Genomic DNA, 57,671 nt, shown 5'->3' on the forward strand with positions numbered 1-57,671 from the left:
GGTAGCTTATTGATGTTTTTATATAAATAGTGGGTCATAAGTGGCAATCAAAAAGATACATCCTCCTAAACCTCCTAAACCGCCGGACAGATTGCAAAATATGCAAACTTTGCGGCCACTCGGCAAGACCAAGTGGGTCCGCGCACATTGGCGTTGGGACTACTCCGCACATAATTGGGAGTGGGTACTTGGTCATTGGAGCAAGTAAGGATCGTGCGCAATAGCTATCACATAGCAGGTTTAGACGCAGTCGAGCTAGCGGTCAAAGATCGTTTTCCGGTCAAAAAGAGGCCAGAGAAAAATACCCACTTGAAATGGATATTTCCTCTGATCCATTTATTGTCCATCAAAAAGTAGGGAGATATTTCATGGTAGATCAAAGCGTTTCCGTTTCCGGTCCAGTCAAAGTTGTCTCCGATTCGCCACAACGAGTTGCTCTGGAACTTGCAGACAAAATTAACAAGTATGTGGATGTCAATACGGCACGCTCAACAGAGTATTGGCTCACCCTATACTCTCAATGCCTTAAGGCAGCTAACGGATGGGATGTCGAACAAATTCTCAAACAACGTCAACTCTAAAATCCATTCAAGCCGCACCTGCTTCGCGGGTCGACTTAATTCCGGTTTAGGTCACGGAGAACAAAGGTGCAAGACATTACAGAGTGGTTTCCAGACTTTAAGGTTTCCGCTGAGACAGACGATGAACTTATGGACTATTTCCTCAAGACTCCAACTGTTGAGAGGATCGTTCGCGAAAATAGATGGATGATTATCGGGCGCAAAGGGACAGGAAAGACGGCCGTATATGAGTATTTCCGAAAGTCTCCGCCCAGCGCAATCGGTGGATATTCGTCGGTTGCACTGAGCTTTAGAGACTATCCGTGGCCAATCCATCGCCTTTATCGAGAAGCGATGGAATCGGAAATTTCTTCATATCAGAAGAGTTGGCGCTACATTGTCCTAACGAAGGTGCTGTCTACACTTATCTCTGATTCGGAACGTAAAGGAAAGCTTCCGAAAGATCTAGCAAATGCAAAAAAACTAATGAACAAGCTGTATGGGAATCCCGATCCAACCTTGCTTGAGATTATCAAATCAAAGATCTATCGGATTAAAAAAATAGATCTTCCGGGCGCAGAGACAACGCTTGTATCGGGGCAACTGGGTGGGCTTGAGTTTGAGGATGTTGCAGAAAATGAACAGCTGCAACGAGCTCTGCGTAGCAATGCATTTCAGTTGCTCGAATATTTCGAGTCAACTCTTAAGCGCTATATCAGTGGCAACCGCTATATGATAATAATTGACCAGCTTGATGAGAACTGGTTAGAGTCAGAGATTGCAGAATACTCAAAAGCGATTGTGAACCTTCTTCTCGCAGCCCAAAGTATTAACAACAATCCAGACTATCGGAACAATCTGCGTATCGTTGTATTTCTTAGAAGGGATATTTACGAAACGCTCAAGTTCAATGACAAGAATAAGATCTATCAGGATGGTGCATTAGAGATAAAATGGGCACACGATGATTTGGACGAGATGATCTCTGAAAGAATTCGGAGACGAGCTCCGGCTGAGTTGAAACTAGATCATACATTACGCTCTGCCGCAATCTTCGAAAACAAGACAGTCCGGCATGGTGCTACTCCACTAAAGCATATATTGCGCAGATCCTTCTATCGACCACGTGACGTGATCGTTTACTTAAATAAGCTTCGTGAAGCTCATGATTCAAGCACAAAGTCAATATATAAATCATCCGATCTTTATAAGGCTGAGGCTGCAGTTTCCAATTCAATGTATGACGAGCTCATCGATGAATGGGCTGCCCAAATCCCTCAATTCACGGGATATCTAGAGGCGCTGCAAAATATCGGTTTCGAAATATTTACTTTTGATCAATATTTTGAATCGATTAGGTCAATTTTCTCAACGGCGACGAAGACAAATACCCAGGAAATTTTGCGGTTCTTGTTCGAAAACTCAATTGTTGGCCAAAAAGCATCTGTCAATTGGGAGTATGCATGCACCAATCCCAATATCCAGATCGACTTCTCGAAGCCTTTCCATGTTAACAATGGACTCAAGTCTCGTCTAGTGCTCACTGAGAACCGCGAAAGGCGCAAGAAGACAACTAAGTCTGTCACCAAGGCTTCTTCAGGTCGCAAACGAACAAGGCCTATTAAGTAATTAGTTTTTTAACAAATTTCAAGGCGGATCCATACTGCGCATTTTACTAGGTGATAGCTCAGATTGATGGACTGTTGAGAGAAATTAGATTGGCAAGGGGCGGGGATGAACATAAATCTCCCCGATCCTTCAATAAATGGATATAAAAAATAAATTCATCTTCTGGACCTGATTCCTAAAGTTGGATACAACATGCACGCTGCGATCTTCGTCTCCACCGCCCTGATTATCTTGCTCGCCCCAGCATCGGCATTCGCACATCCGGGCGGTCTGAATGCCGAAGGTTGCCATAACAACCGGAAGACCGGCGATTACCACTGCCACCATGGTGGTGGCGCTTCTGGCTCTCGCATCTCTGCCCCTCAGCAGAGCTTCGTCGCTCCCGCTTCGAGTGGTGGGCGTCCTCGTTCTTTTGCCAATTGCTCCGAAGCCCGGGCCGCGGGCGCCGCTCCCGTTCGCCGTGGTGATCCAGGTTACGATTCCAAGCTGGACCGCGACAATGATGGTGTTGGGTGCGAGTGACATCCAGAGGCTTGAGAAAAACAGCCTGTCCAAGCTGATTTGCTTCGCTGTGGGGCTTAACTTGCATATTGAGGCGAGAAGAGGCCTGTGATAGCAGGTTCAAGCGTACTTTTAATTTTTTGATTTCACTACCTCCATAGTTGACATTCGAATCAACCAGTAGCAATCTTCTTCCCAAGGAGCGTAGAAACTCCTCTAAGAGCGGTACCCACCTCCGAAAAACTGGTGGGTTTTTTGTGCCTGTTTCTCAGGTACAAGCCGACGCGATGTCTACGTCGGGAGGGCGGCTAATACAACACCCTTCGGGGAAATACGCCCGCCGTCTCTTAGCGGTTTCTAACCTCCCGACATCCCGTCGCCGGTCGGTGGCGGGCTTCTGGCCGTCAAGGAGGGCTTCGCCATGCGTCAACCGTCATCCCGTCCCACCACCGCGCGCAAGCGTGCATCGCGCCGGCCGCCGCACTGCCCGAAATGGCGTGTCGTGGAGCCGACGCTTATCCCCATGCTGACACCCGAACAAGTCGCCGCCGCCAACGCCGCCGATCTCGCCCGCCAGCAACGCGCCCCGCGCCGCACGCGCCCACCGCAGCACTGCACCGTCGGCTGCGGCCACTACGCCAACGGCAAGCGCATGCCCGCCGTGCACCTGTCCGGCCGCTGGCTGGAAGAACTGGGCTTCGCCATCGGCCAGACCCTGCACGTGCGCGTGCGCGACGGCGAGCTGGTGGTGAGCCTGGCCACCGAGGAATGAATCGGTGACGCGCATCGGCCGCATACACATATGCGGCCCGTATGCAGACAACCGAGCTCCTGACGGCCGCCTGTCCGAAGATCTCGTCATGTCGCGCCTGCTGGAGCGAACACGTTGCTTGTAACGGCGAGGAACCTCAGTGCCTCGGGCTGATTGACGTCAGCCAGCGACTCGGCGAGGATCGCGTTAGCCCTTACGGTACTTTTCATGAATATTCACGGATACAGCAATCAAGGACTACCGATTGAGAAGATTCGGCCGGAAGAGCTCGCCGAGATAACTCTTGTCGCAAGCCCAACGGAGTTGCGGAAAATCGCCGCTTTTCTCATATCTGCAGCAGATAACATGGAACGGATGGGTAGCAGCTACAGCCATGAACATCTGGCCGACAAGCAGCCTGGCTTTGAAAGCTCACCGCATTTTGTAGTATTCAATCCGATAGTCGCCTGATAAAGAGCAAATGGGCCAGAGTGCACTTCCATGTCTGCCTGGGGCACTATAGAAGTGTACTCTGACCCCAACTGCTCGGCCCCATTTACTAACAATGAAGATCCTAACGTTCTGTGCCGTCTCGCTCTTGGCTTACTTAACCACCGTGTCATTAGCCGCATGTGCGCCGTCCGAATATCGAAAACTTGCTGCCGCGTGTCGCGACGTAAAGGAAGGCATGACGGAGGCCCAGGTTTTGACTGCCATGGGTAACTCCGAATCTCGCGGCGAGCCTCCCGCTCGTCCCGGCGAACTCTGGCTGCGCTACCACGAAGGTGGTGATCTAGCGCCGATAATTGTTATATTGACCAAGTCACGAAACAAGTACGTTGTTGCTAATGTTTCCTGTCCATAAAGAGCATCTTGGCAGTGAGCGGATGCTCCCATCGAGCGGAAAGGCATAAGAACGGGGCAGAGTCACTCAAGAAAACGGGGTCGGGTTCACTTAATAGCCAACCCGACCGCGTTTCCAGGTCTACCCACGGCGGTTCTCTCAAGTCACAAGTTACGCTGATAAGGAATATTTGTGGTGAGGCACAATTCAACTACGAGCATCACCATCACGCCCCGGCACTTCTGGAAAAATGTCTTCGGGCTCGTGCTATTCGGCTCTCTACTAATGTATTCCTGCTACAAGCTTGCAACGTCCCATGAGCCCGCTGTCTCGGTGCTGGCGGGAATATGCGCCTTCAGCCTAATGCTGACATGTATCAGAGTAACACGCAGGCTGTTCTTGATTCGGCGTATTCTGGCGGCCGGCGGTACGTGGAATCCGTAACTATTAGCGGAGCTTGAAGATGAGGACAACTTCAAAACTGCTATTGGCTGCACTATTGATTTCCCTTTTGCCGTGGTAGCGCAAACGCAGGGCGTGAAGGCGGACAGCATCGAAACTGAGTCTTACGCGAAAAGCGCAATGGTTTCGAGCCAAGAAGCGGCAAGGCGGATCAACCTACAGCAAGGCTCGCAAGAGCAGGTTGCCGATCTAGTTGAGAGAGAAAATTGGGGTCAGAGCGAAATTTTCTCTGTACCGGTCATCCTAGAAAGTGCACTTTGGCTCAGATTCCTTACTCCGGCGGTGAGGCGAGGTCTATTTGGACACTTCGTCCTTTTAGTTGCAAACGCGCTACGGCGCGACGGCCTTGACGTCATACACGACCACGCGCTGCCACAGGTGCTCGCAATCGGCGACGAACTGCTTGTGAATGGGATGGACCTGATAGGCGTTCTGTCCGGCGACATCGTCGAAGAACAGGATTTCCGAGGCGCTGTAGCTGCCATCGACGACGCCGCGCTGTTCGGTATCCGCCGGCACGCCGATGTGGATGCCGCGCACGGTGTCGATGCCGGCCAACGTTCGCAAACCGGCCAGCAGTTTGGCAAGATCCTCCTTGGAATCCGGATTCTTCAGCCAGAAGAACACGTGGTGCACGACCGGCGGGAACGCTGCCTTGTTGGGGGGCGTGGACGTGGCTGCGTGGGAGCCGGTGGCCACCACGCCGGCCGCCAACGCGGTGGCGGCAACGATGAGATCTCGGCGCGTGCGATCGGTCATGATCCAGGCCCTTCCGTTCATGGTCTGCGGGCCTGCGAGTATAGGACGGCAAGAGCGCGGTCAGGTTCACTTGAGAGGAAGTTACCCTGACCCCGCTTTTCTGCGTCTATCCTTGATGGCCCACAGTCACTGGTCGAGGATCGGTCCAATCAATCGCCCATGAGCACCTTCCAATTCCAACCGCGCTGGAAGGAAGAGCTGGTCTGCACTGGGGCGGGTGGCGCGTTCGTGCTGGACTTCCCGATGGGCGTGCCGACCGTGTACGCGCCCACCGAGCACGCCTGGGCGCAGAGCGCGCCGGCGTGGGCGCAAGCGCTGTGGCCGGTGTTCAAGGCCGAGCTGGAGGCCTGGTGCCAGGCGCATGACGTGCAGTTCTTCCTGGACGGAACGGCGAAGTGCTACTGAACGGCGGCCGGAAGCGCCGAAACCGTACCCGATGGTGGTGGAACCGAAGCGCCCGAGACGTATGGCAAGGGCAATGTGTGGGTGTTCGCGGACCTCGTCGCGCAAAGCGTGGGGCTTTGAAGCAAAAGCAGCTGCGCGGCGCCACCAGGCGGATCCCCATGGGCCGATTGACGGCAGTCAACGACTCGGCGAGGATCGTTCTACGCGGCGTTGGGTGGTCCAATAGCTATCAGGCCTTCTATGGTTACAAGACCGGTAATTGATAGTGAGATCTTGGCGGCATGGGCAGCATCAGCCCCTGCGCACAAGCGTCGATGGCAGATCGCGAGATCACTGCTCGCTATCTTGGTGCTAGCAGTTGCATTTCCATTGGTACTTCCGGGTATCCACGTAGGTAGGTACCTGCCTTTCGCGCTCCCGGTACTGGGAATCGCCATCCTGAGCACATCGCTGTTCGTTCACAGTTGCCGGAGGTGCCCGAAGTGTGGAGAGGTCCCCAACGGTTCAACGTTACGCGTGGTTCCCATGCCTGTGGATTTCTGCATGCACTGCAACCATTGGCTGATCTCGCCTACAGGACGCTAAGCAGGTAGCAAATGGGTTCGGAGTGCACTGGCGCCGCCTGCAGGAGCCCCTGCGTTGTGGACGTATCGCCCTCGATCGCATGAAGCCAATCTCCCTGATGTGCTTCGTCGCGATCGCGTCGGGTTGCCATGGCGCCGGGCCTGCACAAGACAAAGACGGGCAGGACCAAGACCGCGCGATCCGGTTGTCAGGATCCGATTGCCCCCAGGGCATCGGTCCCACCCAGAGTGTTCGCCTCGAAGAGCTGGTGGCGAACGCCCGGACCTACGAGGGCCATAGCGTCTCGGTCACCGGTTACTACAACCACGGTTTCGAGCATTCCGCCCTCTACGCGTCTCCCGGTAGAGATCAATTTGCCCGGACGCCCGCTGAGGGCATCTGGATAAACGGCATCTCTCCCTTTTCGGACGGCAATGGGCAGCACGTCGGCGTCACAGGAAGCTTCTCGGCGGTCTCCAAAGGACACCTGTCGAAATGGTCCGGCTCGATCTGCGTCACCACTGTGGCGCTCCTTGAGCGCGATGCGCCATAGGACTCAGCGAGCATCCACCGCGGCGCGTGGTCGCCCTGTAGTAGGCTCTGCCGACACTGCGAAAAGCCGCGTCCACTATCAGGCCTCAACGCCGCGCTGCCGCCGCGCGCCGATAGACGCCGTTGAAGGTGACGTTGGCGCCGCCGCACTCCTGGTTGTCCGCAACCACCAGCAGGTCGCCGAGCAGGTGCAGGCGGACCTTGCACTCGTCCTCGCTGACCTCGACCCGGTTGCCTTCCGGATAGCCGCGCGGTGACGGCGCCGATGTTCGGGCCGCCGGGCCTCTGCTCCGGATCCGGATTGGCGCTGGGCCAATAGGCATCGCCGTTGACGGTGACGCTGCCGTCGCCATTGGCGGTCAGCTGCAGCTGGTTGTCGCCATCGTGCCAGCGGCCGTTCCAGGCCTGCGGGGTGGGTGCGGCTGCGCTCGGCAACGGCTGCACGCTTTCCTGCGCGACCCAGCCGGCGCTGCCACCTACCTTGTTGGGGTAGAACGCGCAGGCGAATCCGCCGCGCCGCTGCGCCAGGACCACCACATCGCCCTTGACCACATAGGCGCGCCGCCGGCAGGCGACCTCGCCCCTGCCCGGGCAACCGTCGCTGTCGTCGAGCAGGTACAACCGCGGCACCGCGACCTTGGCGAGCGCGAACCCGGCCGGACTGTTGGCGAACAGGCCATTGCGGCAGGTGGCCGCATCCTCGTCGCCCGGCGCGGCATGCGCCAACGACGATACCGCCAGCAGGCCAAGCAGCCAGGCTCTGTGCATCTCGATCACTCCATGGGTGGTTCGGTATTGTGGGCCAAAGGCGGTGAACTATCATGGTGGCAGCCGAAGCGATTCGGTGCCGCCGCCGCCGCGCCGGTACACTCTCCGGGCCGGTCGCTGTCGTCGAGGATGCGAGCGATCACGGGGCGCGGCCTTGGGTCGCCGAATCACGCATTCGAACCGGAGCCAGGTCCATGAGCACCTCCCAGCCCATCCACGCCCTCACCGTGATCTACGCCAGGAACATCGAACGGGTCGCCGGCTTCTACAGGAACACGCTCTCGCTCGCGCTTGTGGACCAGGGCGACGCATTCGTGGTGCTGGGAAACCCCCATTACGAGATCGCGGTGGTCCGCATGGCCGGCGACAGGGCACGCGCTCCCGAGTCCGCGGCCCTTCATGTCAGGACCGAGGCGCCGCTCAAGGGTTCCTTCCTGGTGGAGAGCCTGGAACATGCCCGGTCCGCCGCGGAGGCGTCGGGCGGCGCCTTCAAGCCGATCGCGTTGGCGTGGCGTTGGCGCGATCAGCTTCACCTGGATGGGCACGATCCGGAAGGCAACGTCGTGCAGGTGCGTGCCCGCGCGACCTGACAGTTTGACAAGCGATGCCGTTGCGCAGCGACCGGGGCACCATCCGGCAACGGGTTCATTCCAGGCCTAAGACCCCGTACCGTTGTTGCAACGGCCCGGATGGCACGCAGATGACAGGCCACCAGCCGCTTCCATCGAAGGCTTCGTCGCATGTCAACCGGGGTTCCGCCGACGCAGCTACGAATCATGAATCGGGCAAGGCCCCATGTCTCTGTGAAGGCGGTAGCTATGCGTGGAGCCAAAGTGATGTAGCGAGGAGTGCCTGCAAAAGCAGTTGGAGAATGGTCGCCAGAAGATGGAATTGAAGGTGAAACCCAACGATCCGCTGCCCAGAGCGCAACAGCCGCCATGGTATTGGACGATTAACAAGCACGGAATCTAATGAAGATGAATGGAACATCAGATGCGGAGTTTATTGAAGGGGCCTTTATTCAGGAGGGCGTCAGTCCGGCCGCGGGTATCGTCATCGCTGCCTGTACCATTGGCGACGATTTTGACAACCCAAAAAACAGAGTGGGCGTTAGAAAGCAGGGTGTCTGGCTTGAGTTCGGATTGTCTGCAGAAGCTATTCTCTCGGTTGATGCCACTACTGACGGCTCTGCTTACGTCTTGGGAGAGAACGGTTCAGTCGTGCGTTTCGACTGGAAATCTCCAACAACAGGAGAGGAGCTCAAAGCCTCGCGAAAGGCCTACGCAAACGCTGCCGTCTGTAACATCGGACCGCTGCGGAGAATTCGTATTCTGGGTGATGATGTGATCTGCGGAGGATCTGTCGGCCAGATCTATCACTTGCTCGGCGATGGATTCGAAACGTTGCCGAAGCTAAGCGTTGGCTGTCAGGATGTGACAATCGAGGATATCGCCGGAAGCAGTCGCAACGACATTGTCGCTGTAACTTCCGATGGTTGGGCTGCGCATTTCGACGGTACAAACTGGGCTGTCCTTGATCTACCAACCAACGCAAGTCTGACCAGTATCTGTCGGCTGAACAACGATCGCTATGCCATTGCTGGCAAGAATGGAGTTGTACTGATCGGCGCTGCAGATCAATGGTCGGTTGTTCAGCCGATTGACACGAGAAGAAGCTATTGGGGGGTTGCGGCATATGGCGATGTAATATATGCAGCACATTCGGCCGGTGTGGACAAAGTTGCCGGACAGACATTGATTGCATTGGATATAGAGGAAGCAGACCTCCAATTCACAGTGCTTCGAAGCAGCAGCGAAGGGGTCTGGTCCTTTGCGGACAGAACGATTGGGTTGATCCGCGATGATCAATGGCAAACGGTAATGAAGTGATGCGTGCGAAGGCACTTGGAGCAGCACCGTAACTCCGGACCGCTTCGCGGAAGCGTGTGTCCACAACCATTGCGCTGCGAAAATGGAGTCAGAGCAATTTTTTTCTCTATGCTTTGTAGTCATTAGAATCAACCATCCCCCGTTTCACCCAAGGCGTGTGAGAGAAAGTAAATGGCAAATGCAACAATCTACGCCTTGCTTGGCGCGGCTCCAGGCCTCGTAATCGTCGCGCTGACATGGGTGAAGGGGCTAAGGCTCGAATCGCGTGCGTCAACTCAAGGAACTCCAGCGCTTCGTCCTCGCGGCGATCCCTCGACGTTCCTGTTCGGCGTACAGGCGCCCTTCGCCAAGATGCCGACGCAGGCCAGGGAAGTGACGTTCTGGGCGGACGTGAAGTTTTCGCTCGCCGAACCCTACAAGCCGCTGATCGATGGCGCCAGGCTCCGCTTCGAAGACGCGCCGCCCGGCGGCTGACGGGCGCCAGGCGACAAGATCCACGATCGAGCGCCTGCTTCCCCCCAAGACCGACGCTATCGCGGGAAGGCGCATCGAGCGCCGCGGACCATCGTGTTCGATGGTGCGTTATCCCGGTGCCGTATCCGATATCGCCTCGGCGGCAGGCCCTGCGCCGCCTGCTTGTGCGGCGCAAAGTGATACTGTAGTGTCACTTCATGCGTACTGAACTCGTCACGACCCTCAAACGCCAGGCCACCGAGCTCCTCGCGGATATCGAGCGGGACAAGCAGCCCATCCTGATCACCCAGCACGGTCTGCCCAGTGCCTATCTGGTGGATGTGGAGAGCTACCAGCTCATGCAGCAGCGCATGGCGGTACTCGAAGGCATTGCCCGGGGCGAACAGGCGATCGCCGAAGGGCGCGTGGCAAGCCATGCCCAAGCGAAGAAACGCCTGGCCAGATGGCTGAAATAGTCTGGTCGGAACCGGCACTTGGCGACCTGGATGCGATCGCCGACTACATCGCACTGGAGAGCCCGCTTGCCGCGTCCGAGTTCGTCAAGCGTGTGTTCGCGCATGTCGGGCAGTTGGCGGACCACCCGGAGAGCGGTAGCCGCCCGCCGGAATTGGGGCGCTCGCGTTATCGCCAGATCGTCGAGCCACCTTGTCGCGTCTTCTACCGCTTCGATGGGCATCAGGTGTTTATCCTGCATGTCATGCGGTCGGAGCGGATACTGCGCAAGGCGCGGCTCGCACCCGCGGCCAAACAGGGGAAGTGATCGCCGGTGAGCCGGCATACCTCGGTTGGGCCGAGTCATGACATGATCGTGGCCAGGGGGCCGCACCAGTTGGATTACCGTAAGGGATGCTGTCCAACCTTCACCCAGGCCGATTCCCTTGTGCGGATCGGCCAGCATCAGGCGCAACGTCCATGCAGATCAATCGCGGTCGCGCAGTGACTTATGGCCTCGTCGCCATCCTCGGTATCGTGGCCTTGCAGGCATTCAACAGCTTCGCCTGCTACCACCACGGCGTGCGCGACTTCCTGCTTGCGCTGGGGATGTTCCTGTTCATTCCCCTGTTGCCGGCGATCATCGCGCTGGCGACGGCCAATCCGTTGCGGGCCATCGGTGGTTGCCTTCTGCTCGCGCCATGGCTGGGGCTGGCCTACTACACCGATTGCGTGCGCCCCTACACCGGCGGCGGGGCGTCGATGGTCTATGTCGCGGTCCTGTTCTGGGGAACGCCATGCTCGATCCTTGGCGTCCTCCTGACGGGCCCCGTCACGCGCCTGTTCGGAATCGCGGTGGCGGGCGCGGGCGCGACCACGCGCTAGGCCGAAAGGGCATTCAAGCCCGCCGTGTTCCGTGGAGAGTTTTGAATCGGCGCTCATCGAGGCCCGATCCTGCCGTGTGCGCTCCGCGAACCTGGCTGCCCGCAAGCAGATGCAGGCGGGCATCGCGGCCATCCATCGGCATGTCGGGTCGCGCTGGCGCCTGAAGCCGGCGCGCGCTGGCAACGCGCAACGGTCACGCAACTCCCGTATCCTTGCCCGCCTCTGCCGTCCACGGATACACCCGATGTCCTTGCGCACCGTGTTCCTGCTCGCTTGCCTGTCGCTCGGTGCGGCGCCGTTGGCGCAGGCGCAGAAGCATTGCCTGCCCTATGGCCCGATCCAGGTCACGCTGTCGGGCAAGCTGGAGCGGCGCGCGGGGGCTGCGTCGGCCGGCGGCGCGGCGGCGGTCGAAGATGGCAACCAAGTCCTCGTGCTGCCGAAGGCGCTCTGCGTGGCGGCGTCGGCCGATGGGCGGATGGCCGGCCACGACGACGTGCGTCGCCTGCGCCTGGCGTTGACCGCGGATCAGGCGGCGCACCTGGGCGAGGAGGGAGCCGGGCAGATCGTGCGGGTCACCGGCGCGTTGTCGGAGGCTGCGGCTGCCGAGGGGGAACCTGCGCTGCGGCTGACGGTGGTCGGCGTCGACAGCGACTGAGTTGCCGTGGGGAAGCGCTAGGGGAACGACGATCTCCGCAGCACGGCCGATGGCGGGGCGATCCATCGCTGGCACTCACCGGCTCGCTCGTTAGGAACTGCTCCATAGCCGCGCCATGGCGGGTCGCGGCGTCCAGGCTCCATTGCCCGGTCTGCGAAAGCACCGCTCGCCATCGGCGCTCGCCCTGGATGAGGCGAGCGCCCACAACCGAACCTCACTCCTGCGTCGGCGCCCGCGCATCCACCACCCCGGGAATCGGCGTGGCGTCGGGGAAGGCCGGTCGCAGCAGGTCCACGCCGTCCTGTGGCTTGGCCAGTGCGGTCAGGTCCTTGCGGTCGGCGCGCAGTTCGGCGGCGCTGTGCGTGGCGGCCTGGTCGCGGCGCGCCTGCAGCGCCGGCTGCAGTTCGCCGTCGCGGTTGAACGACCAGGCCAGCATCGCATCGCCCTTGGGCATCGCGTCGCCGGGATCGGCGCCGTCGCGGGTATGCCAGGTATGCCAGGTCTTGCCGTAGCTGTTCATCTTGGTCCGCATCAGTTCCTTCTCCGCCGCCAGCGGCAAGCCGGGCGCGGACAGTTGCCCGGACAGGATTTCGCCGTTGTGCGGATGCCAGTAGCCGCGTTCTTCGGGCAGCAGGCGTTGGTACAGGGTCTCGGAGATGATGTATTCGACGCCGGTCAGGTTGGCCTGCGCGCTGTCGCCGTCGAACAGGGCGCACTGCGCGAAGTCCTGGTTGACCTGGCGGCAGAAGTGGTGCGCTTCCATCTGCTGGTGCGGGTGGTCCTTCATCGGGTGGAAGCCGACCAGGTGGATGTCGAGCTTGGCCACCGGGCCGTCGTTCTGCAGCGCCTTGGCGCCGGCTTCGAGCGCGTTGGTCTTGGCGGTTTCGGCGGTGCCGGGCGGATGCGTGGCCGGGCCGGTGGCATCGCGCGAACACGCGCCGAGGACGAGCAGCAGTGGAACCAGCAGGGTGGTGCGCATGCGGTGTCTCCATCGAAGCGGCGCGATCGCGCACGACCCGAGCATCGGCCGGCAGCGGTGAAACGGCTGTCGCCGCTGTGTCATCGTCAGGTCGCGACGGTGATGCGTGGCCCATGGGCATGCGCGCGGAGAAGCGGGCTGCGGCGGGCGTCAGCGCGTCGCCGCGATGGTCTGCCAACCCGGTTGCCCTGAAACCGGGATGCAACACACATGACATATCGTGCCGCGCTACGCCATATCATGGCGCGCCGTCGCGGGCTGCTGCGCAAGCCGAACGGAATCGTCATCCAGCGCCCAAAGGAACACCGCCATGTTGCATCCCCAGCTCTCCGCGTGCCGTCCGGCCGCGCGTTCGCCGCGCCTGTCCGGCGCTCCGGTCCGCCACCGCCTGGCGCAGGCCTGCGCCGGCCTGCTGCTGGCGTCGATCGCCGCGGCGGCCATGGCGCAGGATGCGGCGCCGTCGCTGGCCGGTACCGCGCCGCAGGCCGCGCGCAGCACGACCCCGGGCGATGCGGCGACCTCGCTGGACACCATCACCGTCACCGCCGAGCACCGCGAGCAGAACCTGCAGGAAGTGCCGGTCTCGGTGGGCGTGGTGCAGGGCGATGCGATGCGCAACTACACCGCCGGCGGCGACGACACGCTGCTGGCGCTGTCCGGCCGCGTGCCCAGCTTCTACGCAGAAACCACCACCGGGCGCATCTTCCCGCGCTTCTACATCCGCGGCCTGGGCAACATCGACTTCTATCTCGGCGCCTCGCAGCCGGTGTCGATCATCCAGGACGACGTGGTGCTGGAGCACGTGGTGCTGAAGTCCAACCCGGTCTACGACCTGGACCAGGTGGAAGTGCTGCGCGGCCCGCAGGGCTCGCTGTTCGGCCGCAACACCACTGCCGGCATCGTCAAGTTCGACAGCATCAAGCCCAGCGAGGACTACAGCGGCCGGGTCAGCGCCAGCTACGGCAGCTACGGCACCACCTCGCTCGACGGCGGCTTCGGCGGGCCGGTCAACGACGTGCTGTCGTTCCGCGTGTCGGCGCTGTACCAGCACCGCGACGACTGGGTGGACAACACCTACAGCGGCCCCAGCGCCGACGGCACGGTCACCCCGAAGAAGGACGCGATGGGCGGCTACAACGACCGCAACGCGCGCCTGCAGCTGCTGCTCAAGCCGAGCGAGAACTTCTCGCTGCTGGCCTCGGCGCACACCCGCGACTACGACGGCACCTCCACGCTGTTCCTGCGCAACGCGATCACCAAGGGCTCGGACAAGGTCGACGTGCCGCGCGACCAGGTCGCCTACGACGAGGCGCACGACAATCCGCAGGCGTACAAGACCCACGGCGGTTCGGTCAAGGCGGTGTACGACTTCGGCGGCGTGTCGCTGACCTCGATCAGCGCCTACGAGACCACCTCCGGCTATAGCCGCGGCGATACCGACGGCGGCGCGGCGGCGAACTATCCGGTCAACGGCGTGGCCAACGGCTTCGGCCAGTCGATGGGCCAGATCCGCGACCTGGACCAGTACACCCAGGAGCTGCGCCTGGCCAGCGAGGGCGACGCGGCGCTGCAGTGGCAGGCCGGCGCGTTCTACTTCGACGGCAAGGACACCACCGACTTCTACCAGCGCGCCTATTTCCTGCAGACCGCCGCGCGCAACCCGAACAACTGGGTGCGCCTGCGCAACAGCAACACCTCCTGGGCCGGCTTCGGCCAGCTGACCTACAGGGCCACCGACGCGCTGACCCTGACCGCGGGCGTGCGCCAGACCCGCGACAGCAAGGAAACCAGGCTGCTCAAGACCGCCGACACCGCCGCCGGCGCGGTCACCTACCGCGGCCGCCGCGACGTGCGCATGGCCGACACCCAGCCGAGCTGGGATTTCAGCGCGATGTACGCGATCGACGACAACGTCAGCGTGTACGCCAAGGTGGCGCGCGGCTTCCGCGGCCCGACCATCCAGGGCCGCTCGGCGGTGTTCAATTCCGACTTCACCACCGCCGATTCGGAAACCATCCTGTCCTGGGAAGCGGGCATCAAGAGCAGCCTGTTCGACAACCGGCTGCGCCTGAACGTCACCGGCTTCACCTACACGGTCGACGACATCCAGCTCAACGGCAACGACTCCAACGGCAACGGCGTGCTGTTCAACGCCGACAAGGCCAAGGCCTACGGCCTGGAAGCGGACCTGGACTGGCGCCCGATCCCGAACCTGTCGCTGAGCGCCGGCCTGAGCCTGCTGCACAGCGAGATCCAGGACAAGCGCGTGTATGCGCAGGTGTGCGCGCTGAACGGCGTGGTGGTGTGCACGGTGAACGATCCGACGATCAAGGTCGGCGCCAACACCTTCGCCCAGATCGACGGCGATCCGCTGCCGAACGCCCCCACCTACAACGTGAACCTGGCCGCGCGCTACGACATCCCGGTGTCCGACGGCGGCACGTTCTTCGTCGCCACCGACTGGAACAAGCAGGGCAAGACCAACTTCGTGCTGTACGACACCGCGGAGTTCAAGTCCAAGGGCAACTTCGAGGGCGGGCTGAAGCTGGGCTACAGCGGCGACTACGGCGCGTGGGAAGTGGCGGCGTTCGCGCGCAACATCACCAACGAGAAGAACCTCAAGGGCGTGATCGAGAATTACATGGCGGCGGTGTACAACGAACCGCGCATCGTCGGCGTGTCGGTCGATCTGCATTGGCAGTGAGCGTGTTGCGCTGAGTCGCGCAAAGGGCTCCGCAAGGGTGCTTGCCGTCGCCATCAGGCGAACCGCGTCGATGGCGGCGGGTGCGCAATCACCCGCCGTTTTGCGTAGGAGCGGCTTCAGCCGCGACAGGCATCCGGACAGCGCCTGTCGCGGCTGAAGCCGCTCCTACAACGGCCGCAGGGCGCTGCGGAAACGGGCGCCAACTGCTTGGCCATCGCACCTCCTTGTAGCCGCCGTCTTCACGCTCTGTTAAAGTCCGCGCCCAGCGCTGCCGGTCCGGCAGCCAGGCACAGCCGCCGCCATGCCTCCGTCCGCCTTTTTCACGGAGCGATGCGCGTGCGCGTCAACTTGCTGTCGTTGTCTGTTTCCATTGCCGCGGTGCTGGCCGGCCCGGCGCACGCGCTGGCGGCCGAAGTCGCCGCCGCCGATCCCACCACCCTGGACCGCATCGTCGTCACCGGCGAGAAGCGCGAGCGCACGCTGCAGGACACCACCAGCAGCGTGGCGGTGACCACCCAGGCACGGATCGAGCAGGAAAACCTGCAGAACCTCTACGAGGTGTTCAACCGCACCGCCAACGTATCGCAGAGCTACGGCGATCTGGGCTTCACCATCCGCGGCATCCGCGACATCGACGGCGGCGGCGATGCGCCGCTGGCCACCATCTACCTGGACGGCGCGGCGCTGCCGCAGAACGCGATCAGTTCGGCGCCGTTGAGCATGTGGGACCTGCAGCAGGTGGAGATCCTGCGCGGCCCGCAGTCCACGCTGCAGGGCGAGAACGCGCTGGCCGGCGCGGTGATCCTGCGCACCGCCGAGCCGACCATGGACTGGGAGGGCAAGGTGCGGGTGCTGGCCTCCGATCCGTCCGACCGTACCCTGGCGGCGGCGTTCGGCGGCCCGCTGGTGGCCGACGAACTGGCGTTCCGCACCTCGGTCGAGCAGCGCAGCTTCGACGGTTACCTGTGGAACGACACGCGCCAGGCCTCCGACGATGCGCAGCGCGCGCTGATCTACCGCGGCAAGCTGCTGTGGACCCCGGCGGCGATCGAAGGCCTGCGCGTCCAGCTCGGCTACACCAAGGCGCACCGCACCGGGCCGTACCTGTACGTGTACGTGCCCACCGACGAGGCGGACTACTTCAAGCGCCGGATCAACCACGACAACGTCCCCAACCGCACCCGCACCGACAGCGACATCGCCAACCTCAACGTCGACTACGCCTTCAACGACGCCTGGTCGCTGTCGGCGGTGACGGCGTGGAACGAGGTGGACCTCGACAGCATCTGGGACGGCGACCGCAGCGCCGCGCCGATCGCCGACGCCACGCGCGTGGCCAGCACCCGCACCACCTCGCAGGAAGTGCGCCTGAACTACGACGGACAGGCGCTGGACGGCCTGTTCGGCGTGTACTGGGCCAGGCACGAGACCGAGAACGACCTGGTCAACCGCCTCAACGTGAACACCCCGGTCGCCACCATCACCAGCCTGCTGCGCGGCGCCGGCTTCCCGGCCGCCAACGCGGCGGCGATCTCGGCCGCGTATGCGCGGGCGCTGCCGGTGATTCCGGTGCTGTACGTCAGCGCCTCGCCGACCACCTCGGAGAACCGCGCGCTGTTCGCCGACGGGCAGTGGCACGTCGGCGGCGGCTTCTCGCTGATCGGCGGCTTCCGCTACGACCGCCAGCGCTACGAAATGGCCTCCAGCACCACGGCGACTTTCGTCGGCACCTATCCGAGCGCCGCCAGCTTCGCCAGCCCGGGCACCGCACTGTACCGGGCGATCACTGCGATCAACGCCGGCGTGGCCGGCATCGTCGATTCGGCCAGCGGCGAGGTGCCGAACAACGCGCGCGACTTCAGCGCGTTCCTGCCCAAGTTCGGCGCGCGCTACGAATGGAGCCCGGACCTGGCCGCCAGCCTGGTGGTGCAGCGCGGCTACCGTTCCGGCGGGTCCAGCTTCAACACCGCGCGCAGCCAGGCCTTCGCCTACGACCCGGAATACACCTGGAACTACGAGGCCGCGCTGCGCTCGCAGTGGCTGGACGGTCGCCTGAGCCTCAACGCCAACGCCTACTACATCGACTGGAAGGACAAGCAGGTCTTCGCCTTCTTCGGCCTCAACGAATACGACTACAACACCATCAACGCCGGGCGCGCGCACCTGTACGGCTTCGAGCTGGAGGCCAGCCACCGGCTCGGCGAGGGATTCGACTGGTATGGGTCGATAGGCTACACGCGCACCCGCTTCGACGAATTCAAGACCGTGGCCGGCGCCGAGATCACCGACTACGCCGGCCGCGAGTTCGCCTACGCGCCGCGCTGGACGGCGGCGCTGGGCGGCAACTGGCGCTTCGCCGGCGGCTGGGTCGCCAACCTCAACGCCAGTTTCCGCGACAAGGTCCATACCGACATCGGCACCGATGCGCCGGTGCTGGCTGCGCGCACGCTGGTCAACGCCAAGTTCGGCTACGAGACGCTGGACTGGAGCGCCTGGCTGTTCGCCAACAACCTGCTGGACCGGCAGTACGTCCAGTACCGCTGGTCGGACCAGCCGATCGCCGTCCTCGGCGCGCCGCGCGTGGTCGGCATCGGCTTCGAGATGCGCTGGTAGGCGCCGATGGCCATGCACGCGCCGACCACCGCCCTGTACCTGCTCGCCGCGCCGCTGGCGGCGCTGGCGTTCTATCTGGCCACCGCGCACCAGCGCCTGCGCCCGGCCTGGCGCAGGCACGCGCGCGCGCTGCGCGTCGGCGGCGCGCTGTTGTGCGTGCTGGCGCTGGCCGCGGCGATCGCCGCGCTCGGGGTGTGGGCCGGCACGTTCGCGGCACTGAGCGCGCTGATGCTGGCCGCGGTCGCGCTGCCGTATCTGGATGCGTGGCGGCAGCTGCGCGGGAGCCGCGCCGATGTGGGCTAGGTGGTTGGCGGCGATCGTGCTGGGCCTGCCGCTGGCGGTGGGCGTGGTCGGGCTGTGCGTGCTGCTGTGGCCGGGCGCGTTGCAGGTGCACACCCTGCCGTGGCTGCTGCTGATGTTCCCGCTGTGGATCGGCGCGATGTCGCTGGCGTTCGTGTTCCGCAGCGGCGCGCGCGCCTGGCTGTGGCTGGGCGCGGCCACGCTGCTGTGCCACGGCCTGCTGTACGCGCTGAAGGCCGGCGGCCTGGTGCAGGTGGCGGCATGAAGGCGGCGACCCTGCGCCAGTTCCTGTCGGCGCACAGCTGGATGGGCCTGCTCGCCGGCATGGCGCTGTTCATCGCCTTCTACGTCGGCGCGATCACCGTGTTCACCCATGCGCTCAACGACTGGCCGCGCCCGGCCGCCGCGCTCGCGCCACCGGCGCAGGCGCCGGAGCAGGCGACGCAGGCGCTGGCCGACGCGGTGCTGGCACGGCATCCGGCGCTGGCCGAATCGTTCACCTTGATGTTGCCGGGCGAGCATGGCGCACAGCCGCGGCTGTATGCGTTCGGGCCGGCGGCGCAGCCGTTCGGCGGTATCGTGCAGTTCCAGCCCGGCGCCGACGGGCGACCGCTGCAGTTGCCGCAGCGCAGCGGCTTCGTCGATTTCCTGTACGACCTGCATTTCACCGCCGGGCTGCCGCGTACCTTCGGCACCTACCTGTTCGGCGTGGCCTGCATCCTCTATGGCCTGGCCCTGGTCAGCGGCGTGGTGCTGTACGCGCCGGTGTTCCTGAAGGACCTGTTCGCGCTGCGCCTGGGGCGCAACGTCAAGCGCCTGTGGCAGGACGCGCACAACGTGGTCGGCATGCTGTCGCTGCCGTTCCACGTGGTCTACGCCTGGTCCGGCGCGGTGCTGGCGCTGGGCGTGCTGCTGCTGGCGCCGTTCCAGTACCTGGTGTTCGACGGCAAGCTGATGCAGGTGCTGGAGCCGGACTTGGAACTGACCCCGCACGTGCAGCCGGCGCACAGGAAGACGCCGCCGCTGCCGGTGGCCGACCTGCTGGCGCGGGCGCGCGCGGCCAGCCCAGGCTTGGAGCCGGAAAGCCTGTCCTTCCACGATGTCGGCGATGCCAATGCGCGCGTGGAAATCTACGGTCGGCAAGCGCAGCGCCGGCTCAACACGATGGCCGGCGTGGCCATGGAAGCGGCCACCGGCAAGGTGCTGCGGGTGCTGACGCCGCAGACCATGTCGCCCGGCGTGGCCTCGCTGCGCGGGCTGCAGGCGCTGCACTACGCCAACTTCGGCGGAGCGCCGCTGCGCTGGCTGTATTTCCTGCTCGGGCTGGGCGGCGCGTTCCTGTTCTACAGCGGCAACCTGCTGTGGGTGGAGGCGCGGCGCAAGCGCCGCCAGCAGGCGCAGCCGTGGCGCACGCATGCGCTGGCGCGGCTCACCGTCGGCGTCTGCCTGGGCTGCGTGGCCGGCGTGTCGGCGCTGTTCGTGGCCGCGCGCCTGTTGCCGCCGGGGCAGGAGCGCGACGTGTACTACGCCGTGTTCGGCCTGGGCGTGGCCTGGGCGCTGCTGCGTCCCACCGCGCGCGGCGCCTACGAACTGCTGCTGGCCTGCGCCGTGCTCACCGCGTTGGTGCCGCTGGCCGCGCTGCGCGGCGCCGGCGGCTGGGTGGCGCCGTGGAGCAGCGCGCTGCTGCTGGCGGTCGACGGCTGCGCGCTGGTGCTGGCCTGGGCGTACTGGCAGATGGCGCGCGCCACCTTGCGCCGCGGCCGTGGCGGCGATCCCAACAGCGTGTGGGCGCTGCCGCCGAAGGCGCGCGCGTGACGGTGCGCGGCCGAGCGTAGCGGCCTGAGACGACACGCTCGCGGCGCCGCGCGCGATCGGCGTCCGCGCAAGGGTTGCCTGAATGATCGGGCCGGCGCCCTAGAGCGTGGCGCGTGCGCGGGCCGTGAAAAGTGGACAATCGCGCGCCAGTGATTTCTCATGTCCCTGGAAGTCGGAGCCGGCAGCGTCAGCGCTGTGCGTCGCGTGGCCGCGTGATGCGGCCGCCACCGCGTTCTGTTCACGCTGCCGTCTACAGGGGATCGCATGCACCAACGCCACGAAGGGCCGCCCGACGTTCCGTCCGGCGAGGCCTATGCCAGCCAGTTGCGCGACGGCTTCGCCACGCTGCGCTTCGCCCCGCCGCTGGAACTGGCCTATCGCCGCCACATCGCCTCGACCATGGGCTTCGCGCAGCGCGTGGCGGCCTCGCTGGGGGTGCTGATCGCGCTGCTGCTGCTGGCATGGGACGCGCTGCATTTCGGTTGGCTGGGCGGCGCCGGCCTGGCCGGCTACGCGGTGGCGGTGCGCGCGGCCACCTTGCTGGCGCTGCTGTGGGTGGCGGTGTCGATCCATCGCGCGTCCTCGCACGGGCCGGGCCGGGCGGCGGTGCTGCTGCTGGTCGGCGGCACCGGGCTGGTACTGTCGAGCATCGGCTATCCGCCGCAGGAGCTGCGCTATGCCGCGGCGGTGATGACGCTGGTGATCGTCGCCGGCTTCTTCCCGCTGGGCCTGGCGCTGTGGCAGAGCGTGGCGGTGGCGCTGGCGCTGTGCGCGATCAGCGCCGCGGCCGCGCATCTGCTGCTGGACGGCGCGGCGCGGGACGCCTACCTGCGGCTGCAATGGCTGTTGTGGGCCGCGGTGCCGATCGGCGCGATCGGCGGCTACCTGCGCGAGCATTCGCGGCGCGAAGGCTTCCTGCAGCGGCGGGTGCGCGACGACGAGGCCTTGCGCGACGCGCTCACCGGCCTGGGCGACCGCCGCCGCTTCGACGAGCACCTGGCGGTGGCGCTGGCCGAGACCCGGCGCCTGCAGCGCGGGCTGGCGTTGATCCTGGTCGACGTGGACGGGTACGCCGCCTTCGTGCAGCGCTACGGCCCGCGCGAGGCCGACCGCGCCGTGGTGGACGTGGCCGAAGTGCTGCAATGCCTGCTGCGGCCGATGGACGTGACCATGCGCATCGCCGCCGACCGTTTCGCGCTGGTGCTGTACGACGCCAGCGGCGCGCACCTGCGCCAGGTGGCGCCGGCGCTGCGCGACATGGTCGAGCTGATGGCGATCGAACACGCCGACATGGCCTCCGAACGGCTCGGCGTCAGCGTCGGCGCGCTGCTCGCCGCGCCCACCGACACCGCCGCCACGCTGCTGGAGCGCGCCGAAGCGCTGCTGCAGCGCGCGCGCCTCGGCGGCGGCAACCAGGTGGTGCTGGCCGAGGAGACGGGCTGGTAGAGCGGGTGGGTGTTTTCCGTCAGCCCATTGCAAGTTGTAGGAGCGACTTCAGTCGCGACGGGGCTCTGCCGGTAACGCCTGTCGCGACTGAAGTCGCTCCTACAAAAAATGTCGTTTCATGAATCGCGGCGCCATCTCGAGGATGCGTTGGCGCATTCGACCCGGAGATCGGCCGCTCCGCGACGTGACCGCCTCAGAACGTCCCGCGCTGCACGAACGGCGCCTGCTGGCAGAGGCGGCGTTCGCCGCCGCGCGGGTCGTGCGCCAGGCGGCTGTCCGCTGGCGGGGCGATGGGCGTTTCCCTCAGCCCGATTGCACGTTGTGGGAGCGACTTCAGTCGCGACGGGCTTTACCGGTAACGCCTGTCGCGACTGAAGTCGCTCCTACAAAAATGTCGTTTCACGAATCGCGGCGCCATCTCGAGGACGCGTTGGCGCATTCGACCCGGAGAATCGGCCGCTCCGCGGCGCGACCGCCTCAGAACGTCCCGCGCTGCACGAACGGCGCCTGCTGGTAGAGGCGGCGTTCGCCGCCGCGCGGGTCGTGGGCCAGGCGGCTGTCCGCGTCGAACAGCATGGTCTCGCGCTGGGCCAGCGAATACGGTGCCCAGCGCGGCAACCCGGCATGGCTGGGATCGCCGCGGCGGGCGAAGGCGAGCAGCGCTTCGCTCATCGCGTCGGCCACGCGTTGCGCATCGGCGCCGCCGCCGGTGCGCGCGCCGGGCTGGCGGATGTTGTCGAACACGAGCGGGATGTCCAGGCTGTGGAACGCGCCGAACTTGCCGCCGTCCAGCGGCGAGCCCCAGTCCAGCTGGTAGGCCCAGGTCGGCGCGCCCTGCCGCGCGCGCGCCTCGGCCTCCTCGATCGCGCCACGCCACGAGCGTCCGGCGGTGGTGGCGGCGAAGAACACCTCGCTCGGCGTGTAGTGCGGATACAGCCGCCGGTATTCGGCGATCACCACCTGCGGCAGCAGGTCCACGTATTGTTCCTGCTCCAGCCTGGCCGGCAGCGTGTCCCAGGTCAGCGCGAAGTTGGCCGGATCGTTGCCGAGGAAGGCGCGGGTCTCGTCGTGGGTGTTGCCGATCACCATCGGGATCTGCGCCGACTGCGGCGGCGCGTCGGGCCAGAACGGATGCCGGTGCAGCACCTGCGCGTCCAGCACCGGCCCCAGGTACAGGCCGGTGTTCTCCACCCGCGACGGATCGCGCGTGCGGGTGGCTTCGAGCAGGCGCTGCATCGGCAGCGTGCGCAGCGCGGCCAGTTGCGTGGCATCGAGCTGCAAGGCCTGCAGCAGCAATTGCGCGCGCTGCGTGGCCGCGCGCGGACCGGCGGCGGTGACCTGCTGGCCGCTCATGGTCCAGGCGCGGTGGAACAGGCCGCGTGCGGCCGGCATCGCCATCAGCGTGGCGATCTTGGCGCCGCCGCCGGACTGGCCGAACACGGTGACGTTGCCGGCATCGCCGCCGAACTCGGCCGCATGCGCGCGCACCCACTGCAGCGCCTGCACCAGGTCGAGCTGGCCGACGTTGCCGGACGCGGCGAACTCCGCGCCGCCCAGCTGCGCCAGATACAGATAGCCGAAGGCGTTGAGGCGATGGTTGACGCTGACCACCACCACGTCGCCGCGCCGGCACAGGCGCACGCCGTCGTATTGCGGGTCGCTGCCGGACCCGTTGTTGTAGGCGCCGCCGTGGATGTAGAACAGGATCGGGCGCTTCGCGCCGTCGCGCAGGGCGGGCGTCCATACGTTGAGGAACAGGCAGTCCTCGCTGGCCGGGTCGAGCTTGAGCTGCGGCGCGGAGGCGGCGTAGCCGCTGCAGTCGCGCACGCCGCGCCAGGGCTGTTCCGGCAGCGCCGGCTGGAAGCGGCGCGGCGCGGTGTCGGCGCCGTAGGGAATGCCCTTGAACACCTGCACGCCCCGATCGCGGTAGCCGCGGATGCGCCCGCTGCGGGTGCGCGCCAGTGGCGCGTCCGGATCGGCGGACGCCGGCGCGGCGCCGGCGCTGCCGCCAGGCAAGGCGCCGCTCAATGCCAGTGCGCCGAGCGCGCTGCCGTGCAGGAAGCGGCGGCGGCCATGGTCGTCGGGTGCGGCGGATGCCGCGGCAAGGTCGGCAGGCGGGATGGCGGCGGGTGTGGTCATGCGTGGCGGAGTCCGTGGGCAAGCGCCGCCGGAGGCGGGCGAAGGCCCGGGCCGGCAGCGGAAAGGGTCGGGCAGGTGCCGCGCGGCCCGCCTGCGGCGAGCGCCGCGCGGGGCGGCCTGATGCGGGCGGTGTTCGGGCGCTGGGTCATGGCGGGCTGTTGCATGGCATCGCGGCGGTGCCTGTCATCGCGTCGGCGCGTTGGGCGGAATCGGCGCCCGCGCGCCGGCATCGCCTTGCACGCTGCGCATCCATTCCAGCGCCAGCGCCGGCCACGCCGCCAGCGGCTTGCCGGCGATCCCGCGGGTACCGAAGCCATGGCCGCCGTGCGCGAACAGGTGCAGTTCCGCCGGCACCCCGGCCTGGCGCAGCGCCTGGTAGAACAGCAGGCTGTTCTCCACCGGCACCACGCGGTCGTCCTGCGCATGCACCAGGAAGGTCGGCGGCATCGCCGCTCCCACGCGGTTCTGCAGCGAATAGGCGGCCATCGTGGCGGCATCGGGGTGCTTGCCGAGCAGCCGCAGGCGCGAGCCGGTGTGCGCCGCGGTGCCGCTGCCCATGTCGATGACCGGGTACAGCAGCAGCAGGAAGTCCGGCCGCGCGCTGAGCCGGTCGATCGCATCGCCCGGCGGATAGACCCGCTCGTCGTAGCGGGTGCCGAGGCTGGCGGCGACGTGCCCGCCGGCGGAGAAGCCGATCGCGCCGACCCGCTGCGGGTCCACGCCGTAGTCGGCGGCGCGGGCGCGGATCAGGCGCAGCGCACGCTGCGCGTCGGCCAGCGGCTGGTCGCGCTGCGCGGCCGCGTCGGCGCCCGCCGCCTCCGCGTCGGGCAGGCGATAGCGCAGCACGAACAGGGTGATGCCCGCCTGTTCGGCGAAGATCGGCAGCAGCGCCGTGCCTTCCTTGTCCAGCACGATGCGCGCGTAGCCGCCGCCGGGCGCGACCAGCAGCGCACTGCCGTTCGGCGTTTTCGGCCGGTACACCACCAGGTAGGGCTGGTAGCGGCCGCTGATGATGCGGTCGGGCAGCGCCGGGTCGTCGCTGCGTTCGACGATGCGCGCCTGTTCCGGGCCGGGTGCGGAGCCCGGTGCCGGGCCAGGCCATAGCGGCAACCGCGAGGCGCGTTCGGCGGCGGTCTCGCTGCCGGGACGCTCGGCCGCGAGCGCGGGGCAGCCGAGCGCCAGCGCCAGCAGCACACCCAAGGCGCCACGCCGTCGCCGGCACCACGCCAGCGCGCCGACCGCATGCCGCAGGATCGCCCGCGCGGCCCGATCCTGCCGGCCGTCGCGGCTGCCGCCGATGCCGCCGCCGGCAGTTTGCGCATCCGCCACGCCAGCCCACACCGTTGTCGTCGTCTTCCGCATCCGTCGCCCTCCCAGGTTCAAGGATGTGCAGCTAATCCGCTCCCATGGCACTGCGCAAGCCGCGATGCGATCCGCAAGCCGCCACAACCGCCGCCGCCACCGAATCGCCACTCCCAAATCCCCAATCCCGGCTTTTTGCCGCACCGCACATTGCCAATGACACCGGTTTACCATATACAACTGCGCAACGCGTTGTCGATGAGCGGCGCAGCAATTTCCAATCCCCCAACTTTCTTGCGGAGATGCCCTTGAGCACTCATTCCGGCCCTTCGGATACGCCACCGTCCGCGCTGGCCGACATCGCGGCCTGCTTCGTCCAGGCCCGCCAGCAGGGCCGTGCGCTGCCCGGGTTCCCCGGCACCATCCCCGACGACCTGGAAACCGCCTACCGCGTGCAGGACCTGGCGATCGCGCAGTGGCCGGACCGGGTGGTCGGCTGGAAGGTCGGCTACATCGGCGTCGAGCGCCGCGACCACTCCGGCGACGAGCGCCTGCTCGGCCCGATCTTCGCCCGCAACCTCTGGAATGCCACCGGTGGAACAACGGACATCCCGATCTTCGCCGGCGGCTTCGGCGCGGTCGAGGCCGAATACGTGATGCGCCTGGACGCCGACGTGCCCGCCGACCAGCTGCACTGGACCCCGGAGCAGGCCGCGCAGGTGCCGTCCACGCTGTTCATCGGCGTGGAAGTGGCCAGCAGCCCGCTGGCCACGATCAACCAGCTGGGGCCGCGCGTGGTGATCTCCGACTTCGGCAACAACAACGGCCTGGTCCTGGGGCCGCAGGTCGCCGACTGGACCACGCTGGACGAGGCCGCACTGCTGGCGGAAACCTTGATCGAGGGCCAGCGCGTGGGCAGCGGCGGTGCCACCCTGTTGCCGGGCGGGCTGCGCGCGGCGTTCGCGTTCGCGCTGGCGCGCTCGGCGCGCCGCGGCCGGCCGCTCAGGCGCGGCGAGCTGATCGCCACGGGCAACGCCACCGGCATCCACGACATCGCCGTCGGCCAGCACGCGACGATCCGCTTCGACGGCTATGGCGAACTTCATTGCAGGGCCGTCGCGGCCTGAGCCGCGGCACGCCGACGACGCGCGGGAGGGCGCAGCATGATCACTCGTAGAGGTTTCCTTGGCGCGGGACTGGCCGCGGCCGCGGCCGCCCCGCTGGGCACGCTGGCCCAGGTTGGCGGCGGCGGCCAGCTGCTGACCGCCACCGACGTGCACGTGGCCGACTACCCCACCGTGGAGGCGGTGCGCTGGTTCGGGCAGACCCTGGAGCGGCAGACCGGCGGGCGGCTGAAGCTGCGCCAGTACCACTCCGGCCAGCTCGGCCGCGAAGCCGAAGCGATCGACATGGCCCGCTTCGGCGCCATCGACATCACCCGGGTCTATTCCGGCGCGCTCAACAACGCCTTCCCGCTGACCCAGGCGCTGTGCCTGCCGTACGTGTTCGATTCGGTGGCGCACCTGCGCCGCGCGATCGACGGCCATGTCGGCGACAGCATCCTGGCCAGCTTCGAACGGCGCGGCCTGGTCGGCCTGGCCATCTACGACTGCGGCGCGCGCTGCTTCTACAACACCAAGCATCCGCTGCAGCGGCCCGAAGACCTGCACGGGCTGAAGCTGCGCGTGGCCTCGTCGGACATCTTCCTCAAGCTGATGCGCATGCTCGGCGCCAATCCCACGCCGATGTCGCTGGGCGAGACCTTCTCGGCGATGGAGACGCACATGATCGACGGCGCCGAGAACAACATGCGCAGCTTCCAGTCCAGCCGCCATTTCGAGGCCGCGCGCTACTGGTCGCAGAGCGAGCATTCCTACGCGCCGGACGTGCTGGTGATGTCGCAGCGCAGCTTCCAGGCGCTGTCGCCCGGCGACCGCGCGCTGGTGCTGGAGACCGCGCGGCAATCGGTGGCGGTGATGCGCACGCTGTGGGACGCATCCGAGGCGCAGGCGCGCCAGGAAGTGACCGACTACGGCGTGGCGCTCAACGAAGTGGACATGCCCGCCTTCCGCAAGGCCGCCGCGCCGCTGCTGGCCGAGTACCGCCGGCAGCCGGAGATCGAAGCCGTGTACCGCCGCATCCGCGATTTCGCCTGAGGCCCTGCCGATGACCGACCACGACACTGCCCTGCCGGTGGCGCCGCTGCAGCGGCTGCTGGACCGGATCTCCAACCTCGCCATCGGCATCGCCGCCGCCGCCCTGCTCGGGCTGGTGGTGGTGCAGGGCTGGCAGGTGTTCACCCGCTACGTGCTCAACGATTCGCCGAGCTGGACCGAGCCGGTGACGCTGCTGCTGCTGAGCACCGCGATGAGCATGGCCGCGGCGGCCGGCGTGCACACCCGGCGCCATTTCGGCTTCTTCCTGCTGGCCGAGAAGATGCACGCCCACGTGCGCCGGGCGATCGACCTGATCCGCCCGCTGATGATCGTCGCCATCGGCGTGGTCATCGCCTGGTGGGGCGGCGTGCTGCTGCTGGACGGGCTGGACATCAAGATGGCCGGCGCCGCGCTGCCGCAGAGCATCAACTACCTGCCGCTGGCGATCGGCGGCGCGCTGATGAGCGTGTTCGCGCTGCACCAGGCCTGGCAGGTGCTGCGCCCTGCCACCGCCGAAGGAGTGAACTGATCCATGGCCATTGCAATCCTGCTCGGGCTGTTCGTGCTGCTGCTGCTGATCGGCGTGCCGGTGGCCTATGCGCTGGGCGCCGCGGCGCTGGCGACGATCCTGTACCTGGACCTGCCGGCCATCGTGCTGGTGCAGCAGATCTCCGCCGGCAGCGGCTCGGCGTCGCTGATCGCCATTCCGTTGTTCATCTTCGCCGGCGAGCTGATGCTGCGCGGCGGCATCTCCGAACGCCTGATCGCGCTGGCCTCCTCGCTGGTGGGGCGCATGCGCGGCGGCCTGGGCCAGGTCAGCGTGCTGTCCTCGCTGTTCTTCGGCGGCGTGTCCGGCTCGGCCATCGCCGACGTGTCGGCGGTCGGCGGCACGATGATCCCGCAGATGATCAAGCGCGGCTACGACCGCGACTACGCGGTCAACGTGAGCATGACCGCGGCGCTGGTGGCGCTGCTGGTGCCGCCCTCGCACAACCTGATCCTGTTCTCGGCCGCGGCCGGCGGCGGGCTGTCGATCGCCGACCTGTTCGCCGCCGGCATCTTCCCGGCGCTGCTGATGACCGCGGCGATGATGGTCACCGGCTACGCGGTGGCGCGCTCGCGCGGCTACGGCACCGAGCCGTTCCCGGGCTGGCGCGCGGTGGCGCTGCGCCTGGTCGGCGCGCTGCCCGGGCTGGGCCTGGTCGCGCTGATCTTCGTCGGCATCCGCGCCGGTATCTTCACCGCGGTGGAGAGCGCGGCGATCGCGGTGGTGTACGCGCTGATCGTCACCGCGCTACTGTACCGGCAGCTGCGCTGGAGCGAGTTCTTCGCCGCGGTCACGCACGCCTCGCGCACCACCGGCGTGATCCTGTTCGTGATCGCCACCGCGGCGGTGTTCGGCTGGCTGCTGGCCTACCTGCAGGTGCCGGCGGCGGCGGTGAAGTTCCTGCAGTCCATCGCCGACAGCAAGAACACCGTGCTGCTGATGATCGTGGTGATGCTGCTGCTGCTGGGCATGTTCATGGACCTGGCGCCGAAGATCCTGATCTGCACGCCGATCTTCCTGCCGGTGGTGAAGGCCTACGGCATCGACCCGATCCATTTCGGGCTGGTGATGGTGCTGGCCGGCGGCATCGGCCTGATCACCCCGCCGATCGGCTCGGTGCTGTTCATCGGCACCTCGATCGGGCAGATCACCATCGCCCAGAGCATGCGCACGATCTGGCCGTTCTGGCTGGCGGCGCTGTGCGTGCTGCTGATCGTGGCGTTCTTCCCGGAACTGTCGCTGTGGCTGCCGCGCGCGTTGCGCGCCTGATCCATCGCGGGCGCGGCCGCGGTCGGCGCCGGCCGCGCCCTTGCACGCGCCCGCTGCGGCGCGCGAACCAGGAGTGCAAAGCATGACCTCGCCTACGACCTCGTCCCGCGCGCGCTGGCTGTTGCTGGCCGGCCTGCTCGCCGCCAGCGCGCTGGCGCCCGCCGCCGACTGGAAACGCGGCATCGAAGGCCAGCGCATCGCCGACCAGGGCGACGGCACCTTCCTCAACCCGGTGCTGGCCGGCGACCACCCCGATCCGTCGGTGCTCAAGGACGGCGAGGACTACTACCTCACCCTGTCCTCGTTCGACGCCTATCCCGGCCTGCCGATCTGGCATTCGCGCGATCTGGTCAACTGGCAGCCGCTGGGCCACGCCATCACCGAGAACGTCGGTGCGATCTGGGCGCCGGACCTGGTCAAGCACGGCAGTCGCTACTACATCTATTTCCCGGCGCGGCGCGGCGAGCAGGGCGAGCGCAGCAACTTCGTGGTCTGGGCCGACGACATCAAGGGGCCGTGGAGCGCGCCGGTCGACATCGGCCTGGGCAAGTACATCGACCCCGGCCACGCGGTCGGCGAGGACGGCAAGCGCTACCTGTTCCTGAGCGGCGGCGACTACGTGCAGCTGTCCGACGACGGGCTCAAGGTGGTCGGCACGCCCAGGCACGTGTACGACGGCTGGAAGTACCCGGAGAGCTGGGACGTGGAAGCCTATGCCCAGGAGGGGCCGAAGATCACCCGCCGCAACGGCTGGTACTACATGACCACCGCGGTCGGCGGCACCGCCGGCCCGCCGACCGGGCACATGGTCATCACCGCCCGCTCGCGCTCGATCCACGGGCCGTGGCGCAACGCGCCGAACAACCCGATCACCCGCACCAGGAGCGCGTCCGAACCGTGGTGGTCGCGCGGCCACGCGACCCTGGTCGAGGGCACCGACGGGCGCTGGTGGATGCTCTACCACGGCTACGAGAACGGCTACTGGACGCTGGGCCGGCAGGCGCTGCTGGAGCCGATCGAATGGACCGCCGACGGCTGGTTCGTGGCCAAGGGCGGCGACCTCGGCACGCCGCTGAAGAAGCCCAGCGGGCAGGCGCTGCCGCACGGCCTGGCGCTGTCGGACGATTTCCGCGGCGGCCGGCTCGGCCCGCAGTGGGCGTTCTTCAACCCCGGCCGCGACGAGGCGCGGCGGCTGAGTTTCGGCGACGGCACGCTGAGCGTGCAGGGCAAGGGCCGCGCCCCGCGCGACAGCTCGCCGCTGACCGTGATCGCCCCCGACCAGGCCTACCAGTTCGACGTGGAGATGGAGATCGAGCCCGGCGCGCAGGGCGGCGCGCTGCTGTTCTACAGCGAGCGCCTGTACGTGGGGGTGGGCAGCAACGGCGAGGCCTTCGTCATGCACCGCTACGGCGAGGAGCGCCCGGCGCAGCTGGCGCCCAGCGCCAAGGGCGGGCGGCTGTGGCTGCGGGTCCGCAACGACCGCCACATCGTCACCGTCCACAGCAGCCGCGACGGCAGGACCTGGACCAAGTATCCGGTGCAGATGGAAGTGTCCGGCTACCACCACAACGTCGCCGGCAAGTTCCTGGCGCTGAAGCCGGCGCTGTATGCGGCCGGAAATGGAAAGGTGCATTTCCGCCGATTCCGCTACCGCGCGCTGGAGTGAACATGACTACCGGTAGAATCCGCCCTCTTCCGTCCGGTTTTCCGTCCATGGCGCCGAGCAAACCCATTTCCGCCGATGTGCACGCCTCCGTCCACGGCAAGGCGGCGACGATCAACGACATCGCGCGCCTGTCGGGGGTGTCGAAGAAGACGGTGTCGCGGATCATCAACAACTCGCCGCTGGTGCGCAAGGACACGCGCGAGAAGGTCGAGGCGCTGATGCGCGAGGTCGGCTACGCGCCGGACCCGCTGGCGCGCGGGCTGGCGTTCCGGCGTTCGTTCCTGATCGGCATGGTCTACGACAACCCGACCGCGCAGTACATCGTGGACATGCAGTACGGTGCGCTGGACGCGCTGCGCGGCTCCAGCTTCGAACTGGTGGTGCATCCGTGCGACAGCCGCAGCCCCGGCTACATCGAGGGCGTGCGCCGCTTCGTGCAGCAGCAGAAGCTGCACGGCGTGATCCTGGTGCCGCGCGCCTCCGAGGACCAGGCGCTGGCGGACATGCTCGCCGGCATCGGCGTGCGCTACACCCGCATCGCCTCGCTGCCGCTGGACGCCACCTCGCAGATGGTGGTCACCCACGACCGCGACGGCGCCGCCGAGGCCGCCGACTACCTGCTGTCGCTGGGCCACCGCGAGATCGCACTGATCACCGGCCCCAGCGCCTACCGCTCCGCGCACGAGCGCACCGCCGGCTTCATCGACGCGCTGACCCGGCGCGGCATCGAACTGCCGCCGGAGCGCATCGTCGAGGCCGGCTACACCTTCGAATCGGGCGTGGCCGCGGCCGAGAAACTGCTGCTGGGCAAGCAGCGCCCCAGCGCGATCTTCACCGGCAACGACGAGATGGCGGCCGGCGTGTACAAGGTCGCGCTGCGCGCCGGCATCAACATTCCGCGCCAGCTGTCGATCATCGGCTACGACGACAGCCCGCTGGCCTCGCGCCTGTGGCCGTCGCTGACCTCGGTCCGCCGCCATACCCGCGACACCGGCCGCACCGCCGCGGCCATGCTGATCCAGCCCGAAGGCACCCCGGCCCTGGCGATCGCCAGCGTGCGCCCGCACCTGATCGTGCGCGACTCCTGCCAGCCCCCGGAAGACTAGCGCGGCACTGTCCGCCGCGCGGGCAGGCGCCGAGCCTGCCGAATCCCCGCGCCTTGCCAAAGGGGGCTTTTCTCCAGACGGGATGCGCTGTCGCCAAGAGATCGGCTGCCCGATACATCGCCATGCCTGCAGCGCCAGCAAGCGTGCTGGCGCCGATTGCTCGTCCAGACTCTCCGCCGCTGGCCGCTGGCCGCTGGCCGCTGGCCGCTGGCCGCTGGCCGCTGGCCCGAATCCCGAATCCCGAATCCCGAATCCCGAATCCCGAATCCCGAATCCCGAATCCCGAATCCCGAATCCCGAATCCCGAATCCCGAATCCCGAATCCCGAATCCCGAATCCCGAATCCCGAATCCCGAATCCCGAATCCCGAATCCCTGCCTTTCGTGCACTGCGCAATGACACCGGTTTACCAGGGCGGCTAGAATGCCTCCCTGCGAGCCGTCGCCAGCCCCTGCTTGCCCCCGGAGATCCCCATGTCCCTGTACTGCAAGACCCACTACGCCACCCATCCCGACGCCATCAAGGGCGCCAGCAACGACCAGCTGCGCGAGCTGTACCTGCTCGATGGCCTGTTCGCCGACGACGCGGTCACGCTGAAGTACACCCACTACGAGCGCTTCGTGCTCGGCGGCGCGGCGCCGGTGGGCAGGACGGTGGCCTTGCCGAAGCAGACCGAGCCGGCTTCCGCCGCCGGGCATGCGTTCCTGGAGCGCCGCGAGCTGGGCGTGATCAACGTCGGCGCCGGCAGCGGCACGGTCACCGTGGACGGCACCGCCTACGCGCTCGGCCCGAAGGACGGCCTGTACGTGGCGATGGGCAGCGAGGAAGTGACGTTCGCGTCCGACGATGCGGCCAACCCGGCCAGGTTCTACCTGGCCTCGACCCCGGCCCACGCGCGCTTCCAGACCAAGCAGCTGTCGATCAAGGACGCGGTGGCGCTGGACCGCGGCGCGCTGGAGACCAGCAACGAGCGCACCATCTACCAGTACATCGTGCCGGCCACCTGCCAGTCCTCGCAGCTGCTGCTGGGCCTGACCGTGCTCAAGCCCGGCAGTGTCTGGAACACCATGCCGCCGCACCTGCACGATCGCCGCAGCGAGGTCTATTTCTATTTCGACCTCGGCGCCAACGACCGCGTCTACCACTTCATGGGCGAACCCGACGCGCAGCGCCACATCGTGATCCAGAACGACGAGGCAGTGGTCTCGCCGCCATGGTCGATCCACATGGGCGCCGGCACCAGCAACTACGCCTTCATCTGGGCGATGGGCGGCGAGAACCTGGACTACACCGACATGCACGTGCTGGACATCTGCCAGCTCAAGTAGCGCGCCGCCGCTTTCCACCGCATCCGCATCACCCCTAGGGAGCACCCGCAATGACGAACCCGTTCAGTCTCGAAGGCAAGGTCGCACTGGTCACCGGCGCCAACACCGGTCTCGGCCAAGGCATCGCCCTGGCCTTGGCGCAGGCCGGCGCCGACATCGCCGCCGCCGGCATCCAGGCGCCGACCGAGACCGAAGCGAAGGTCAAGGCGTTGGGCCGCCGCTTCGTCGCCATCGAGGCCAACCTGGTCAGCATCGAGCCGGTGCAGCGCGTGCTCGACGAGACCCTGGCCGGCCTCGGCGGCCTGGACATCCTGGTCAACAATGCCGGGCTGATCCGCCGGGCCGACGCGGTGGACTTCAGCGAGCAGGACTGGGACGACGTGATGAACGTCAACATCAAGTCCGCGTTCTTCATGGCGCAGGCCGCCGGCCGCCACTTCATCGCCCAGGGCCGCGGCAAGATCATCAACATCGCCTCGATGCTGTCCTTCCAGGGCGGCATCCGCGTGCCGTCCTACACCGCCAGCAAGTCCGGCATCGCCGGCATCACCCGGCTGCTGGCCAACGAGTGGGGCGCCAAGGGCGTCAACGTCAACGCCATCGCGCCCGGCTACATGGCCACCGACAACACCGCGCAGCTGCGCGCCGACGCGGCGCGCAACCAGTCGATCCTGGAGCGTATCCCGGCCGGGCGCTGGGGCGTGCCGGAAGACCTGGGCGGCACCGCGGTGTTCCTGGCCAGCAGCGCCTCGGACTACGTCAACGGCACCATCATCCCGGTCGACGGCGGCTGGCTGGCGCGCTGAGCCCAGCCCGCGCAGCGCCCCAGCCCTCGCTTCTTCCCTCTGCGGGAGAAGGTGCCCGCAGGGCGGATGAGGGTCGGCAGCGCACGCAGACCGCGTCGATCACACGCACCGCTTTCCCCCGCAATCGGAGACACCCATGAAAATCGCACTGATGAATGAGTTCAGTCAGGCCGCCAAGAACCCGGTGATCCTGCAGCAGCTCAACGACGTGGCCGGCGCACAGGGCCACAGCGTGTTCAACGTCGGCATGGACGGCGACAACGACCATCGCCTGACCTACATCCACCTGGGCATCGTCGCCAGCCTGCTGCTGAACTCCAAGGCCGTGGACTTCGTGGTCGCCGGCTGCGGCACCGGCCAGGGCGCGATGATGTCGCTCAATGCCTACCCGGGCGTGTTCTGCGGCTACTGCATCGAGCCGACCGACGCCTACCTGTTCGCCCAGGTCAACAACGGCAATGCGCTGGCGCTGGCCTTCGCCAAGGGCTACGGTTGGGGCGCGGAGATCAACGTGCGCTACATCTTCGAGAAGGCCTTCAGCGGCGAGCGCGGCATGGGCTACCCGGCCGAGCGCCGCGAATCGCAGCAAGCCAACGCCGGCATCCTGGCCCAGGTCAAGCAGGCCACCGCCAAGCCCTACCTCGACGGCCTGCGCGCGATCGATCCGGAACTGGTCAAGCAGGCGGTCGGCGGCGCGCGCTTCCAGCAGTGCTTCTTCGACCACGCGCAGGACGCGGAGATCCGCGCCTTCGTCGCCGGCGTGCTGGGCAGGCCGGAAGCCGCAGCGGCCTGACCGCACGACGCACCGCGCTCGAGCCCCTCTCCCGCGGGAGAGGGGCTGGGGCGAGGGCCGAACACGATCGACCAACCGGCACCACGCTTCCCTGTCGGCTCGGCGTGCCTCTCGCCGACAGGCGCAGAGTGCCAAGCGCAGACACAGCGCAGCGGAGTCCCTCATGCGCCTGCTCTTTTCCGCATTGCTGTTGCTCCACGCCGCTGCCGCCTGCGCCGAACCGCAGCGCGTGTTCATCGCCGGCGATTCCACCGCGGCCGAATACGGCCCCGAGCGCGCGCCGCAGGCCGGCTGGGGCCAGGCCTTGCAGAGTTATCTGGATCCGGCCGCCTGGCAGGTGCGCAACCACGCCAAGGGCGGGCGCAGCGCGCGCAGCTTCATCGCCGAAGGCCGCCTCGACGCGATCGCCAAGGACCTGCGCCGCGGCGACGTGCTGCTGATCCAGTTCGGCCACAACGACGCCAAGGTCGAAGATCCCAGCCGCTACGACGACCCGCAGCAGGCCTATCCGCACTACCTGGCGCGCTACGTGGCGCTGGCCCGTGACAAGGGCGCCACGCCGATCCTGCTCACCCCGGCCGCGCGCCTGCTCTACGACTTCGGCTCGCTGCTCGACACGCACGGACGCTACACCCAGGCGATGCAGCGCCTGGCCGCCGAGCAGCAGGTGGCGCTGATCGATCTCAACGCCAGCAGCAGCGCCTGGATCCGCGCGCTGGGCGAACAGGCGGCCAGGCCGTATTTCCTGTTCGTGCCGGAACAGGGCAAGGCCGACGGCACCCATTTCAGCCACGCCGGCGCGGCCGCGGTGGCGTGCCTGGTGGTGCGCGACTGGGCGGCGCTGCAGCCGACGCTGAAGGCGCAATTGCGCCGCGACATCGACTGCGGCATGCCGGCGGCGGACACGCCGGCAGCGCCGCCCTCGCCCGCTGCAGCGGCGGCGCCGTCGCCATCGCTGGTCGTGCACGAACGCGACCTCGCCCGCACGCAACCCGGCCCGCACGGCGGCCCCGGCGAAACCACCGCCCATCCGTTCTTCGCCGATGCCCCCGGCCTGGCCTTCGTGCTGCGCAAGCGCGTGCTGCACAAGGGCGCCGGCATCGGCCTGCACCTGCACCACAAGGACGAGATCTACTACATCGTCAGCGGCCGCGGCCTGTACGCGCTGGACGGCAAGCAGTACGAGGTCGGCCCCGGCCATGCGCTGCTGACGCGCGCGGGCAGCACGCATGCGCTGCAGCAGGTGGGCGAGGACGACCTGGTGGTGATGTTGGCGTATCCGGCCGCAAAGCCCGCTGGCGCCAATTGACAGGCGTGGCGCGGCGCCCTGCCGAAGTCGTCGCGTTGCATGAGGCGGCGCACCAGGGACTGCTCCTGCACCAACGCGCGCTTCGCCGCGAATGCATCCATTGATCGTCCAGCCCAACCGTCATTCGCTGAGCACCGCGCCTGCATGCTGCCGCCTGCCGCAGCATGCGTTCACCCGCGATGGATCGACACGCCGCCATCCACCAGCATCGCCGCGCCGGTGACGAACGAGGCCGCATCCGAGGCCAGGAACAGCGCGGCGCGGGCCACTTCCTCGGGCATGGCCAGGCGCTTGAGCGCGTGCAGCTGCGCCGCCTGCGCCATGGCCTCCGGCGTGGTCTGCATCGTGTGCGCCAGCGGCGTGTCGGTGCCGCCCGGCAACAGCGCGTTGACGCGGATGGCGTAGGCGCCGAACTCGCTGGCCAGCGTCTGGGTCAGGCCGATCAGGCCGGACTTGCTCGCCGCATACGCCGCGGTGCCGGCGAAGCCGACGGTATGGCCGACGAAGGTCGAGGTGAAGATCAGCGAGCCGCCGCCGCGTGCGCGCATGGCCGGCAGCTGGTGTTTGGCGCCGAAGAAGGCGCTGTCGAGGTTGGTGGCCAACGCATCGCGCCAGCCGGCGGCGGACACCCCGGGCGTCGGCCCCATCTCGCCCAGCGTGCCGGCATTGTTGAAGGCGATATCCAGGCCGCCGAAATGTTCCTGCGCCGCTTCCACCAGCGCACGCGCATGGTCTTCCTCGCGCACGTCGCCGGGCAACGCGAGCGCGCGGCCACCGGATGCGTCGATCTCCTCGGCGAGCCGTTGCAACAGCTCCCCGCGCCTTGCGCTCAGCACGACCGCCGCGCCGCGCTGCGCGAACAGCAGCGCCGCCGCGCGGCCGATGCCCGAACTGGCGCCGGTCACGATCGCCACCTTGTTCTTGAGTTCCGTCATGGGGTGCTCCTGTGTCGTTGGGGACACGGAGCATGCGGCGGCCGGGTCGTCGGCGCTGGCTGGATCCGGACGCGGCTGCCTTCGACGGGAAGTGATGAGCGGGCGCCGATCGTTGTCGACCACGGGCGTGCCGTGGATGCACGCGAGGCTCGCCCTGCGCGACAGCGTCAGCGCCCCGTCGGGCGCCGCCGCCGGATCGGCTCGGTCCGCGCTAAAGACGCGCGCACTGCAGCGAACGTGCGGACTCAAACGTCTCCGTCGCTGGCCCAGCCCTCGCCGCTGCCGCGCTGGAACACGCGGTCCTCGGCCTGCACGTCGCCGGCGGCGATGTGCGCCTGGTCGCGCAGCTGCGCGTAGAGCGGAGTGAAGTCCGGTGCGGTCGCCTGCATCAGCTGTTCGAAGCTGTCGATGACGAAGTAGGTCTTCTGGAAGGTGTCGATGCGGTAGCGGGTGCGCATGATCCGCGCCAGGTCGAAGCCGATGCGGTTGGGCGCGGCCGATTCCAGCGAATGCAGCGATTCGCCCTTCGACGAGACGATGCCGGCGCCATAGATGCGCAGGCCATCGGGCGTATCGATCAGGCCGAACTCCACCGTGTACCAGTACAGCCGGGTGAGGTTCTGCAGCGCGTCCGGGCCGATGCCGTGCGCCTTCACTCCGCCGCGCCCGTAGGCTTCCATGTAGTCGGCGAACACCGGGTTCATCAGCAACGGCACGTGGCCGAACAGGTCGTGGAACAGGTCCGGCTCGGCGATGTAGTCGATCTGCTCGGGGCGGCGGATCCACCAGGTCACCGGGAAGCGGCGGTTGGCCAGGTGGTCGAAGAAATCCAGTTCCGGCAGCAGGCCTTCGACCCCGACCAGGGTCCAGCCGGTGGCCGCGGCCAGCACCTCGTTGAGCTGGTCGAAGCGCGGGATCGCCTGCGGGCTCATGCCCATCGCGTCCTGCGCCTGCAGGAATTCGTCGCAGGCGCGGCCGACCAACAGTTCGCGCTGGCGCTGGTACAGCGTGCCCCAGGTGGCGTGGTCGTCGGCGCTGTAGCTGTCCCAGGGCTGCGCGACCACGGCGGTGGTGTAGACCGGCACGTAGCCCTTGTCGGTCTGCTGGTGTTCGACGCGGCGTGCGGTATCCATGGCGGTCGGCTCCGGGAGGGTAGCTGTGATGGTAGGCGCCAAGCCGCGCAATGGGCTTGCGAAGTTGCGCGATTGCGGCCGCTGCGCGCAAGATTGTTGCAACGATTCCATGTTGCAGAGCAATAAATGACCGATCCGGCCCTGTTCGACCGCACCGACCTGCGCCTGCTGGCCCTGCTGCAGCGGCAGGGCCGGGCCAGCAATGCCGAGCTGGCCGCGCAGGTGAACCTGTCGCCGTCGGCCTGCCTGCGCCGGGTGCAGCGGCTGGAGGCCGACGGGATCGTGGCCGGCTACGCGGCGCGGCTGGTGCCCGGCGCGATCGGCCTGGGACTGCAGGCGTTCGTGCGCGTGCAGCTGGAAAAGCACGGGCAAAGCGGCATCGCCCATTTCGCCGACAGCGTGCAGGGCTGGGACGAGGTGGTCGCCTGCCATGCGCTGACCGGCGACATGGACTACCTGCTGCACGTCTACGTGCGCGACCTGGCGCATTTCTCCGCGTTCCTGCTGGACAAGCTGCTCAACGCCGCCGGCGTGGCCGACGTCAATTCCAGCTTCGTGCTGCGCACGGTCAAGGACTTCGCCGGCCTGCCGCTGCCGCGCGGCTGAGCGGCTGCCGGGGCGGTAGCGCGCGTGCCGAACGGGGCCAGCGCTTGTTAAGTTGTTGCTAACGATTTACATTTGCGTCTCGCGACGGCCGCAACGGCCCAGCGCCTCCGCTCGATCCCGCCAGCCCCGACCCCGGGCCAGCCATGCCGGATATCCGTGCCGTGGAGCCCGTCTGCGCCCGTCCGTTTCCTCCCCTCTCCCGGCGGCGCGCCAACGCTGGCGCCGCCGCTCAACGACGACGCCGATTCCATGACCCGCTCCGTTCCGCGCCACCTGCTGCACCTCGCCCTGCTGTCCGTCCTGTCCGCCGCCGCGCCGCTGCGCGCCGCCGAGGCCGACGCCAGCCAGCCCACCACGCTGGACAAGGTGGAGGTCAGCGGCAGTCCCACGCGCGCGCAGCCGTCGACGACCACGCGCCTGCCGCTGACCCTGCAGGAGACGCCGCAATCGGTCAGCGTGCTCGGGCTGCAGCGGCTGGAGGAGGAATCGCTGTTCAGCGTCAACGACGTGATGCGCAACGTCACCGGCGTCAACGTCTCCTTCTACGACACGCAGCGCCCGCTGTATTTCGCGCGCGGTTTCCAGATCACCGATTTCCAGGTCGACGGCCTGCCGACCTACAGCGGTTCGACCAACCAGGAATACGACATGGTCTTCTACGACCGGGTCGAGGTGATCCGCGGCGCTAACGGCCTGCTCAGCGGCGCCGGCATTCCCTCGGCCACGGTCAACATGCTGCGCAAGCGCCCCGGCAAGGCGTTCGACGCCTCGTTCGCGGCCACGGCCGGCAGCTGGGAGTTCCGCCGCACCCAGGCCGACGTGACCGCGCCGCTCAGCGACGACGGCCGCTTCCGCAGCCGTTTCGTCGCCGCCTGGCAGGACCGCGACTACTACTACGACCACTACCGCGAGCAGAAGATGTCGGGCATGGCGGTGCTGGAAGGCGACCTGACCGAGTCCACCACGGTGACCGTCGGCTACCAGCGCCAGGACAACGAGCCGGTCGGCTCGACCTGGGGCACGGTGCCGTACTTCGCCGCCGACGGCTCCTTCGCCGACCTGCCCAGCTCGACCAACCTGGCGCCGAAATGGGCGTACTGGAAGCGCGACACGCACACCAGCTTCGCCAACCTGGAGCAGCGCTTCGGCGAGGACTGGCTGCTGAAGGTCAACCTTGCCCGCACCGAGGGCGAGGTGCGCAACCTGCGCGTGTACGGCAGCGGCTATCCGGACCTGCGCGACGGCAGCGGGATCTACCTGCGCGCGGCCGCCGGCGAGACCGCCGACACGCGCGACGGCGTGGACGTGTACCTGTCCGGCACCTTCCCGCTGTTCGGCCGCGACCACGACCTGGTCGTCGGCGGCAGCTGGCAGGACCTGCAGTCGACCACTTCCACCCTGGCGCTGCGCTATCCCACCGATTGGTCCACGTGCGGACGCGAGCGCTGCTACTACATCCCAGATGTCCGCGACTGGGACGGCGACATTTCCGAAATCACCTACGCGCGCACCGGCGCCTCGCGCGTGGTGCGCACCACCCAGCGCGGCGTGTATGCGTCCACGCGCTTGCGCCTGGCCGAGCCGCTGTCGCTGATCGCCGGCGCGCGCCTGAGCTCCTGGGAAACGCGCACGCGCAGCTACGACGCCAGCGGCGCCTACACCGGCACCAGCGGCCGCTACGAGGTCAGCGACGAAGTGACGCCCTACGTCGCCCTGGTCTACGCCATCACCCCGGACATCTCCGCCTACGCCAGCTATACCGAGATCTTCAATCCGCAGAACTACAAGGACAAGGACAACAACCTGCTGGCGCCGGTGGAAGGCTCCAACATGGAAGCCGGCATCAAGGCCGCGCTGTCCGGCGGCCGCGCGCTGCTCAGCGCCGCGCTGTTCGAGGCCCGCCAGGACAACTACGCGGTGCGCGACATGAGCCAGCCCGAAGCGTCGCTGCCCGACGGCAGCTCGGCCTACATCGGCATCGACGGCACCAAGAGCCGCGGCTGGGAAGTGGAGTTCAACGGCGAACTGCGCCCGGGCTGGACGCTCAACGCCGGCTACACCCACGCCAAGGTCACCCGCGCGCCGACCGACGCGATCTACGCCAACCTGCCGGAAGACTACCTGCAGCTGTCCACCCAGTGGCGCCTGCCGGGCGCCTGGCAGCGCTTGAGCATCGGCGGCGGGCTCAGCTGGCAGAGCGCTGTGCGCGGCTACAACATCCCGCGCCCGGTCGGCGACGGCAGTGGCGCCACCGTCCCGGTCACCGTGGTGCAGGACGCCTACACGCTGCTGCACTTCAATGCGAACTACCAACTCAGCGCGCAGTGGACCGCGACGCTGGCCGTGCGCAACGCGCTGGACAAGAAGTACTGGGCGAACCTGGACTACCAGAACTACGGGGAGCCGCGTTTCGTCAGCTTCACCTTGCGCTGGCGTTATTGAGGATCGGCGCGGCAGCGGATGGGCATGGATGCCTGTCCATTGCGCCTTCGTGATTTCGAACTCCACGAGACGCGTCGCGCTGTACCCTCACCCCAACCTCTCTCTCGAGGGAGAGGGGCCAACTCAATCCTGCTTCTTGCACGGATCGTCGCGGCCGATCAGGCGGCCCAGGCGCGAGCGCGGTTCGCACGGTGGCGGTGCCGGTTGCGCGGCCTTGGCCGCAGCCGCGGCGGCCGCCGCGCGCTGTTGCTGCAGCTGCGCCAGCTTGGCCTTGATCTGCGGCATCGCCGCCAGCGCGGCCTTTTCGCCTTCCAGGATCGCGGCGTTGCGCTGGGCGAAATCGGCGGCGCCGATGTCATTGACCTTGGGCCGGATCACGATGTCCGCGCGCGCCAGTTCCTGCTGGCCCAGGCGCTGGCCCATGATCGCGATCGACTGGTTGACGATGCCGAGCATGCCGGCCGGGTTCTTGCCGCTGGCCTTGCTGGAGATGTCCACCGCGACCACGAAGTCGGCGCCGAGCTGGCGCGCCGCGTCCACCGGTACCGGGCTGACCACGCCGCCGTCGACGTAGTGGAACTTGCCGATGGTGACCGGTTCGAACACGCCGGGGATGCTGCTGGAGGCGCGCACCGCCTGGCCGGCGTTGCCGCGCACGAACACGGTGCGCTCGCCGTCCTCCAGGCGCGTGGCCACCGCGGCGAAGGGCTTGCCGAGCTTCTCGATCGGGCGGCTCTTGAGCTGGGCGTTGACGTAGTCCTGCAGCGCCTGGCCCTGCACCAGGCCGCCGGAGAACAGGCGCATGTCGCGGATGCTGGTCTCGTCCAGCGCCACCGCCGCCTGTTGCATCTGGAACGCGTCCATGCCGCTGGCGTACAGCGCGCCGACCACGCTGCCGGCGCTGGTGCCGGACACCACCACCGGTTCCAGGCCATTGGCCTGCAGCATCTTGATCACGCCGATATGGGCAAAGCCCTTGGCCGCGCCGCCGCCCAGGGCGATGCCGATGCGCAGCGGCTTCGCCGCGGCGGCCGGTGCCGGTCCCGCGACCACCGGCGCCGGCGGTGCCGGCTTGGGGTCGCCGCCGCAGCCCGCGAGCAGGCCGAACAGGGACAGGGACAGGAGCAGGCGCGGGGAACGGAAGGCGGTCATGGAAGCTGTGTCGTGGAAGAAGGAGGGCGAAGCCGGCGCGAGCATACCGGGAACCGCCTGCACCGCCCACGACCGGAGGTCATGGAGCCGCCAGCCCCGGCGCGTCGCGCCCGGGCTGGCGAACGCCACGCCGCTGCGCGTGGTGGAACCACGCGGCTTGCGTAATGTGGTCATGGATGGAGCAGGCGGCGCGGCGCCTTGCGCCCACGTTCTGCGAGACGCTTCGCGACCTACGCTCACCCCGACCCCTCTCCTGAGGGGAGAGGAGCCAAGGCCCGGCTGCTTCCCTTCCCTATCCGGGCCATGGTCCGCTTTTCGGGAGGAACTGGTGCCCAGGGCCGGACGAAGGGCGCACGGCGCAGCGCGCGTCCCGCCAGCGCCGTCGCCACGACCGCGGCAATCGGCGGGCGCCTCAGAAGTTGTTGTCGCCGTCCAGGATGCGGCCCAGGCCGCCGAGCACCGAGCCTTCGCCGCGGTTCTGCCCGCCGCCCTGCGGCGCGGCGGCGAACATGCGCCCGGCCAGGCGCGAGAACGGCAGCGACTGCAGCCACACCTTGCCCGGGCCGGTCAGCGTGGCCAGGAACATGCCTTCGCCGCCGAAGAACATGCTCTTGATGCCGCTGACCGCGCGCACGTCCATGTCCACCGTGGAATGGAACGCGACCACGCAGCCGGTGTCCACGTCCAGGCGCTCGCCGGCGGCCAGCTCGCGCTCGACCACGCAGCCGCCGGCATGCACGAACACCCAGCCGTCGCCTTCCAGCTTCTGCATGATGAAGCCTTCGCCGCCGAACAGGCCGGTCATGATCTTGCGCTGGAAGTGGATGCCCAGCGAGACCCCGCGTGCGCCGGCCAGGAAGCTGTCCTTCTGGCAGATCAGGCGGCCGCCGTGCTGGTCCAGCTTCATCGCCAGCACCGTGCCCGGATACGGCGCGGCGAAGGCGACCTTGGCCTTGCCCTGGCCCTGGTGGGTGAACACGGTGGTGAACAGGCTCTCGCCGGTGACCAGGCGCTTGCCGGCCGAGAACAGCTTGCCCATCAGCCCGCCGCCCTGGCCGGCGCCGTCGCCGAACACGGTGTCCATCTGCACTGCGGCGTCCTTGAACATCAGCGCGCCGGCCTCGGCGACCGCGCTCTCGCCCGGGTCCAGCTCGATCTCCACGAACTGCATCTCGTGGCCGACGATGCGGTAGTCGATGTCGTCGGCGCGGCCGCCGCTGCCGGGCGGAGGCGGCAGGTCCGGCGGCAGGTCGGACGCGCCCGCGCCGCGCAGTTCGTCGATCTGGTTGGCCGGCTTCCAGCCGCTCTGGCCCTGGCGCCAGGCCAGCGCGGTGGGAGAGCGGCGTGCGAATGCGTGCGCCTCGGCGTCGTCCAGCGGACCGGAGCGGGTCTGCTCGGTGCCGGTCAGGAAGTACCACTGGGTCATGGCGAAGCTCCTCATGGGCAAAAAACCCGTCCGAGTCTAGCCCGTGCGCCGGGGACGTCCGCATCTGTCCAAAGGCATGGTGGCGGCTGACGCCGGCCGCCACGGCGACGTCGGCACGGCTTCGGATCGGTGCGCTCTCCCGCAACGCGACGTCGAGCGCGAGCGGGTGCCGCTGTCCGGTTGGCGGCACGCATTGCGGACATGGAGCGGCGAACAAGGTCGGCCGGCGAACACGGCGCCAATCGCGTGCCGCACCGCTGGAACGCGCACGCAATGGCAACCGGAGCTGTCGGCAGCGGGGGGGGCGAAGGCGCGTCGCGGCGGCAAGGCTGGGAACGCGTTGCTGCCCGACGGCACGGAGCCTGGCCAGGCCTGCCCCTGTGGCTGGGAAGGGGCGTGAGGGCCGCGGCTGTCCGTCGGCGGGATATCGGGCCGGCCAGGTGACTGCCTGCGAACGCGGCGGGCTCTGCCTGCTGGGCGCCATCCATACGGTCGGCCGCGGTCGATCGCAACGCAGCGCCAGGGTGCCTTCAACGACCGCTCGCGAGATCAACTGAAGACCCCCTCCGCTCCAGTGCGAATGCCGCAGCGCACAAAAAGAACTTCTTTTGAGGAGGCGTCTTAGATCGTTCCAAAAGGCGACGAACATCACATTTATCGGCCGTTTATCTCGCGTATGTTCGCCACCGGGGGATCGATGACACACGGCTGACATTTCGCATGTCGAGCGAACACGGCAATTCGGGGGATTCCATCCATCGCGTTGGACCGTTAGGCCTGATTTTCAACGTTCGGGGAGGCTACATGCAGCACTCAACATTCCATCGCAACGCCATGGCGAGTGCGCTCGCACTGGCTCTGTTTTCGCCGTCAACCGTGCTGGCCCAGGCGCAGGACGCGCCGCCGCCGCCCGCGGAGCGGACCGATCCGTCCGCCGCGGCCGGGACCAATGAAAAGGCGAGGACGCTCGATTCGGTCATGGTCACCGGTTCGCGCATCAAGCGCTCGGACGTCGAAGGCCCGGCGCCGGTGACGGTGATCACCGGCGCGCAGATCATGAAGGAAGGCTTCACCACGGTTTACGAAGCACTCGGCTCGCTCACCGAGGTCACCGGCAACGTGCAGAACGACTACGACTGGGGTCAGAGCTCGGTCAACGCCAGCCCGCTCAACCTGCGCAACCTCGGCCCCGGGCGCAGCCTGCTGCTGATCAACGGCCACCGCGTGGCCGATTATCCGATGCCGTACCAGGGCAAGAGCAACTTCGCCAACTACAACAACATCCCCACCGGCATCGTCGATCGCATCGAGGTGCTCTCCAGCGGCGCCTCGGCGATCTACGGCTCCGACGCGGTGGCCGGCGTGGTCAACGTCATCCTGAAGAAGGACATCGACGGCGACACCCTGCGCGCGCGCTACGGCACCACCACCGAGGGCGGCCGCGACGTGCGCGACGTCTCCTGGTCCGGTGGCCGGCACGGCGAGGACTGGAGCGTTGCCTATACGATGCAGTACTTCGACCGCAAGCCGTTGTGGTCGCACGAACGGCCCTTCATGGACGAGGAGTCCGATTCGCCGCGCCGCAACTGGACCTACGGTGGCGTGCAGCAGAATGCCGCGACGAATACGCCCCAGGCCGGCATCCGTCTGCTCGACGTGGCAAACAATCTACGGCTCAGGCCGCCGACCGGCGCCTGCGATCGGTTCGGCGGCGATTTCTACGAGCACAACCGCGTCCTGTACAACGATTTCAACGGCGCGCAGACCGATACCGGCTGGCAATGCGCCAATCGTTCCGTGTTCCAGCACTGGACCCTGCGCAATTCCAGCAAGGACCTCTCGCTCTATCTGTACGGCACCAAGCAGTTCGGCGACGTCGAAGCCTGGGCCACCTACGGGTACTGGGATTCGACCGGCAAGAGCAATACCTTCATGCCGGCCTGGGCCAGCCAGAACTACATCGATCGCGACAGTGGCCAGGAACGCAGCCTGCTGCGCTACTTCACACCCGGCGAGATCGGCGGCGAAGACCACGCGCTGACCAAGTCCAAGGAGAAGAACTGGGATTTCAGCGTCGGCCTGCGCGGCACCGTGTTCAGTGATCGCTTCGACTGGGAAGTGATGGCCGGCCGCGCCGAATACGAGATCAAGGAGCTTTTCCCGACCATCCACAACGGGCGGGCGGCGGAATTCTTCCTGGGGCCGTCGCTGGGCACCGATGCGGCCAGCGGCCTGGAAATCCATGCGCCCGACTACGACCGGCTCTGGAATCCGGTGTCCACCAGCGACTATGAAGGCGTGCGCGCGGTCGGCGACAAGAAGTCGCGCACTTGGCTCACCCAGGCGAATGCCGTACTCAGCGGCAATCTGTTCGAAGGGTGGGCCGGCCCGATCGGCTTTGCAGGCGTCCTGGAAGCTGCGGAGCAGGGCTACAAGCTGACGCCCGACCCCAACACCATGGGCCTCAATCCCGTGTATGAAACGCCCTTTGGCAATGTCGAGACCGGCGGCGGCGAACGCAAGCGCTATGCGGCGGGCGTGGAATTCAAGATCCCCTTGCTCAAGAGCCTGACGCTGTCGGCCGCCGGTCGCTACGACCGTTACGACGCCGTTGCCGACGATGCCGCCAACACCTACAACGTCGGCCTGGAGTGGCGCCCATTCTCCACCTTGCTGCTGCGTAGCAGCTACGCCACCAGCTTCCGCGCACCGGACATGCACTACGTCTATGCCGATCCCAGCGAAAGCGTGGCCGACCAGGTCGACTACCTGACCTGCTTGAGGGATCCCAACCGCCAGACCAGCAACTGCCCCGGCGGCGATGGCGATCCGTACCACATCGACAATCCGCTGATCGCCCGGCAGGGTTCGCAGGACCTGCTGTACGAAACCGGTGACTCGCTCACCTACGGCTTCGTCTGGGACGCGTTCGAAGGCTTCTCGGTCAGCGCCGACTACTGGCGGATCAACATCGAGGATGCCATCGACGACGTCGGTGCCGACCAGGTGTTGCTGGACGAGGCCTACTGCATCACGGGGCAGCAGCCCGCCGACAAGCCGGCCCGGACGCCGCCCAGCCAGGCGCTGTGCGACCTGCAGCTGAGCCGCGTGACGCGCGACGCCAACGGCGTGGTCACCCGCGTGGAGATCGGCCCGATCAACCGCGCCAGGCAAAGCGTGAGCGGCGTCGACGTGGCGTCCCGTTACAGCCTGCAGACCGATCACTGGGGGAATTTCGAGTTCGCGCTGAACTACACCCGACAGCTGACCTACAAGATTGCGCAGTTCCCGGGCGATCTCTTCGAAAACACCCGCGACCAGGACCGGCAGATACGCTATCGCGGGCGCGCCAGCGCGACCTGGAACCTGGATCCCTGGACCGCGGTGCTCTACGTGGATTGGACGGCGGGCACCCGCAGCGACCGTTTCGCTGGCTGCACCGCGCTGCCCAACGGCTTCCGTCCGGATGTGGCCACCGACTGCACGGATCTGCGCACGAACGCGGCAGGCGAGCGCAGCATCAGCTACGGGCAGCAGAGCGAACTGGTGAAGTACTACAACCAGGACAGGATCTACTGGAACGCCAGCCTCGGCTACCAGGCCTCGGACGCGTTGCGCCTGAACCTCTACGTCAACAACATCCTCGACGATCACTATCAGGACAAGTGGTGCGGCGGGTTCGCCTACTGCGTGGCCAACCCGGTGGGCCGCGAAGTGGCTGCGGAGGTCGTTTACCGGTTTGATTGATGCAGGTTGCTGCAGCAGCAGTACATGTGACGAGCCCGGCTTAGCCGGGCTCGTCGTTTGCGGTGTGGCAGCGGATCCGGCGGCAGGTCGGTGCTGGCCGCCGGTCGCAGTGCGTCGATCTGCTGCATCGGCATCCAGCCGCTCCAGTCCTGGTGCACACAGGTCGCGGGGCGGGATTGCGGTACGCGAACGCGCGCGCCTCGATCGTCCGGCGGCCGGAGCGAGTCTGCCCAGTGCCGGCCTGGCCATACCGCTGGGGCATGTCTGCAGGTCCCTGGCGGAAATCCGCGACGTGCCCAGCCGGCCGTCGCGGTCGCTTCGCGGCCGTCCAAAGGCAGGGGTGCGCGCTGTTCGCCCAATGCCTCCCGTAGAAGCAGCTTCAGTGTCGACGCAACGAAGCAGGGCGCCCCCGGCGAAAAGCGTCGCGGCTGAAGCCGCTCCTACACAAGAGCGTGCCTGGCTCGGCGCAAGCGGCATGCACGCTTTTTGTAGGAGCGGCTTCAGCCGCGACCGATCACTACCGCAGCGATACCGCCCTACAGCGCGCTCGCCGGCCGAACCTGCAGCGTCTCGGCTTCCGCAGCGCAATCCTTGGCGGGCCTCAGGCCTTGCGCGCGCGCGGCGGCGATCTCCTTGCGCGCGCCCTCCAGGTCGGCGCGGAACTGCGGGTTGTCCTGCAGCCTGGCCACGGTCGCCGCGCCGACGATGCGGCTGGCCAGCACGTCGCTCTGCCAGTGCACGTTGCAGACGATGCGGCTTTCGCCATAGCTGCGGCCGCGCGCCATCAGCGCATCGGTGCGCGCTGGGTCGGCCTCGCTGAGCACCTGCGCCCAGGCCCAGCCGATGGAGGTGTGGCCGGATGGGTAGGAACCGTTCGGGCGCAGCTCGGCCTCGTCGGCGGGCGTGCAGCTGGGTTCGCCGTTGTCCATGAACGGGCGCGGCACGTGGTAGTAGGCCTTGGCCTTCTCGGCGGCGTCGCCGGCGTCTTCGGCCACGCGCTGCAGCAGCCGGTACAGGTGCGGGGTGCGCTGGGCGCCGATCTCGATGCCGAGCGGGCAGCTGAAGTGGTTGGCCGCGCCGGGGAAGTGCAGTTCCGCGTCCTGCGCGGCCAGCGCGAAGCGCGGGGTACCGCGCATCGCCCGCGCTTCCTGGTTCACCGCCTCGTCCAGCGCGCGCCCGGGCGAGCCCTTGGCCGGCGGCGGCGGCACCAGCAGCAGGCTGTCGGGCAATTGCGCCGGGCTCAGGTAACCGCTGACCTTGGCCTCGGCCATCGGCGTGGACGCCGGCGCGGCAGGCGGCTCGGCCTGCAGCAGGGCCGGCGCGGCGATCGCGGCGGCCAGCGCCAGGCCGAGACCGGCGAGCACGGGGAAACGGGAGGAACGACGAACCATGGCGAAAATCCACTGCGGGGGAAAGCGGCCATCTGAAGGCGCGAATGTGACAGCGCGTGGCGCCGTTGCGATCGCTGTACAGCTGGCGTCAGGCAAACGCCGATGCGGTCTGTGCCAGTGCCGGCCGCGGGCGCGTGGCGGCGGTGCGCGTGGCGTGGCCGAGCCTCGAACCTGACCCCTCTTGCGAAGCAGACCCCGGCTTGGAGCGCGCACGCTCCGCGGCCGAACCGGTGCCGGGGCGCGACGCTGGTCGCGCCTTCCCGCCAGGCTGATTACCGGTGAGTGCCGGTGGCGTCTGCGGATGGCGCAGAGGGGCCGGATCCTGCCGGCGGCCTGCTACAGGGCGCTGGCGGGACGCACCTGCAGCGTCTGCGCCTGCGCCGCGCAGTCCTCGCCGGGCGTGGCGCCCTGCGCGCGTGCATGTGCGATCTCGCCGCGCGCCGCCTCCAGGTCGGCGCGGAACGCCGGATCGGCGTGCAACCGCGCCACCGCGGCCGCGCCCAGGAAGCGGCCGGCCAGCACGTCGCTCTGCCAGTGCACGTTGCACACCAGCCGGCTCTCGCCGTAGTTGCGGCCGCGGGCGATCAGGACATCGGCGCGGTCGGGCGCGATCTCGCCGAGGATCAGCGCCCAGGCCCAGCCGATCGCGCTGTGCCCGGACGGGTAGGAGCCGTTGCGGCGCAGCCCGTCCTCGTCGTCCGGGGTACAGGTCGGCTGCTGGTTGCGCATGAACGGGCGCGGCCGCCGGTAGTGGTTCTTGGCCGCCTTGGTCGCGGCGCTGGCGTCGATGCGGCTGCGTTCCAGCAAGGTGTACAGGTGCGGGGTGCGCTGCGCGTCGATGGCCACGCCCAGCGCGCAGGCGAACTGGCCGGCGCCGGCGGGGAAGCTCAGGTCGGCGTCGCGCGCGGCCTGCCGCCAGCGCGCGCTGCCGCGCAGCGCCAGCGCTTCGCGGTTGACCGCCAGGTCCAGTGCCTCGCCAGGCGTGCCCTCGGCCGGTGGCGGCGGCACCAGCTGCAGGCTGGCCGGGACCGCGGCAGGGGCGAGGTAGCCGATGGCCTTGTCCGGCTCCGCCGCGGCCATCGCCTGTTCCTGCGCGGGCCTCGGCGCGCGCGCCGCTGGCGTGCTGCAGGCGGCGAGCGCGGCCGCGAGCAGGGCAGGCGCAGCGAGACGGAAGCGGAAGGCAGGGAACGCGGACATGCGGTCTCGGGCGGCGACGACGGGTCGGCCAGTGTACGGCCGGCGCTGCGGCGCGGCAGGCGGCCTTGCGCAGGTCGAGGGGCGGCGATCTGTGGGAGCGACTTCGGTCGCGACGGGCTTTACCGGCAATGCGTCGCGACTGAAGTCGCTCCCACAAAAAGCCCACGTCACTTGTGAACAGCTGGACTCATTCTCCAGCAAGGCCTAGTCCGGCCAGATGCTGCATACCGACAGCCGCCGTCGCGCCGCGCAGCGGCAGTCACGTCCTCGGTAGAGGCCTCAGCCCTCGTCGCGCTCCTGCCGGGGCGGGAAGCGCAGCACCACGCCGCGTGGCGCCGGCGGCGGTTGCCACAGCACCGGCACCTGCGCCGGCGGCGGCGGTTCCAGTTCGTCGTCCAGCGCCGCCAGCGTTTCTTCGTCCTCGTCCTCCCAGCTGTAGCGCTTGCGCGGCGGCAGCGGGTCGCGGTGGCGCAGCAGCAGCGCGGCGACCGCGCCGCCCACGGCGCCGCCCAGATGCGACTGCCAGGACACGCCGGCCTCGTGCGGCAGCACCGTCACCAGCATGCCGCCGTAGAACAGGAACGCGATCATGCTGGCGGCGATCGCGGCGCGGTCGCGGCGCAGCAGCGCCAGCACGAACACCAGGAACAGCAACCCGTGGGTGACGCCGCTGGCGCCCAGATGGTGGCTGCCGGGTTCGCCCAGCAGCCATGCGCCCAGGCCCGAGCCCAGCCACAGCAACGGCAGCGCCGCCACGGTGGCCCGCGGATACACGCTGCCGGCCAGCGTGCCCAGGATCAGCAGCGCGCCGGCGTTGGCGGCCAGATGCTCCAGCGACCCGTGCAGCAGCGGCGCGGTCAGCACGCCGAGCAGGCCGCTGACCTGCTGCGGCCCCACCGACCACGGCCGCCAGTCGAACAGGCCCTGGCTGGCGAACACCGCCACCAGCACCGCGATCAGCGCGAGGCTGGCGTTGAAGGCGCGCAGGATCCGGGCGCGGTCGAAGCGGTCCTGCGCCTGGACATCGTCGGCGGGCGGGGGCGGGGAGAGCGAGGAAGAGGTGTCCATGGTCCCTGGATGGCGACGCCCGCCGCCCAGGGCAAGGCGCCGCCGGTGGGAGGGACTGGCCGCGGCCGCGGGACAATCCGCGGCGTGCGGCCAGCCCCGCGCCTCAATGCGCCGGCTTGGCCGGGCGCAGCAGGCTCAGCGCCACCGTCGCGCCGATCACCAGCGCCACCGCCGCCAGCGACACCAGCACCGGGATCTTGTACAGGTCGATGATCAGCATCTTGGTGCCGATGAACACCAGCACGATCGCCAGCCCGTACGGCAGCAGGTGGAAGCGGTCGGCCATGCCCGCCAGCAGGAAGAACATCGCGCGCAGGCCCAGCACCGCGAACACGTTGGAGGTCAGCACCAGGAACGGGTCGGTGGTGATCGCGAAGATCGCCGGGATGCTGTCCACCGCGAAGATCACGTCGGTGATGGCGATCAGCATCAGCACCGCGAACAGCGGGGTGAACCAGCGCTTGCCCTGCTGGGTCACGCTCAGCGCGTTGCCGTGGTACTGCGGGGTCAGGCGCAGGTGCTTGCGCATGAAGCGCAGCACCGGGTTGGCCTCCAGGTCCGGCTCCTTGCCCGCCGAGAACCACATCTTGATGCCGGTCAGCAGCAGGAACGCGCCGAACACGTACAGCAGCCAGTGGAACTTGGTCAGCAGCACCGAGCCGGCGAAGATCATGACCGCGCGCAGCACGATCGCGCCGAGCACGCCGATCACCAGCACGCGCTGGCGCTGCTCCTCCGGCACCGCGAAGTAGCTCATGATCATCAGGAACACGAAGATGTTGTCGACCGCCAGCGACTTCTCCACCAGGTAGCCGGTCAGGAACTCCAGCGCGTACTGGTTGCCGGTGGCCACGTCGATGGTCTCGCGCAGGTACCACCACAGGCCGGCGTTGAACGCCAGCGCCAGGCCGATCCAGCCCAGGCTCCACCACAGCGCTTCCTTGAAGGTGACCTTGTGCGGACCGCCGTGGCGCATCAGCACCAGATCCGCCAGCAGCGCCGCGATCACCACGATCGCGAAACCGCTCCACAACCACACGTTGCCTATCGTTTGCATGGGGAATTCCCGTCAGTGAAGGTTGAACCTCGGGCCGTGGCGGCGAGGCGTCCTGGACGGAAACGATGGGTCGTTGCCAGAGGAATGCCTTCGCCACTGCGGCGAAGGTCTCGCTCGCAGCCGGTGTCCTGGCTGCCGTTGCACCGGAGCCTGCGGGCTCGAATTGACGGCGACAACGTCGGGAGCTACTCCCCTTCTGCGCCCATTCTTGCGGCTGGCGGCGGTGGCGTCAATCCGGGCGGATACAATGGCGTTCATGAATACCCCCCTGCCCGTAGTCCGCCTCAAGAACGCCTGGCGCTCCAGCCATCCGTGGATCTTCCAGAAACTGGTCGAAAAGCCCGCCGCCAAGCCCAAGCCGGGCTCCCTCGTCGACGTGGTCGGCGTGGACGGCGAATGGATCGGCCGCGGTTTCTACAACGGCCATTCGCGCATCGCCGTGCGCATCCTCGAGATCGACCCGGCGGTCGCGGTCGACGAAGCCTGGTTCGCGCGCAAGATCGCCGAGGCGGTGTCGCTGCGCCGCGACGTGCTGAAGCTGGACGCGGTGTCCGACGCCTGGCGCGTGGTGCATGCCGAGGGCGACGGCCTGTCCGGGCTGGTGGTGGACCGCTACGGCGACCTGCTGGTGGTGGAGTTCTTCAGCGCCGGCATGTTCCGCTACCGCGACTGGATCTACGCCGCGCTGCGCACGCAGTTTCCCGGCGCGCGCTTCTACAGTTTCGCCGAGGAGCACGTGCAGAAGCAGGAGAGCTTCGACTACCGCCCGGTGTCCAGCAGCGGCGAGCGCCCGGAGCCGGCGATCATCAGTGAATACGGCGTGCGCTTCCGCGCCGACCCGGCCGGCGCGCACAAGACCGGCTTCTTCGCCGACCAGCGCGAGAACCGGCAGTGGCTGAGCCAGCAGGTGGCCGGCAAGCGCGTGCTCGACCTGTGCTGCAACACCGGCGGCTTCGCCGTCTACGCCAAGGTGCGCGGCGCCGAGGAAGTGGTCGGCGTGGACATCGACGAGGACGTGATCGAGATCGCCAAGGGCAACGCCAAGCTCAACGACGTGCGCCTGAAGTTCGTGCAGGCCGACATCTTCCCGTACCTGCGCGACGCGGCCGTGCGCGGCGACCGTTACGACGTGGTGATCCTGGACCCGGCCAAGATGACCCGCGACCGCGACCAGGTGATCCCGGCGCTGAAGAAGTACCTGGACATGAACAAGCTGGCGCTGGGCGTGGTCGCGCCCGGCGGCCTGTTCGCCACGTTCTCCTGCACCGGCCTGGTCGCCGAGCACGAGTTCCTGGACATGCTGCGCCGCGCCGCCTATTTCTCCGGCCGCAGCATCCAGATCCTGAAGGTGGCCGGGGCCGGCGCCGACCACCCGTTCATGGCCCACGTGCAGGAATCGCGCTATCTGAAAGCGGTGTTCTGCCGCGTGCTGAACTGAGCCGCCGCTGCGCGCGGCGCTTGCCGCGCGCAGCAAGAATGTTGCCGCGCGACCGCGTGCCGGTCTGCCGGCGTGCCATGCGGCCGTGCATGAAAGCGCTTCCAGGCATGCCGCCGCCGTCACCACGCAGCGGATGCATGCCCGGCGCATGCAGGCCGTGCCGCAATGCCTCGCGCCGGGTCGCGCCCCATCCATTTGTCTACATCAGCGTGCCGCGCAACGTGGCAGCGTCGACATGGCCTGCGCCCGGGTCCGTGCCTCGCGGCGACACGCGCCACCAATCCATCCACAGCGGGCCACGCGCCGCTTGCGCAACGCTGCCAGCTGGTAACGCTTACATCGGGGCCTGCATCCCAGCGAATGTCTGCGTGACGTAGCTTTGTTGCGCCGCACGGTGACAAACGCCGGCACACGGGATTAGGTTTGCGCGGTCGGGTGATAGCGCTATCACGATCAGCCAGGTGTTGATGCCGTGGCCATCGCATCGCCCGCTGCGGCGGCAGCGCCGCAGGGAAGTTGCTTCGAGTTGAATACCGGCATTGGCGGTAGCGGGCGGCTCGGTCGGCGCCCGGGTCGGAAGCGGGCGCGCGATGGCGCACCCGGCGCCCTTCGGGGGGAAGGCGCGATTCATCCATCGATCGAGAGGCAAGGGGAATCACATGCAGGCATGCAGCGATGCATGTCACGTACCAGGGACAGCTTCGGCGCGGGCAACCGCCGCGCCGGACGCCGCAGACGGCGTTGCCCGTCCGACTCCAGCACCGAGGACATTCTGATGCGTCAGCAGTTGAAGAAGTTCCGCTCCAAGGCCATGTTCACCTTCGTCGGCGGGGTGCTGGTGATCAATCCGGCGTTCGCCCAGCAGGCGCCGCAGACCCAGGCCCAGGCCCAGACGAGCCAGCAGCAGTCCTCGGCAGACGCCACCACGCTGGATACGGTCAGCGTCACCGGCATCCGCAACAGCCTCAACCAGTCGATGGGCATCAAGCGCGACAACGCCGGCGTGGTCGATGCGATCAGCGCCGAGGACATCGGCAAGTTCCCCGACACCAACCTGGCCGAGTCGCTGCAGCGCATCACCGGCATCTCGATCGAACGCCGCGACGGCGAAGGCGCGCAGGTCACCGCGCGCGGCTTCGGCCCGCAGTTCAATGCGGTCACCCTCAACGGCCGCGTGATCCCCGGCGCCGACGCGTTCGGCGCGCCGGGCGCGGTGCCGATCGGCGGCGTGGACGGCGGCACCCGCGCGTTCAACTTCGCCCAGCTCGCGTCCGAGTCGATCACCGGCCTGGAGGTGTACAAGACCAGCCGCGCCAACGCGCCCAGCGGCGGCATCGGCGCCACCATCAACATCCTCACCGACCGCCCGTTCAACCACAAAGGCCTGGTGGCCAGTGCCGGCGCCAAGGCCGCGTACGACGAATCGCAGCCGTTCGACGACAAGATCACCCCGGAGGTGTCCGGCATCTTCAGCTACACCAACCCGGACAAGACCTGGGGCATCGGCCTGAGCGGCAGCTACCAGAAGCGCCGCGGCGGCTCGGTGCAGGCGACCGAGAACGGCTGGAACATCCAGCGCTGGACCGGCACCGATCCGGCGCTGCGCCCGGACGCCGTCGTGCAGAACGCGCCGGCGATCGGCCAGCTCTACGGCATGCCCAACGACCTGCGCTACGCCTTCGCCGACTTCGAGCGCGAGCGGCTCAACGGCCAGGCGGTGGTGCAGTTCGCGCCGACCGATGCCCTGACCCTGACCCTGGACTACACCTACTCCAGCAACGAGATCCGCGAGGACCGCGGCGAGCAGGGCATCTGGCTGCAGCGCGCCAACAGCTTCACCGACCTGGTGTTCGACACCGGCCAGGCGGTGGCCACGCCGGTGTACCTGCGCGACGTGCCCAACGGCGCCAAGGACTTCGGCATGGAACAGCAGCGCAACATGCAGAAGTACAAGCTCGGCTCGCTCGGCTTCAACGCCGATTGGCAGGCCACCGACCGCCTGCGCCTGACCTTCGACGCGCACAACTCCAAGACCCAGAGCCTGCCCAACGATCCGGTCACCGGCGGCAGCGCCACCTATTTCAGCTATGCCGGCACCAACAACTGCACCGGCGGCACGCAGTGCGGCGGGCAGTGGGCACAGGAACTGTATTTCAACAACAGCCTGCCGATCGGCGCGCGCACCTGGTACCCGACCGCGGCCGACTCCGTCGCCGGGACCAACGGCCTGCTCAACCAGGACTTCTCCCCGGCCGAAATCGGCTCGCAGGTGCTGCGCATCTACTACCAGAGCCAGGTGACGGAGGTGAAGGAAGGGCGCGTGGACGGCCAGTTCGACTTCGACAATGGCCGCTTCCAGTTCGGCGTGGACAGTGCCAAGACCACGATGCGCCGGCGCATCAGCGATACCTATTCGGCGCTGGGCGACTGGAGCGTGGCCAACGCCGGCAACGAGCCGGGCATGATCGCGTTGCTGCAGCCGGTCGGCATCACCGGCATGTTCGACGACTTCAACGCCTCCGGCGCCGCGCCGGGTGCCTGGCGCGGCAATGCCGACCAGCTGGCGCAATGGGCGGGCGAAACCTATGGCGCGACCACGCGCTACAACCCGCAGTACAGCTCCGACAACGAGGTCGAGGAGAAGACCCGCGCCGCCTACATGCAACTGGAGTTCGATGGCGAACTCGGCGGCATGACCACCAATACCCGCATCGGCGTGCGCTATGAGAAGACCGACGTGGTCTCCACCTCGCAGGTGGCCACGCCGACCGCATTGCAGTGGCAGGCCAACAACGACTTCCAGCTGCTGCGCTCCACCGAGCTGCAGCCGTTCAGCGAAAAGCACAGCTACAGCCACATCCTGCCGAACCTGGATTTCAGCATCAACCTCACCGACACGCTGAAGGCCCGGGCTTCGTTCGGGCAGAGCATCGCGCGGGCGCCGTACACCAACATGATCGCCGGGCCGACCCCGGGCACGCCGTCCGGCTCGATCCTGATCAACCCCTCCACCCGCGCGTCCGGCAGCGCGGAGAACCCGAGCCTGGATCCGCTGGAATCGAACAACCTGGACCTGGCGCTGGAGTGGTACTTCGCCGACGCCAGCTATGTGTCGCTGACGTTCTGGGACAAGCGCGTGTCCAACTTCATCGGCACCAGCGTCACCCGCGAAAACCTGTACGGCCTGACCGACCCGACCTCCGGACCGGACGCGCAGGCGGCGCTGGCGTTCCTGCAGAGCGGGGCCTGCGCCGCGCAGGTCGGCGCCGCCGGCAACGACGTGGCGGCGGCGTGTTCGGCCAACGACACCTCGCTGTTCTCGGCGATGGCGCTGCTGCGCAACGCTGCGGCCACCGGCGGGCTGGGCGCCTACAACGGCAGCTCGGCGCAGACCCTGGCGCTGGAGAACGCCTACGACCTGGTCGGCGAAGCCGACGATCCGCTGTACGAGTTCGACGTGTCGCGTCCGATCAACCAGAACAAGGCCAAGATCCACGGCTGGGAATTGGGCGGTCAGTACTTCCTGGGCGATACCGGCCTCGGCGTCTACGCCAACTACACCGTGGTCAAGGGCGACGTGGGCTACGACAACACCGTGCTGGACCGCGACCAGTTCGCGCTGCTCGGCCTCAGCGACACCGCCAACGTCATGCTGATGTACGAGAAGTACG

The 57,671-nt window shown here is 67.3% G+C and carries 47 protein-coding genes and 1 pseudogene (1 of these 48 only partly in view); 35 read left to right on the forward strand and 13 right to left on the reverse strand.

What is annotated here, in order from left to right; all coding sequences use genetic code 11:
- The first annotated feature begins 314 nt into the window (after positions 1–314).
- The 5 genes from OCJ37_RS00250 (at position 315) to OCJ37_RS00270 (ending at position 3,912) form a co-directional block, all read left to right on the forward strand.
- Complete coding sequence (locus OCJ37_RS00250; protein ID WP_263111650.1) at positions 315–581, forward strand: hypothetical protein; 267 nt, start codon at positions 315–317, stop codon at positions 579–581.
- Positions 582–647: 66 nt separating this feature from the next.
- A complete protein-coding gene (locus tag OCJ37_RS00255; protein WP_263111651.1) occupies positions 648–2,189 on the forward strand; it encodes a P-loop ATPase, Sll1717 family in 1,542 nt (513 codons plus the stop codon).
- Between the two features lie 192 nt (positions 2,190–2,381).
- Entirely contained in the window at positions 2,382–2,711 is a 330-nt protein-coding gene (locus tag OCJ37_RS20975; RefSeq protein WP_317633203.1) for an excalibur calcium-binding domain-containing protein, read from the forward strand.
- A gap of 502 nt (positions 2,712–3,213) precedes the next feature.
- Positions 3,214–3,462 carry a SymE family type I addiction module toxin gene (locus OCJ37_RS00265; protein ID WP_317633204.1) on the forward strand — a complete coding sequence of 83 codons (249 nt, stop codon included), beginning with the start codon at positions 3,214–3,216 and terminating at the stop codon, positions 3,460–3,462.
- A gap of 207 nt (positions 3,463–3,669) precedes the next feature.
- Positions 3,670–3,912, forward strand: a complete 243-nt coding sequence (locus OCJ37_RS00270; RefSeq protein WP_263111655.1) for an Imm32 family immunity protein — start codon at positions 3,670–3,672, stop codon at positions 3,910–3,912.
- A 1,165-nt stretch (positions 3,913–5,077) separates the two neighbouring features.
- Here OCJ37_RS00270 and OCJ37_RS00275 read toward each other — a convergent pair.
- A complete protein-coding gene (locus OCJ37_RS00275; protein WP_263111656.1) occupies positions 5,078–5,506 on the reverse strand; it encodes a Dabb family protein in 429 nt (142 codons plus the stop codon).
- 159 nt (positions 5,507–5,665) lie between these two features.
- On the opposite strand from OCJ37_RS00275, the gene OCJ37_RS00280 reads away from it, so the two are divergent.
- Together OCJ37_RS00280 and OCJ37_RS00285 are read left to right on the forward strand one after the other, a co-directional pair.
- Positions 5,666–5,911, forward strand: a complete 246-nt coding sequence (locus tag OCJ37_RS00280; RefSeq protein WP_263111657.1) for a hypothetical protein — start codon at positions 5,666–5,668, stop codon at positions 5,909–5,911.
- A 664-nt stretch (positions 5,912–6,575) separates the two neighbouring features.
- Entirely contained in the window at positions 6,576–7,028 is a 453-nt protein-coding gene (locus OCJ37_RS00285) for a hypothetical protein (RefSeq protein WP_263111658.1), read from the forward strand.
- A gap of 85 nt (positions 7,029–7,113) precedes the next feature.
- On the opposite strand, the pseudogene OCJ37_RS00290 reads toward OCJ37_RS00285, so the two are convergent.
- A pseudogene (locus tag OCJ37_RS00290) lies at positions 7,114–7,795 on the reverse strand (hypothetical protein).
- 194 nt (positions 7,796–7,989) lie between these two features.
- Here OCJ37_RS00290 and OCJ37_RS00295 point away from each other — a divergent pair.
- The 7 genes from OCJ37_RS00295 to OCJ37_RS00325 all read left to right on the forward strand — a co-directional run bounded on the left by OCJ37_RS00295 (position 7,990) and on the right by OCJ37_RS00325 (position 12,130).
- On the forward strand, positions 7,990–8,385 hold the full coding sequence (locus OCJ37_RS00295) for a VOC family protein (RefSeq protein ID WP_263111659.1): 396 nt from the start codon (positions 7,990–7,992) through the stop codon (positions 8,383–8,385).
- 381 nt (positions 8,386–8,766) lie between these two features.
- Positions 8,767–9,684, forward strand: coding sequence for a hypothetical protein (locus OCJ37_RS00300; protein WP_263111660.1), 918 nt, complete (start codon positions 8,767–8,769; stop codon positions 9,682–9,684).
- Positions 9,685–9,855: 171 nt separating this feature from the next.
- Positions 9,856–10,158 (forward strand): hypothetical protein, encoded by a 303-nt coding sequence (locus OCJ37_RS00305; RefSeq protein ID WP_263111661.1) that lies wholly within the window; start codon positions 9,856–9,858, stop codon positions 10,156–10,158.
- Positions 10,159–10,355: 197 nt separating this feature from the next.
- Positions 10,356–10,613 carry a type II toxin-antitoxin system Phd/YefM family antitoxin gene (locus OCJ37_RS00310; RefSeq protein WP_263111662.1) on the forward strand — a complete coding sequence of 86 codons (258 nt, stop codon included), beginning with the start codon at positions 10,356–10,358 and terminating at the stop codon, positions 10,611–10,613.
- Positions 10,601–10,918 (forward strand): type II toxin-antitoxin system RelE/ParE family toxin, encoded by a 318-nt coding sequence (locus OCJ37_RS00315; RefSeq protein WP_263111664.1) that lies wholly within the window; start codon positions 10,601–10,603, stop codon positions 10,916–10,918. Before OCJ37_RS00310 ends, OCJ37_RS00315 begins: the two co-directional genes overlap by 13 nt.
- A gap of 152 nt (positions 10,919–11,070) precedes the next feature.
- Positions 11,071–11,475, forward strand: coding sequence for a Na+:solute symporter (locus OCJ37_RS00320; protein WP_263111665.1), 405 nt, complete (start codon positions 11,071–11,073; stop codon positions 11,473–11,475).
- A 244-nt stretch (positions 11,476–11,719) separates the two neighbouring features.
- On the forward strand, positions 11,720–12,130 hold the full coding sequence (locus OCJ37_RS00325) for a hypothetical protein (RefSeq protein WP_263111666.1): 411 nt from the start codon (positions 11,720–11,722) through the stop codon (positions 12,128–12,130).
- Positions 12,131–12,344: 214 nt separating this feature from the next.
- Here OCJ37_RS00325 and OCJ37_RS00330 read toward each other — a convergent pair whose 3' ends face one another.
- Positions 12,345–13,109: an OBAP family protein gene (locus OCJ37_RS00330; protein WP_263111667.1), complete on the reverse strand. Its 765-nt coding sequence runs from the start codon at positions 13,107–13,109 to the stop codon at positions 12,345–12,347.
- 310 nt (positions 13,110–13,419) lie between these two features.
- Between OCJ37_RS00330 and OCJ37_RS00335 the strand changes: the two genes are divergently transcribed.
- The 6 genes from OCJ37_RS00335 (at position 13,420) to OCJ37_RS00360 (ending at position 21,987) form a co-directional block, all read left to right on the forward strand.
- Positions 13,420–15,813, forward strand: coding sequence for a TonB-dependent receptor (locus tag OCJ37_RS00335; RefSeq protein ID WP_317633205.1), 2,394 nt, complete (start codon positions 13,420–13,422; stop codon positions 15,811–15,813).
- A 336-nt stretch (positions 15,814–16,149) separates the two neighbouring features.
- Entirely contained in the window at positions 16,150–18,426 is a 2,277-nt protein-coding gene (locus tag OCJ37_RS00340; protein WP_263111669.1) for a TonB-dependent receptor, read from the forward strand.
- Positions 18,427–18,432: 6 nt separating this feature from the next.
- Entirely contained in the window at positions 18,433–18,729 is a 297-nt protein-coding gene (locus OCJ37_RS00345; protein WP_263111670.1) for a hypothetical protein, read from the forward strand.
- Positions 18,719–18,991, forward strand: coding sequence for a hypothetical protein (locus tag OCJ37_RS00350; protein WP_263111672.1), 273 nt, complete (start codon positions 18,719–18,721; stop codon positions 18,989–18,991). The genes OCJ37_RS00345 and OCJ37_RS00350 overlap by 11 nt, the downstream gene beginning before the upstream one ends.
- Positions 18,988–20,541, forward strand: coding sequence for a PepSY-associated TM helix domain-containing protein (locus tag OCJ37_RS00355; RefSeq protein WP_263111674.1), 1,554 nt, complete (start codon positions 18,988–18,990; stop codon positions 20,539–20,541). The genes OCJ37_RS00350 and OCJ37_RS00355 overlap by 4 nt, the downstream gene beginning before the upstream one ends.
- 264 nt (positions 20,542–20,805) lie before the next feature.
- Positions 20,806–21,987: a GGDEF domain-containing protein gene (locus OCJ37_RS00360; RefSeq protein WP_263111675.1), complete on the forward strand. Its 1,182-nt coding sequence runs from the start codon at positions 20,806–20,808 to the stop codon at positions 21,985–21,987.
- 477 nt (positions 21,988–22,464) lie between these two features.
- Here OCJ37_RS00360 and OCJ37_RS00365 read toward each other — a convergent pair whose 3' ends face one another.
- Together OCJ37_RS00365 and OCJ37_RS00370 are read right to left on the reverse strand one after the other, a co-directional pair.
- Positions 22,465–24,015, reverse strand: a complete 1,551-nt coding sequence (locus OCJ37_RS00365) for a carboxylesterase/lipase family protein (RefSeq protein ID WP_317633239.1) — start codon at positions 24,013–24,015, stop codon at positions 22,465–22,467.
- Between the two features lie 294 nt (positions 24,016–24,309).
- Positions 24,310–25,326, reverse strand: a complete 1,017-nt coding sequence (locus OCJ37_RS00370; protein ID WP_263113763.1) for an alpha/beta hydrolase — start codon at positions 25,324–25,326, stop codon at positions 24,310–24,312.
- A gap of 404 nt (positions 25,327–25,730) precedes the next feature.
- Here OCJ37_RS00370 and OCJ37_RS00375 point away from each other — a divergent pair, with 404 nt between their 5' ends.
- The 10 genes from OCJ37_RS00375 (at position 25,731) to OCJ37_RS00420 (ending at position 36,408) form a co-directional block, all read left to right on the forward strand.
- Complete coding sequence (locus OCJ37_RS00375; RefSeq protein WP_263111677.1) at positions 25,731–26,555, forward strand: 2-keto-4-pentenoate hydratase; 825 nt, start codon at positions 25,731–25,733, stop codon at positions 26,553–26,555.
- Positions 26,556–26,591: 36 nt separating this feature from the next.
- Positions 26,592–27,584 (forward strand): TRAP transporter substrate-binding protein, encoded by a 993-nt coding sequence (locus OCJ37_RS00380; protein WP_263111678.1) that lies wholly within the window; start codon positions 26,592–26,594, stop codon positions 27,582–27,584.
- Between the two features lie 10 nt (positions 27,585–27,594).
- Positions 27,595–28,113, forward strand: a complete 519-nt coding sequence (locus tag OCJ37_RS00385) for a TRAP transporter small permease (protein WP_263111679.1) — start codon at positions 27,595–27,597, stop codon at positions 28,111–28,113.
- Between the two features lie 3 nt (positions 28,114–28,116).
- Positions 28,117–29,400 carry a TRAP transporter large permease gene (locus tag OCJ37_RS00390; protein ID WP_263111681.1) on the forward strand — a complete coding sequence of 428 codons (1,284 nt, stop codon included), beginning with the start codon at positions 28,117–28,119 and terminating at the stop codon, positions 29,398–29,400.
- A gap of 82 nt (positions 29,401–29,482) precedes the next feature.
- Complete coding sequence (locus tag OCJ37_RS00395) at positions 29,483–31,066, forward strand: family 43 glycosylhydrolase (RefSeq protein WP_263111682.1); 1,584 nt, start codon at positions 29,483–29,485, stop codon at positions 31,064–31,066.
- Positions 31,067–31,113: 47 nt separating this feature from the next.
- Entirely contained in the window at positions 31,114–32,172 is a 1,059-nt protein-coding gene (locus tag OCJ37_RS00400; protein WP_263111683.1) for a LacI family DNA-binding transcriptional regulator, read from the forward strand.
- A gap of 473 nt (positions 32,173–32,645) precedes the next feature.
- A complete protein-coding gene (gene kduI / locus OCJ37_RS00405; protein ID WP_263111684.1) occupies positions 32,646–33,500 on the forward strand; it encodes a 5-dehydro-4-deoxy-D-glucuronate isomerase in 855 nt (284 codons plus the stop codon).
- Positions 33,501–33,550: 50 nt separating this feature from the next.
- Positions 33,551–34,306 carry a 2-dehydro-3-deoxy-D-gluconate 5-dehydrogenase KduD gene (gene kduD / locus OCJ37_RS00410; RefSeq protein ID WP_263111685.1) on the forward strand — a complete coding sequence of 252 codons (756 nt, stop codon included), beginning with the start codon at positions 33,551–33,553 and terminating at the stop codon, positions 34,304–34,306.
- A 136-nt stretch (positions 34,307–34,442) separates the two neighbouring features.
- Positions 34,443–35,099 (forward strand): RpiB/LacA/LacB family sugar-phosphate isomerase, encoded by a 657-nt coding sequence (locus OCJ37_RS00415; protein WP_263111686.1) that lies wholly within the window; start codon positions 34,443–34,445, stop codon positions 35,097–35,099.
- Between the two features lie 163 nt (positions 35,100–35,262).
- Entirely contained in the window at positions 35,263–36,408 is a 1,146-nt protein-coding gene (locus OCJ37_RS00420) for a GDSL-type esterase/lipase family protein (protein WP_263111687.1), read from the forward strand.
- Between the two features lie 170 nt (positions 36,409–36,578).
- Here OCJ37_RS00420 and OCJ37_RS00425 read toward each other — a convergent pair whose 3' ends face one another.
- Both OCJ37_RS00425 and phhA read right to left on the reverse strand, forming a co-directional pair.
- The gene (locus tag OCJ37_RS00425; protein ID WP_263111688.1) at positions 36,579–37,343 is read right to left on the reverse strand and encodes an SDR family oxidoreductase; all 765 of its coding nucleotides are present in this window, start codon (positions 37,341–37,343) and stop codon (positions 36,579–36,581) included.
- A gap of 245 nt (positions 37,344–37,588) precedes the next feature.
- Positions 37,589–38,476 carry a phenylalanine 4-monooxygenase gene (phhA, locus tag OCJ37_RS00430; protein ID WP_263111689.1) on the reverse strand — a complete coding sequence of 296 codons (888 nt, stop codon included), beginning with the start codon at positions 38,474–38,476 and terminating at the stop codon, positions 37,589–37,591.
- Between the two features lie 126 nt (positions 38,477–38,602).
- Here phhA and OCJ37_RS00435 point away from each other — a divergent pair, with 126 nt between their 5' ends.
- A complete protein-coding gene (locus OCJ37_RS00435) occupies positions 38,603–39,082 on the forward strand; it encodes an Lrp/AsnC family transcriptional regulator (RefSeq protein ID WP_263111690.1) in 480 nt (159 codons plus the stop codon).
- A gap of 249 nt (positions 39,083–39,331) precedes the next feature.
- The gene (locus OCJ37_RS00440) at positions 39,332–41,524 is read left to right on the forward strand and encodes a TonB-dependent siderophore receptor (protein WP_263111691.1); all 2,193 of its coding nucleotides are present in this window, start codon (positions 39,332–39,334) and stop codon (positions 41,522–41,524) included.
- A 123-nt stretch (positions 41,525–41,647) separates the two neighbouring features.
- Here OCJ37_RS00440 and OCJ37_RS00445 read toward each other — a convergent pair whose 3' ends face one another.
- Both OCJ37_RS00445 and OCJ37_RS00450 read right to left on the reverse strand, forming a co-directional pair.
- Positions 41,648–42,676, reverse strand: coding sequence for a patatin-like phospholipase family protein (locus tag OCJ37_RS00445; protein ID WP_263111693.1), 1,029 nt, complete (start codon positions 42,674–42,676; stop codon positions 41,648–41,650).
- 412 nt (positions 42,677–43,088) lie between these two features.
- Positions 43,089–44,102: a TIGR00266 family protein gene (locus OCJ37_RS00450; RefSeq protein WP_263111694.1), complete on the reverse strand. Its 1,014-nt coding sequence runs from the start codon at positions 44,100–44,102 to the stop codon at positions 43,089–43,091.
- 720 nt (positions 44,103–44,822) lie between these two features.
- Here OCJ37_RS00450 and OCJ37_RS00455 point away from each other — a divergent pair.
- Positions 44,823–47,849 carry a TonB-dependent receptor plug domain-containing protein gene (locus OCJ37_RS00455; protein WP_263111695.1) on the forward strand — a complete coding sequence of 1,009 codons (3,027 nt, stop codon included), beginning with the start codon at positions 44,823–44,825 and terminating at the stop codon, positions 47,847–47,849.
- Positions 47,850–48,385: 536 nt separating this feature from the next.
- Here the strand turns inward: OCJ37_RS00455 and OCJ37_RS00460 are convergent.
- From OCJ37_RS00460 to OCJ37_RS00475, 4 genes are all read right to left on the reverse strand, one after another.
- Positions 48,386–49,240 (reverse strand): acid phosphatase, encoded by an 855-nt coding sequence (locus tag OCJ37_RS00460; protein ID WP_263111696.1) that lies wholly within the window; start codon positions 49,238–49,240, stop codon positions 48,386–48,388.
- A gap of 336 nt (positions 49,241–49,576) precedes the next feature.
- On the reverse strand, positions 49,577–50,437 hold the full coding sequence (locus tag OCJ37_RS00465) for an acid phosphatase (RefSeq protein ID WP_263111697.1): 861 nt from the start codon (positions 50,435–50,437) through the stop codon (positions 49,577–49,579).
- Between the two features lie 279 nt (positions 50,438–50,716).
- On the reverse strand, positions 50,717–51,505 hold the full coding sequence (locus OCJ37_RS00470) for a rhomboid family intramembrane serine protease (protein WP_263111698.1): 789 nt from the start codon (positions 51,503–51,505) through the stop codon (positions 50,717–50,719).
- A 103-nt stretch (positions 51,506–51,608) separates the two neighbouring features.
- Entirely contained in the window at positions 51,609–52,562 is a 954-nt protein-coding gene (locus tag OCJ37_RS00475; protein WP_263111699.1) for a TerC family protein, read from the reverse strand.
- 256 nt (positions 52,563–52,818) lie between these two features.
- Between OCJ37_RS00475 and OCJ37_RS00480 the strand changes: the two genes are divergently transcribed.
- The gene (locus OCJ37_RS00480; RefSeq protein WP_263111700.1) at positions 52,819–54,000 is read left to right on the forward strand and encodes a class I SAM-dependent rRNA methyltransferase; all 1,182 of its coding nucleotides are present in this window, start codon (positions 52,819–52,821) and stop codon (positions 53,998–54,000) included.
- A gap of 775 nt (positions 54,001–54,775) precedes the next feature.
- Positions 54,776–57,671: the 5' portion of a TonB-dependent receptor gene (locus OCJ37_RS00485; protein ID WP_263111701.1), read on the forward strand. The gene runs 272 nt beyond the window's last position; the window shows 2,896 of its 3,168 coding nt (coding positions 1–2,896); the start codon lies at positions 54,776–54,778; the stop codon falls past the right edge of the window.

It is taken from the genome of Xanthomonas sp. AM6, from assembly GCF_025665335.1.
Lineage (GTDB): Bacteria > Pseudomonadota > Gammaproteobacteria > Xanthomonadales > Xanthomonadaceae > Xanthomonas_A.

Excerpts from the sequence above, each read along its gene's own strand:
- OCJ37_RS00250 (WP_263111650.1), top strand. The coding sequence starts at position 315 with ATGGATATTTCCTCTGATCCATTTATTGTCCATCAAAAAGTAGGGAGA.
- OCJ37_RS20975 (WP_317633203.1), top strand. The coding sequence starts at position 2,382 with ATGCACGCTGCGATCTTCGTCTCCACCGCCCTGATTATCTTGCTCGCC.
- OCJ37_RS00265 (WP_317633204.1), top strand. The coding sequence starts at position 3,214 with ATGCTGACACCCGAACAAGTCGCCGCCGCCAACGCCGCCGATCTCGCC.
- OCJ37_RS00270 (WP_263111655.1), top strand. The coding sequence starts at position 3,670 with ATGAATATTCACGGATACAGCAATCAAGGACTACCGATTGAGAAGATT.
- OCJ37_RS00275 (WP_263111656.1), bottom strand. The coding sequence starts at position 5,506 with ATGACCGATCGCACGCGCCGAGATCTCATCGTTGCCGCCACCGCGTTG.
- OCJ37_RS00280 (WP_263111657.1), top strand. The coding sequence starts at position 5,666 with ATGAGCACCTTCCAATTCCAACCGCGCTGGAAGGAAGAGCTGGTCTGC.
- OCJ37_RS00285 (WP_263111658.1), top strand. The coding sequence starts at position 6,576 with ATGAAGCCAATCTCCCTGATGTGCTTCGTCGCGATCGCGTCGGGTTGC.
- OCJ37_RS00295 (WP_263111659.1), top strand. The coding sequence starts at position 7,990 with ATGAGCACCTCCCAGCCCATCCACGCCCTCACCGTGATCTACGCCAGG.
- OCJ37_RS00300 (WP_263111660.1), top strand. The coding sequence starts at position 8,767 with ATGAAGATGAATGGAACATCAGATGCGGAGTTTATTGAAGGGGCCTTT.
- OCJ37_RS00305 (WP_263111661.1), top strand. The coding sequence starts at position 9,856 with ATGGCAAATGCAACAATCTACGCCTTGCTTGGCGCGGCTCCAGGCCTC.
- OCJ37_RS00310 (WP_263111662.1), top strand. The coding sequence starts at position 10,356 with ATGCGTACTGAACTCGTCACGACCCTCAAACGCCAGGCCACCGAGCTC.
- OCJ37_RS00315 (WP_263111664.1), top strand. The coding sequence starts at position 10,601 with ATGGCTGAAATAGTCTGGTCGGAACCGGCACTTGGCGACCTGGATGCG.
- OCJ37_RS00320 (WP_263111665.1), top strand. The coding sequence starts at position 11,071 with ATGCAGATCAATCGCGGTCGCGCAGTGACTTATGGCCTCGTCGCCATC.
- OCJ37_RS00325 (WP_263111666.1), top strand. The coding sequence starts at position 11,720 with ATGTCCTTGCGCACCGTGTTCCTGCTCGCTTGCCTGTCGCTCGGTGCG.
- OCJ37_RS00330 (WP_263111667.1), bottom strand. The coding sequence starts at position 13,109 with ATGCGCACCACCCTGCTGGTTCCACTGCTGCTCGTCCTCGGCGCGTGT.
- OCJ37_RS00335 (WP_317633205.1), top strand. The coding sequence starts at position 13,420 with ATGTTGCATCCCCAGCTCTCCGCGTGCCGTCCGGCCGCGCGTTCGCCG.
- OCJ37_RS00345 (WP_263111670.1), top strand. The coding sequence starts at position 18,433 with ATGGCCATGCACGCGCCGACCACCGCCCTGTACCTGCTCGCCGCGCCG.
- OCJ37_RS00350 (WP_263111672.1), top strand. The coding sequence starts at position 18,719 with ATGTGGGCTAGGTGGTTGGCGGCGATCGTGCTGGGCCTGCCGCTGGCG.
- OCJ37_RS00355 (WP_263111674.1), top strand. The coding sequence starts at position 18,988 with ATGAAGGCGGCGACCCTGCGCCAGTTCCTGTCGGCGCACAGCTGGATG.
- OCJ37_RS00360 (WP_263111675.1), top strand. The coding sequence starts at position 20,806 with ATGCACCAACGCCACGAAGGGCCGCCCGACGTTCCGTCCGGCGAGGCC.
- OCJ37_RS00375 (WP_263111677.1), top strand. The coding sequence starts at position 25,731 with ATGCCCTTGAGCACTCATTCCGGCCCTTCGGATACGCCACCGTCCGCG.
- OCJ37_RS00380 (WP_263111678.1), top strand. The coding sequence starts at position 26,592 with ATGATCACTCGTAGAGGTTTCCTTGGCGCGGGACTGGCCGCGGCCGCG.
- OCJ37_RS00385 (WP_263111679.1), top strand. The coding sequence starts at position 27,595 with ATGACCGACCACGACACTGCCCTGCCGGTGGCGCCGCTGCAGCGGCTG.
- OCJ37_RS00390 (WP_263111681.1), top strand. The coding sequence starts at position 28,117 with ATGGCCATTGCAATCCTGCTCGGGCTGTTCGTGCTGCTGCTGCTGATC.
- OCJ37_RS00395 (WP_263111682.1), top strand. The coding sequence starts at position 29,483 with ATGACCTCGCCTACGACCTCGTCCCGCGCGCGCTGGCTGTTGCTGGCC.
- OCJ37_RS00400 (WP_263111683.1), top strand. The coding sequence starts at position 31,114 with ATGGCGCCGAGCAAACCCATTTCCGCCGATGTGCACGCCTCCGTCCAC.
- kduI (WP_263111684.1), top strand. The coding sequence starts at position 32,646 with ATGTCCCTGTACTGCAAGACCCACTACGCCACCCATCCCGACGCCATC.
- kduD (WP_263111685.1), top strand. The coding sequence starts at position 33,551 with ATGACGAACCCGTTCAGTCTCGAAGGCAAGGTCGCACTGGTCACCGGC.
- OCJ37_RS00415 (WP_263111686.1), top strand. The coding sequence starts at position 34,443 with ATGAAAATCGCACTGATGAATGAGTTCAGTCAGGCCGCCAAGAACCCG.
- OCJ37_RS00420 (WP_263111687.1), top strand. The coding sequence starts at position 35,263 with ATGCGCCTGCTCTTTTCCGCATTGCTGTTGCTCCACGCCGCTGCCGCC.
- OCJ37_RS00425 (WP_263111688.1), bottom strand. The coding sequence starts at position 37,343 with ATGACGGAACTCAAGAACAAGGTGGCGATCGTGACCGGCGCCAGTTCG.
- phhA (WP_263111689.1), bottom strand. The coding sequence starts at position 38,476 with ATGGATACCGCACGCCGCGTCGAACACCAGCAGACCGACAAGGGCTAC.
- OCJ37_RS00435 (WP_263111690.1), top strand. The coding sequence starts at position 38,603 with ATGACCGATCCGGCCCTGTTCGACCGCACCGACCTGCGCCTGCTGGCC.
- OCJ37_RS00440 (WP_263111691.1), top strand. The coding sequence starts at position 39,332 with ATGACCCGCTCCGTTCCGCGCCACCTGCTGCACCTCGCCCTGCTGTCC.
- OCJ37_RS00445 (WP_263111693.1), bottom strand. The coding sequence starts at position 42,676 with ATGACCGCCTTCCGTTCCCCGCGCCTGCTCCTGTCCCTGTCCCTGTTC.
- OCJ37_RS00450 (WP_263111694.1), bottom strand. The coding sequence starts at position 44,102 with ATGACCCAGTGGTACTTCCTGACCGGCACCGAGCAGACCCGCTCCGGT.
- OCJ37_RS00455 (WP_263111695.1), top strand. The coding sequence starts at position 44,823 with ATGTCGAGCGAACACGGCAATTCGGGGGATTCCATCCATCGCGTTGGA.
- OCJ37_RS00460 (WP_263111696.1), bottom strand. The coding sequence starts at position 49,240 with ATGGTTCGTCGTTCCTCCCGTTTCCCCGTGCTCGCCGGTCTCGGCCTG.
- OCJ37_RS00465 (WP_263111697.1), bottom strand. The coding sequence starts at position 50,437 with ATGTCCGCGTTCCCTGCCTTCCGCTTCCGTCTCGCTGCGCCTGCCCTG.
- OCJ37_RS00470 (WP_263111698.1), bottom strand. The coding sequence starts at position 51,505 with ATGGACACCTCTTCCTCGCTCTCCCCGCCCCCGCCCGCCGACGATGTC.
- OCJ37_RS00475 (WP_263111699.1), bottom strand. The coding sequence starts at position 52,562 with ATGCAAACGATAGGCAACGTGTGGTTGTGGAGCGGTTTCGCGATCGTG.
- OCJ37_RS00480 (WP_263111700.1), top strand. The coding sequence starts at position 52,819 with ATGAATACCCCCCTGCCCGTAGTCCGCCTCAAGAACGCCTGGCGCTCC.